Annotated in this window: 45 protein-coding genes; 22 read left to right on the top strand and 23 right to left on the bottom strand. The window is 49.0% G+C overall.

Annotated elements, in window-relative coordinates; genetic code table 11:
- Positions 1–106: 106 nt before the first annotated feature.
- Positions 107–442: a hypothetical protein gene (locus HMPREF2711_RS09225; protein ID WP_003745772.1), complete on the bottom strand. Its 336-nt coding sequence runs from the start codon at positions 440–442 to the stop codon at positions 107–109.
- Positions 443–871: 429 nt separating this feature from the next.
- Between HMPREF2711_RS09225 and HMPREF2711_RS09220 the strand changes: the two genes are divergently transcribed.
- Entirely contained in the window at positions 872–2,266 is a 1,395-nt protein-coding gene (locus tag HMPREF2711_RS09220) for a DEAD/DEAH box helicase (protein WP_141745668.1), read from the top strand.
- 161 nt (positions 2,267–2,427) lie between these two features.
- On the opposite strand, the gene acnB is transcribed toward HMPREF2711_RS09220, so the two are convergent.
- Together acnB and HMPREF2711_RS09210 are read right to left on the bottom strand one after the other, a co-directional pair.
- Entirely contained in the window at positions 2,428–5,013 is a 2,586-nt protein-coding gene (acnB, locus tag HMPREF2711_RS09215) for a bifunctional aconitate hydratase 2/2-methylisocitrate dehydratase (protein WP_070616020.1), read from the bottom strand.
- Between the two features lie 200 nt (positions 5,014–5,213).
- Positions 5,214–6,251: a sensor histidine kinase gene (locus tag HMPREF2711_RS09210; RefSeq protein WP_070616017.1), complete on the bottom strand. Its 1,038-nt coding sequence runs from the start codon at positions 6,249–6,251 to the stop codon at positions 5,214–5,216.
- 93 nt (positions 6,252–6,344) lie between these two features.
- On the opposite strand from HMPREF2711_RS09210, the gene argH reads away from it, so the two are divergent.
- Complete coding sequence (gene argH / locus HMPREF2711_RS09205; protein ID WP_070616016.1) at positions 6,345–7,724, top strand: argininosuccinate lyase; 1,380 nt, start codon at positions 6,345–6,347, stop codon at positions 7,722–7,724.
- Positions 7,725–7,891: 167 nt separating this feature from the next.
- Entirely contained in the window at positions 7,892–8,416 is a 525-nt protein-coding gene (locus HMPREF2711_RS09200) for a hypothetical protein (RefSeq protein WP_003745762.1), read from the top strand.
- A 50-nt stretch (positions 8,417–8,466) separates the two neighbouring features.
- On the opposite strand, the gene fumC is transcribed toward HMPREF2711_RS09200, so the two are convergent.
- Positions 8,467–9,855: a class II fumarate hydratase gene (gene fumC, locus HMPREF2711_RS09195; protein WP_003745761.1), complete on the bottom strand. Its 1,389-nt coding sequence runs from the start codon at positions 9,853–9,855 to the stop codon at positions 8,467–8,469.
- 308 nt (positions 9,856–10,163) lie between these two features.
- Here fumC and HMPREF2711_RS09190 point away from each other — a divergent pair, with 308 nt between their 5' ends.
- The 8 genes from HMPREF2711_RS09190 (at position 10,164) to HMPREF2711_RS09160 (ending at position 18,887) form a co-directional block, all read left to right on the top strand.
- Positions 10,164–12,083, top strand: a complete 1,920-nt coding sequence (locus tag HMPREF2711_RS09190; protein WP_036493534.1) for a TonB-dependent receptor — start codon at positions 10,164–10,166, stop codon at positions 12,081–12,083.
- A gap of 57 nt (positions 12,084–12,140) precedes the next feature.
- Entirely contained in the window at positions 12,141–13,118 is a 978-nt protein-coding gene (locus tag HMPREF2711_RS09185; RefSeq protein ID WP_003745757.1) for an ABC transporter substrate-binding protein, read from the top strand.
- Between the two features lie 215 nt (positions 13,119–13,333).
- Positions 13,334–14,395, top strand: coding sequence for a DUF262 domain-containing protein (locus HMPREF2711_RS11340; RefSeq protein ID WP_283118252.1), 1,062 nt, complete (start codon positions 13,334–13,336; stop codon positions 14,393–14,395).
- A 38-nt stretch (positions 14,396–14,433) separates the two neighbouring features.
- On the top strand, positions 14,434–15,177 hold the full coding sequence (locus tag HMPREF2711_RS11335) for a GmrSD restriction endonuclease domain-containing protein (RefSeq protein ID WP_283118251.1): 744 nt from the start codon (positions 14,434–14,436) through the stop codon (positions 15,175–15,177).
- Between the two features lie 128 nt (positions 15,178–15,305).
- A complete protein-coding gene (locus HMPREF2711_RS09175; protein ID WP_003745753.1) occupies positions 15,306–16,103 on the top strand; it encodes an ABC transporter permease in 798 nt (265 codons plus the stop codon).
- Positions 16,103–16,795 carry an ATP-binding cassette domain-containing protein gene (locus HMPREF2711_RS09170; protein WP_003745751.1) on the top strand — a complete coding sequence of 231 codons (693 nt, stop codon included), beginning with the start codon at positions 16,103–16,105 and terminating at the stop codon, positions 16,793–16,795. The genes HMPREF2711_RS09175 and HMPREF2711_RS09170 overlap by 1 nt, the downstream gene beginning before the upstream one ends.
- A 197-nt stretch (positions 16,796–16,992) precedes the next feature.
- On the top strand, positions 16,993–17,607 hold the full coding sequence (locus HMPREF2711_RS09165) for a CadD family cadmium resistance transporter (protein ID WP_003703682.1): 615 nt from the start codon (positions 16,993–16,995) through the stop codon (positions 17,605–17,607).
- 182 nt (positions 17,608–17,789) lie between these two features.
- Positions 17,790–18,887, top strand: coding sequence for an NnrS family protein (locus tag HMPREF2711_RS09160; protein WP_003745750.1), 1,098 nt, complete (start codon positions 17,790–17,792; stop codon positions 18,885–18,887).
- A 51-nt stretch (positions 18,888–18,938) separates the two neighbouring features.
- Here HMPREF2711_RS09160 and pgi read toward each other — a convergent pair whose 3' ends face one another.
- The 5 genes from pgi to zwf all read right to left on the bottom strand — a co-directional run bounded on the left by pgi (position 18,939) and on the right by zwf (position 24,816).
- Positions 18,939–20,582, bottom strand: coding sequence for a glucose-6-phosphate isomerase (pgi, locus tag HMPREF2711_RS09155; protein WP_003745746.1), 1,644 nt, complete (start codon positions 20,580–20,582; stop codon positions 18,939–18,941).
- 143 nt (positions 20,583–20,725) lie between these two features.
- On the bottom strand, positions 20,726–21,574 hold the full coding sequence (hexR, locus tag HMPREF2711_RS09150) for a DNA-binding transcriptional regulator HexR (protein ID WP_003745745.1): 849 nt from the start codon (positions 21,572–21,574) through the stop codon (positions 20,726–20,728).
- A 76-nt stretch (positions 21,575–21,650) separates the two neighbouring features.
- The gene (locus HMPREF2711_RS09145; protein ID WP_003745741.1) at positions 21,651–22,631 is read right to left on the bottom strand and encodes a glucokinase; all 981 of its coding nucleotides are present in this window, start codon (positions 22,629–22,631) and stop codon (positions 21,651–21,653) included.
- The gene (pgl, locus tag HMPREF2711_RS09140) at positions 22,612–23,307 is read right to left on the bottom strand and encodes a 6-phosphogluconolactonase (protein WP_003745739.1); all 696 of its coding nucleotides are present in this window, start codon (positions 23,305–23,307) and stop codon (positions 22,612–22,614) included. Before pgl ends, HMPREF2711_RS09145 begins: the two co-directional genes overlap by 20 nt.
- A 63-nt stretch (positions 23,308–23,370) precedes the next feature.
- Entirely contained in the window at positions 23,371–24,816 is a 1,446-nt protein-coding gene (gene zwf, locus HMPREF2711_RS09135; RefSeq protein WP_003745737.1) for a glucose-6-phosphate dehydrogenase, read from the bottom strand.
- 481 nt (positions 24,817–25,297) lie between these two features.
- On the opposite strand from zwf, the gene edd reads away from it, so the two are divergent.
- Positions 25,298–27,133 (top strand): phosphogluconate dehydratase, encoded by a 1,836-nt coding sequence (gene edd, locus HMPREF2711_RS09130; RefSeq protein WP_003745735.1) that lies wholly within the window; start codon positions 25,298–25,300, stop codon positions 27,131–27,133.
- Between the two features lie 196 nt (positions 27,134–27,329).
- Complete coding sequence (locus tag HMPREF2711_RS09125) at positions 27,330–27,968, top strand: bifunctional 4-hydroxy-2-oxoglutarate aldolase/2-dehydro-3-deoxy-phosphogluconate aldolase (RefSeq protein ID WP_003745733.1); 639 nt, start codon at positions 27,330–27,332, stop codon at positions 27,966–27,968.
- Between the two features lie 65 nt (positions 27,969–28,033).
- Here the strand turns inward: HMPREF2711_RS09125 and HMPREF2711_RS09120 are convergent, their stop codons facing one another.
- The 7 genes from HMPREF2711_RS09120 to HMPREF2711_RS09095 form a co-directional block, all read right to left on the bottom strand.
- Entirely contained in the window at positions 28,034–29,638 is a 1,605-nt protein-coding gene (locus HMPREF2711_RS09120; RefSeq protein ID WP_003745731.1) for an NAD(P)-binding protein, read from the bottom strand.
- A gap of 67 nt (positions 29,639–29,705) precedes the next feature.
- A complete protein-coding gene (locus HMPREF2711_RS09115) occupies positions 29,706–31,397 on the bottom strand; it encodes a DUF4178 domain-containing protein (RefSeq protein ID WP_003745729.1) in 1,692 nt (563 codons plus the stop codon).
- 167 nt (positions 31,398–31,564) lie between these two features.
- Positions 31,565–32,092, bottom strand: coding sequence for a hypothetical protein (locus HMPREF2711_RS09110; protein ID WP_003745728.1), 528 nt, complete (start codon positions 32,090–32,092; stop codon positions 31,565–31,567).
- A 78-nt stretch (positions 32,093–32,170) separates the two neighbouring features.
- Positions 32,171–32,554: an adenosylmethionine decarboxylase gene (gene speD / locus HMPREF2711_RS09105; RefSeq protein WP_003745725.1), complete on the bottom strand. Its 384-nt coding sequence runs from the start codon at positions 32,552–32,554 to the stop codon at positions 32,171–32,173.
- A complete protein-coding gene (locus tag HMPREF2711_RS11140; protein ID WP_162837292.1) occupies positions 32,551–32,697 on the bottom strand; it encodes a hypothetical protein in 147 nt (48 codons plus the stop codon). The genes speD and HMPREF2711_RS11140 overlap by 4 nt, the downstream gene beginning before the upstream one ends.
- Position 32,698: 1 nt before the next feature.
- Positions 32,699–34,114 (bottom strand): DUF4178 domain-containing protein, encoded by a 1,416-nt coding sequence (locus HMPREF2711_RS09100; protein ID WP_036493770.1) that lies wholly within the window; start codon positions 34,112–34,114, stop codon positions 32,699–32,701.
- 267 nt (positions 34,115–34,381) lie between these two features.
- Positions 34,382–35,395, bottom strand: coding sequence for an SPFH domain-containing protein (locus HMPREF2711_RS09095; RefSeq protein ID WP_003745719.1), 1,014 nt, complete (start codon positions 35,393–35,395; stop codon positions 34,382–34,384).
- Positions 35,396–35,801: 406 nt separating this feature from the next.
- Between HMPREF2711_RS09095 and HMPREF2711_RS09090 the strand changes: the two genes are divergently transcribed.
- Complete coding sequence (locus tag HMPREF2711_RS09090) at positions 35,802–36,644, top strand: outer membrane beta-barrel protein (protein ID WP_003745718.1); 843 nt, start codon at positions 35,802–35,804, stop codon at positions 36,642–36,644.
- Between the two features lie 201 nt (positions 36,645–36,845).
- On the opposite strand, the gene HMPREF2711_RS09085 is transcribed toward HMPREF2711_RS09090, so the two are convergent.
- Positions 36,846–37,244, bottom strand: a complete 399-nt coding sequence (locus HMPREF2711_RS09085) for a DUF350 domain-containing protein (protein ID WP_003745716.1) — start codon at positions 37,242–37,244, stop codon at positions 36,846–36,848.
- A gap of 204 nt (positions 37,245–37,448) precedes the next feature.
- Here HMPREF2711_RS09085 and HMPREF2711_RS09080 point away from each other — a divergent pair, with 204 nt between their 5' ends.
- Positions 37,449–38,201 (top strand): CPBP family glutamic-type intramembrane protease, encoded by a 753-nt coding sequence (locus tag HMPREF2711_RS09080; protein WP_070616014.1) that lies wholly within the window; start codon positions 37,449–37,451, stop codon positions 38,199–38,201.
- Positions 38,202–38,274: 73 nt separating this feature from the next.
- On the opposite strand, the gene HMPREF2711_RS09075 is transcribed toward HMPREF2711_RS09080, so the two are convergent.
- Positions 38,275–38,622, bottom strand: coding sequence for a cupin domain-containing protein (locus HMPREF2711_RS09075; protein ID WP_070616012.1), 348 nt, complete (start codon positions 38,620–38,622; stop codon positions 38,275–38,277).
- A gap of 175 nt (positions 38,623–38,797) precedes the next feature.
- Between HMPREF2711_RS09075 and HMPREF2711_RS09070 the strand changes: the two genes are divergently transcribed.
- The gene (locus HMPREF2711_RS09070; RefSeq protein ID WP_003745712.1) at positions 38,798–39,688 is read left to right on the top strand and encodes a DMT family transporter; all 891 of its coding nucleotides are present in this window, start codon (positions 38,798–38,800) and stop codon (positions 39,686–39,688) included.
- 18 nt (positions 39,689–39,706) lie between these two features.
- Positions 39,707–40,063, top strand: a complete 357-nt coding sequence (locus HMPREF2711_RS09065) for a SpoIIAA family protein (protein ID WP_003745709.1) — start codon at positions 39,707–39,709, stop codon at positions 40,061–40,063.
- A gap of 157 nt (positions 40,064–40,220) precedes the next feature.
- Here the strand turns inward: HMPREF2711_RS09065 and argS are convergent, their stop codons facing one another.
- On the bottom strand, positions 40,221–41,939 hold the full coding sequence (gene argS, locus HMPREF2711_RS09060) for an arginine--tRNA ligase (RefSeq protein WP_003745707.1): 1,719 nt from the start codon (positions 41,937–41,939) through the stop codon (positions 40,221–40,223).
- A gap of 153 nt (positions 41,940–42,092) precedes the next feature.
- Here argS and HMPREF2711_RS09055 point away from each other — a divergent pair, with 153 nt between their 5' ends.
- Positions 42,093–42,629, top strand: a complete 537-nt coding sequence (locus HMPREF2711_RS09055; protein ID WP_003745704.1) for an isochorismatase family protein — start codon at positions 42,093–42,095, stop codon at positions 42,627–42,629.
- A gap of 13 nt (positions 42,630–42,642) precedes the next feature.
- Positions 42,643–43,143 (top strand): GNAT family N-acetyltransferase, encoded by a 501-nt coding sequence (locus HMPREF2711_RS09050; RefSeq protein ID WP_003745702.1) that lies wholly within the window; start codon positions 42,643–42,645, stop codon positions 43,141–43,143.
- A gap of 56 nt (positions 43,144–43,199) precedes the next feature.
- Here the strand turns inward: HMPREF2711_RS09050 and tehB are convergent, their stop codons facing one another.
- The 4 genes from tehB to HMPREF2711_RS09030 all read right to left on the bottom strand — a co-directional run bounded on the left by tehB (position 43,200) and on the right by HMPREF2711_RS09030 (position 45,311).
- The gene (gene tehB, locus HMPREF2711_RS09045) at positions 43,200–44,069 is read right to left on the bottom strand and encodes an SAM-dependent methyltransferase TehB (RefSeq protein ID WP_003745701.1); all 870 of its coding nucleotides are present in this window, start codon (positions 44,067–44,069) and stop codon (positions 43,200–43,202) included.
- Positions 44,070–44,191: 122 nt separating this feature from the next.
- Positions 44,192–44,566 (bottom strand): DUF5376 family protein, encoded by a 375-nt coding sequence (locus tag HMPREF2711_RS09040; protein ID WP_003745698.1) that lies wholly within the window; start codon positions 44,564–44,566, stop codon positions 44,192–44,194.
- 2 nt (positions 44,567–44,568) lie between these two features.
- A complete protein-coding gene (locus HMPREF2711_RS09035) occupies positions 44,569–44,919 on the bottom strand; it encodes an EndoU domain-containing protein (protein ID WP_003745697.1) in 351 nt (116 codons plus the stop codon).
- Entirely contained in the window at positions 44,916–45,311 is a 396-nt protein-coding gene (locus HMPREF2711_RS09030) for a DUF5376 family protein (RefSeq protein ID WP_003745696.1), read from the bottom strand. Before HMPREF2711_RS09030 ends, HMPREF2711_RS09035 begins: the two co-directional genes overlap by 4 nt.
- Before the next feature lie 325 nt (positions 45,312–45,636).
- On the opposite strand from HMPREF2711_RS09030, the gene rnhA reads away from it, so the two are divergent.
- The 3 genes from rnhA to HMPREF2711_RS09015 all read left to right on the top strand — a co-directional run bounded on the left by rnhA (position 45,637) and on the right by HMPREF2711_RS09015 (position 47,988).
- Positions 45,637–46,074 carry a ribonuclease HI gene (gene rnhA, locus HMPREF2711_RS09025; protein WP_036493767.1) on the top strand — a complete coding sequence of 146 codons (438 nt, stop codon included), beginning with the start codon at positions 45,637–45,639 and terminating at the stop codon, positions 46,072–46,074.
- 248 nt (positions 46,075–46,322) lie between these two features.
- Positions 46,323–46,721 carry an HIT family protein gene (locus HMPREF2711_RS09020; RefSeq protein ID WP_003745690.1) on the top strand — a complete coding sequence of 133 codons (399 nt, stop codon included), beginning with the start codon at positions 46,323–46,325 and terminating at the stop codon, positions 46,719–46,721.
- A 73-nt stretch (positions 46,722–46,794) separates the two neighbouring features.
- The gene (locus HMPREF2711_RS09015) at positions 46,795–47,988 is read left to right on the top strand and encodes an LD-carboxypeptidase (RefSeq protein ID WP_003745688.1); all 1,194 of its coding nucleotides are present in this window, start codon (positions 46,795–46,797) and stop codon (positions 47,986–47,988) included.
- Positions 47,989–48,034: the final 46 nt, after the last annotated feature.

The following is a 48,034-nucleotide window of genomic DNA, read 5'->3' as shown; positions in this document are numbered from 1 at the left end:
AAAGGCCGTCTGAAACATATTCAGAAGGCCTTTGTCTTCAAGTTGCTCTACAGCCTGCTTTCATCCGGAGTATTGATGAGCGAGACTACCTTGAATTTTATGAAGCTTATTTTTTCACTTTTTTAGCAGCTTTTTTTGCAGGAGCGGCTTTAGCAGCAGGCTCGGATGCGGCAGCTTCAGGAGCAACAGCCTCAGGCGCTGCTACTGGTTCAGAGGCAGCAGGCTCGGAAGCAGCTGATTCAGCGGTACGTTGATAGCCTTTGTCTTTCATGCAGGCATCAAACACAGCGCGGTCAGCATTTTCACCAGATGCCTGTTGGCATTGGGTCATTGCTTCTTCAACAGTGACGCGTGGCGCTGCCGCTTCTTCAGCAGGTTTGGAAGAAGAACAAGCTGCCAACATCAGGCTACCGGTTGCAAGAGCGATCAATAAAGTTTTCATAATTGTATATTCCTAAATTTTAATTTTATGGTTTACCGTTAAACGGGAGATACAGGCTGTCAACCAGCCCTGCACCTCAATATTGAGTACCCAATTCCAATTTAGTTTCATTTTAGCCTGTAAGTTTTTGATAAATTAATCCTATTGACGTTAAGACAAATGCTTAATCCTCAATAAACTCAAAACCTTGCCGATCAATTGATTTTTCTTCTCTTAGACTGTAAAAATATCAAAATCAGGCCAATCAAAGCTGTCGCCATCATTTGGGGAGTCCTTCGTTTTATGGCATAATGGACTACTTGACGGATTTTCCGTACCCCATTTTTTTCAAACCGCAGAATCGACACCATACTGCGGTTTGTCCATTTCAGAATCAGATTTTTTCAGACGGCCTTATTATGCAAAAGGCCGTCTGAACAGAAAGCCGCTATCATGAATCCTTTCTCTTCACTCGGTTTAGGCAGCGAATTGGTCTCTGCCCTGACCGATCAGGGTTATGAAAACCCGACGCCTATCCAGGCCGCAGCCATTCCTAAGGCGTTGGCCGGACACGACCTTTTAGCCGCCGCCCAAACCGGCACAGGCAAAACCGCCGCCTTTATGCTGCCTAGCCTCGAACGCCTGAAACGCTACGCCACATCCAGCACTTCCCCGGCCATGCACCCCGTCCGCATGCTGGTATTGACCCCGACCCGCGAACTGGCTGATCAAATCGACCAAAACGTACAGGCATACATTAAAAACCTCCCTTTGCGCCACACCGTCCTCTTCGGCGGCGTCAATATGGACAAACAAACTGCCGACTTGCGCGCCGGTTGCGAAATCGTTGTTGCCACAGTTGGCCGACTGCTCGACCACGTCAAACAAAAAAACATCAATTTAAACAAAGTCGAAATCGTTGTACTCGACGAAGCCGACCGTATGCTGGATATGGGTTTCATCGACGACATCCGCAAAATCATGCAGATGTTGCCCAAACAGCGACAAACCCTGCTTTTCTCCGCCACTTTCTCACCGCCTATCCGCAAGCTTGCACAAGATTTTATGCATACGCCTGAAATGGTCGAGGTGGCCGCGCAAAATACCACCAACGCCAATGTCGAGCAACACATCATTGCCGTTGATGCACTCAAAAAACGCAATCTACTCGAACGCCTGATTGTTGATTTGCATATGAATCAAGTTATTGTTTTCTGCAAAACCAAACAAAGCGTCGATCAAGTTACCCGCGACCTCGTCCGCCGCCATATCGCCGCGCAATCCATCCACGGCGACAAATCCCAACAAAGCCGACTGGAAACCCTCAATGCCTTTAAAGAAGGCACATTACGCGTTTTGGTTGCCACCGACGTTGCCGCACGCGGCCTGGATATTGCCGAGTTGCCTTTCGTCATCAACTACGAGTTGCCGACCCAACCCGAAGACTACGTCCACCGCATCGGACGTACCGGCCGGGCTGGTGCCGATGGCGTTGCTATTTCCTTGATGGATAAAACCGAACAAAAAATGTTTGAAGCCATTAAAGAGCTGACCGGCAGCGATTTGAAAGTAGAACGCATTGAAGGCTTCGAGCCGCATTGGTGGAGCAACAGCAACCAAGATGAAGCTGAAACACACCAGAATCAACACAACGACAGTCGCTCCCGCCGTGATGACAGAAACAAACGCAGCGAATATGCGAGCAAGTCGGACAAAAACTCGAAAAAAACAGAAGACAAAAATGACCCGGGTATTGCCTGCGGCAAAATTGCTGGCAGAACACGCCGCAGCCGTCACGAGCGTCAGCCTTGCGCCTTACTCCAACCTGGTTTTGGCGTAAAATAAACCACGCTGTTTTGTACTAAAAGGCCGTCTGAAATATATCTTTCAGACAGCCTTTTATTAAACCTAAAATAAAAAGGACGTAATGAACACGTCCTTTATTTATCCGTTTCAGACGGCCTTGGTTATTTAAGGCCGTCTGAAAATCGGTTTACCTTGTTACATTAAACATTTACTTTCTCGGCTACTTCGTTGTAGCTGTCGATTTCGTTGAAGTTCATGTAGCGGTAAATTTGGTCGCCCTGCTCGTTGATGATACCGATGTTGGCTTGGTATTCTTCAACAGTCGGGATTTTACCTAGTTTGGAGCAGATTGCCGCCAACTCAGCCGAGCCGAGGTAAACGAAGGTGTTTTTACCCAAGCGGTTCGGGAAGTTACGGGTGGAAGTGGACATGACAGTCGCGCCTTCGTGTACTTGTGCTTGGTTACCCATACACAATGAGCAACCCGGCATTTCCATACGCGCGCCGGCACGGCCGAGTACGCCGTAGTGACCTTCGTCAGACAACTCTTTCGCATCCATTTTGGTCGGCGGCGCCATCCACAGGCGGACGGGGATGTCGGACTTGCCTTCCAAGAGTTTGGAAGCGGCGCGGAAGTGGCCGATGTTGGTCATACAAGAACCAATGAACACTTCGTCGATTTTAGTGCCGGAGCGTTCAGACATGAAGCACACGTCGTCAGGGTCGTTCGGGCAGGCAATAATCGGCTCTTTGATGTCGTCCATGTTGATTTCAATCACAGCGGCGTATTCGGCATCTTTATCTGCTTCGAGCAGCTCAGGATTCGCCAACCATTTTTCCATGGCTTTGATGCGGCGCTCCAAAGTGCGCGGGTCTTGATAGCCGTCGGCAATCATGTTTTTCATCAACACAATGTTGGATTTCATGTACTCGATAATCGGCTCTTTATTGAGCTTCACGGTACAGCCTGCTGCGGAGCGTTCGGCGGATGCGTCGGTCAATTCAAAAGCTTGTTCTACTTTCAAATCAGGCAGGCCTTCAATTTCGAGGATACGGCCGGAGAAGATGTTTTTCTTACCGGCTTTGGCAACGGTCAGCAAACCTTGTTTAATCGCGTACAGTGGAATGGCATTTACCAAATCGCGCAGGGTTACGCCCGGTTGCAGTTTGCCGCTGAAGCGTACCAGTACGGACTCAGGCATATCGAGTGGCATCACACCGGTGGCTGCTGCGAAAGCAACCAAGCCGGAACCGGCAGGGAAGGAAATACCGATAGGGAAACGGGTGTGGCTGTCGCCGCCGGTACCGACTGTATCAGGCAACAGCAGACGGTTGAGCCATGAGTGAATCACGCCGTCGCCTGGACGCAGGGATACACCGCCACGGGTAGAGATGAAGGCAGGCAATTCTTTATGGGTTCTGACATCGACAGGTTTCGGATAAGCGGCGGTGTGACAGAAAGACTGCATCACCATATCGGCGGAGAAGCCCAAACAAGCCAAGTCTTTCAACTCGTCGCGGGTCATCGGACCGGTAGTATCTTGCGAGCCGACAGTAGTCATGCGTGGTTCGCAGTAAGTACCCGGACGCACGCCTTTGCCTTCCGGCAAACCGCAGGCGCGACCAACCATTTTTTGGGCCAACGTGAAACCGGCTTTGCTTTCGGCAGGTGCTTGAGGCAGACGGAATTCGGTGGAAGCAGGCAGTTTCAGGGCTTCGCGCGCTTTGGCAGTCAGACCGCGACCGATAATTAGGTTGATACGGCCACCCGCTTGCACTTCGTCCAGCAATACTTGTGATTTCAAGCTGAATTCGGCAACGGTTTCACCATTTTTCACGATTTTGCCTTCATAAGGCAGGATATCGACGACATCGCCCATTTTCAGAGCTGATACATCGACTTCAATCGGCAATGCGCCGGAGTCTTCTTGAGTATTGAAGAAAATCGGTGCGATTTTGCCACCCAAGCAGACGCCGCCAAAACGTTTGTTCGGAACGAACGGGATGTCTTCGCCTGTATGCCAAATGACGGAGTTGGTCGCGGATTTGCGTGAAGAACCGGTACCGACCACGTCGCCGACGTAGGCAACCGGATGGCCTTTGGCTTTGAGTTCTTCCAACAATTTAATCGGACCGACTTCGCCCGGTTTGTCGGGCGTGATGCCGTCGCGCGGGTTTTTCAGCATGGCCAGCGCGTGCAGCGGAATATCGGGGCGGCTCCATGCATCAGGTGCAGGAGAGAGGTCGTCTGTATTGGTTTCTCCGTCGACTTTAAAGACGGTAACAGTGATTTTTTCAGGAACTTTGGCACGAGAAGTAAACCATTCGGCATCCGCCCAAGATTGCAATACTTCTTGCGCGTATTTGTTGCCTTTTTCGGCTTTTTCTTGAACATCGTGGAAAGAGTCGAACATCAGCAGAGTGTGTTTCAGACCATTTGCAGCGATAGGCGCAAGTTTGTCGTTGTCCAAGAGTTCGATGAGTGCATGAATGTTGTAACCGCCGAGCATGGTACCCAACAGTTCGGTAGCGTACTCTGGGGAAATCAACGGGCTGGATGCGCTGCCTTCGGCAACGGCAGCCAAAAATGAAGCTTTGACTTTGGCGGCATCGTCCACACCGGGCGGTACGCGGTGAGCCAACAGCTCAACCAAGAATTCACCTTCACCGGCAGGTGGATTTTTCAGCAGCTCAACCAAATCAGCAGTTTGCTGAGCAGTCAGAGGAAGGGCGGGAATACCAAGGGCAGCGCGCTCGGCGGCGGCTTTACGATAGGCTTCTAACATCTCTTTGTTCCTTTTTCTGTTTTTTCTTCTGGGCAGTTGCAAATGATTTGCAGTTAAAGATTGTAAACAATCCTTTTAAGCATCATAGACCAGTTTTCAAAAAATGGGAACAGTTATGTTACTGAATGTAATAAATTTAAACTATTTTATTTAATGTATTAATAGTCTAATTTATCTCAAGCCGCCCTCTTCTACGCGTTTTAGCCAAACAGACGGGAAACTTCGGCTGATTTTTTACGGTACGGCAAGATGATTTCAACGCGAAACAGGCCGTCTGATTGGATGCTTCTGATTTTCGCATCGGTGTCATACATCAAAGTCAGGCGCTCTTTCAGGTTGCGTAAGGCCATAGAATTGCCTTTATGCGGCTTGGTATTTTCATTAGGTTCCGTTCCGCACGGATTCTCGATACTGATGAAAATAGAGGATTTTTCCAATTTTGTTAATACCGTAATTATTCCTGGGCGGTGGGTGGATTCGACACCATGGAATACGGCATTTTCCAAAAGCGGCTGCAGCAGCAGATGCGGCGTTTCCGCATCGTCGGGCGCATGGTGTTGCCACATAACCTGTACACGCATATGCCCCATGCGGATTTGCTCGATGGCAATATATTCTTGCGCCCACTCGATTTCCTGCCCTAAGTTGCTGTTTTGACTGCCGTCGCGCAGCTGTGCGCGGAACAGGTTGGCCAGATTTTCCAACAAAGTTTCCGCATCATACGGGCGCAGACGGATTAAGCTGATGGCGGCATTTAGGCTGTTAAACAAGAAATGCGGACGGATACGCGCCGTCAACGCGCTCAGCCTGGCTTCGGAAATGGAAGGCGCAAGGCTGTTGCGACGGGCGGCTTCGATGTACATGAAACTGAAACAAAAAAAAGTCAGCAAGAAGAAGTGTTGAATCAGCGGCCACATCTCTGTCTTCAAAATCACTACATCGACAAACAAGAAAATCAGCAGGTTGGAAACGTAGGAAATCACGACGCTATACTGCGAACGAAGCAGGGACGGCGCAAATGCCTGTAAAAAATAGACCTTAAGTAAAATTAAGAGGATGACGGGGCAAGCCCATGAAAAATGTTGGAAAATCTGTTCCGGATAAGGTACGCCCGATACCGTCATCAACGGAAAGATAAACAAACTGATTAATAAAACAATGAGCAGGCGCACCAAAGTTGCGGAATTGCGCAAATCCGGCACTGCGAAATTCTGGTTTATTTGACGTATAATAGACATGATTTCAACCGTTTTCTTTCATAATGTATAGACGGGTCTGCTATATTGAAGACGTAGACCCTGTTTTTTTATTTATATTTTAAGGATGCTGATATGAGCAAGGACAAAACCTGGTCAGGCCGTTTTAACGAACCTGTTTCCGAGCTGGTCAAAAAATATACCGGCTCGATTGATTTTGACAAACGGCTGGCAGAATGGGACATCCAAGGCTCGCTGGCACATGCGCAAATGCTGATACAGTCGGGCGTTTTGAGCGAAGACGACCTCTCCGCCATCCGTCAGGGCATGGCCGAGATTATAGCAGAAATCAAGGAAGGAACTATTTCCTGGTCGCTGGATTTGGAAGATGTCCACATGAACATCGAACGCCGCCTCACCGACAAAATCGGCGATGCCGGCAAACGCCTGCACACCGGCCGCAGCCGCAACGACCAAGTCGCTACCGACATCCGCCTGTGGCTGCGCGATCAAATTACCGTTATCCAAAGCCTAATTCAAAACCTTCAGACGGCCTTGGTCGATTTGGCGGAACAAAACGCGGAAACCGTCATGCCCGGCTTTACCCATCTGCAAGTTGCCCAGCCGGTCAGCTTCGGGCATCACATGCTCGCCTACGTCGAAATGCTCGGCCGCGATTTCGAGCGCATGGCCGACTGCCGCAAACGCGTCAACCGTATGCCGCTCGGCGCCGCCGCACTGGCCGGTACCACCTACCCGATTCAGCGCGAAATCACCGCCGAGCTGTTGGGCTTTGAACAAATCTGCCAAAACTCGCTCGATGCCGTATCTGACCGCGATTTTGCCATTGAGTTCACGGCTGCCGCTTCCCTGATTATGGTTCACCTGAGCCGTCTTTCCGAAGAATTGATTTTGTGGATGAGCCCGCGTTTCGGCTTTATCGATATTGCCGACCGTTTCTGCACCGGCTCGTCTATCATGCCGCAAAAGAAAAACCCCGACGTACCCGAACTCGTACGTGGCAAATCCGGTCGCGTCATCGGACACCTGATCGGCTTGGTTACCCTGATGAAATCGCAACCTTTGGCATACAACAAAGACAATCAGGAAGACAAAGAGCCTTTGTTTGACACTGCCGACACGCTTATCGACACCCTGCGCATTTACGCCGACATGATGCGCGGCGTGACCGTCAAACCCGACAATATGCGTGCCGCTGTAATGCAGGGCTTTGCAACGGCTACCGACTTGGCGGACTACTTAGTGAAAAAAGGCATGCCTTTCCGCGACAGCCACGAAGTCGTTGCCCAAGCCGTGCGCCATGCCGATAAAGCAGGTGTTGATTTGAGCGAATTGCCGCTTGAAGTCCTGCAAGGTTTCAGCGGTTTGATCGCCGACGACGTTTACAGCGTGCTGACACCCGAAGGCAGCTTAAACGCGCGCAACCACTTGGGCGGCACCGCGCCTGAACAAGTCCGTTTCCAAGTGAAACGCTGGCGTAAATTGTTGGCTTAAACCCATCTAAACACATAATAAAAGGCCGTCTGAAAATTTTCAGACGGCCTTTTGATTACCTGTGTTACACTCAACCTCACAATAAAAACTGATAAAACCTAAACTTACCTTCAAACGAGAAAACACGCCTCCTGACTTTGCCGCCGTCTTCAAAAAAAGGAGCGAGGATGAAAAACATTGTCTTAAAATTGGCTATGATCTGCCTATTCAGCGGCTGCTATGCCGTATTCGTCGCCTGGGAAAATGGCGGATTCAGCCAGCTCCATGATTTCCAAGCAATAGAGCGCAACGGCATGAGCGCATACCTTCATCAAACCTCCGCCGCCACCATGCAGGCCGAAAAAAACGAGCTGTCGATTTTGCAAAACAACCAAAACAGCTTAGCCTCTTGCGTCGGCATTGAATCTTTATGCGAACACGCCAAGCCGGGCATCTGGGTTGAACATGCCAAATTCTTACAACACAAGGACACAGGCAAATTATTGGTACTTTCGTTGGACTATTTAGAAAACAATGACACCGCAAAAACCCTACACAACCGCTATTCTGCATCGCTCCTACCTCAAGCAGACAGAAAGGAAGCGTGGCATTATGCCTGGCGTACATTTTTGAGCTCAATAATGTTTCTAATGGTCGTCAATCTGATGCCAATGATTTTTGCCCTATTCGAAGAAAAGACAAGCGCAGCATAAAAACATGCCGTCTGAACACATTTTCAGACGGCATGTTTCATTATTAAAGCTTAACGCGGATGAACCATATCGGCGGGGACAACCAGTTCGTCAAACTCTTCGCCTGTCAGCAAGCCCAACTCAACGGCAGTTTCGCGCAGCGATTTGTCGTTTTTATAGGCGGTTTTGGCAACTTTGGCGGCGTTTTCGTAGCCGATTTTGCGGTTTAACGCAGTAACCAACATCAGGGAATGGTGCAGGAAATAATCGATTTTTTCTGGTACGGGTTCGATGCCGGCGGCGCAGTTTTCGTTGAAGCTGTTGCACGCATCGCCCAAGAGGCGGATGGATTGCAAGAGGTTGTAGGCGATAACGGGCATATAGACGTTCAGCTCGAAATTGCCCGACGCGCCCGCCATGCCGATGGTAACGTCGTTGCCGAACACTTGGCAGCACACCATGGTCATCGCTTCGCATTGGGTCGGGTTGACTTTGCCCGGCATGATGGACGAACCCGGCTCGTTTTCGGGGATTTTAATTTCACCCAAACCGCAGCGCGGGCCGCTTGCCAGCCAGCGGATGTCGTTGGCGATTTTGTTCAGGCTTGCCGCCAGCGTTTTCAATGCGCCCGAAGCGGCAACGGCGGCATCACGTCCGCCCAAGGCTTCAAATTTGTTCGGCGCGCTGACAAACGGCAGGCCGGACAGTTCGGCGAGTTTGGCGGCGGCTTTTTCGGCGTATTCGGGATGGCTGTTCAAACCTGTGCCGACCGCCGTGCCGCCCAAAGCGAGTTCGTATAAACCTTTGAGCGCGTCGTTCAGACGGCCTAAGCCGTGGTCAAGCTGGGAAACGTAGCCGGAAAATTCTTGTCCCAAAGTCAACGGCGTCGCATCCTGCAAATGGGTGCGGCCGATTTTGACGATGGGGGCGAATTCTTTGGCTTTTTTGTCCAATGTGTCGCGTAGGGCTTTTACCGCCGGAATGAGGTGGCGGTTGATTTCAATCGCGGCGGCGACGTGGATGGCGGTCGGGAACGCGTCGTTGGTCGATTGCGCGTGGTTCACATGGTCGTTGGGATGGACGGGCTGGTACGCCGCCAAACCCGTACCGGCGATTTCGTTGGCACGGTTCGCCAGCACTTCGTTCATGTTCATATTGGACTGCGTGCCGGAGCCGGTCTGCCAAACCACTAAAGGAAACTGCCCGTCGAGCTTGCCGTTCAACACGTCATCCGCCGCCTGCGTAATCAAATCCGCCTGCTCAGGCTTAATCCTGCCGAGGGAAACATTGGTGGCGGCGGCGGCTTTTTTCACCAGCGCCAAAGCATAAATCAGCGGCTGCGGCAGGGTTTCGCCGCCGATTTTGAAATTGTTGCAGCTACGCTGGGTCTGCGCGCCCCAATAGGCTTCGGACGGGACTTCGACATTGCCCATGGTGTCGTGTTCGGTACGGGTACTCATGCGTTTCTCCTACATTTAAACAGAAATAATAATGATTCGTAAATTTATTATACCCAGCAAAAGGCCGTCTGAAAAGAGAGAGGTTTTCAGACGGCCTTTTGCTTTATCAACCTGAAATATTAATAGAAGATAAAACCCGATTTCGGAGCAAATACAACCTGCGCCGCCGCTCCCCTCTTCTAAAAATTTTCCTCCTTGCCGATTTGTGTTCTACGTTAGGTATTTATCGACAATAAATACCTTATCGTTTCTTTACTTTGTTTCTCTCCAAGAGCATAATGAATAAAAATGATTATCAGGAGATAAAGATGAAACGAAAACATTTGGTTTACCTGTTAATGAGCGGTTTTGCCGCCGCAAACGGCTTTGCCGAAACCTTGGCAGACCCTGATGAAATCCAGCCTGTCAAAACCTTTTCCCCTCCCAAACCGATTGCACCGACCGCCGCACAAGGCTATTTCCCCGAAAACCAATTTGACCGCACCGACCGCAGCGATCATTACTTTGTTACCGAAAACATAGACCAAGCCTTCCGTCCGCTGAAAGCAAACAGCGGTTTTTACGGCAAAAGCTTTTACAATTCCATTACCGCGCAAGCGCGCGGGGCGAAAGTGTACGGCGTGGTCAACCTCAATCACACCAAGGCCAACGGCTATAAAGACGGCGACGGCAATCAAACAGATTGGAAATACAGCCGTTTTAATCAAGCTTTGGTACTCGGTTTCGTGCCGTCTGAAAATCAAGAATACCGCCTCACCTATCTACACGATGACATCAACAACGACCGCCAACCGCAGTTCGTCAATGACGCATTGGATACCGAACGCCACATCGCCAAACTCAACGCGCGTTGGGGCAATGCCGATTTGAGCAATACGGTCAGCGCGGAAGCAGGCATCATCAAACTCAAACGCCATGCCGACAATTACTCTCTGCGTCCAAACAACACGCCGCAGCAAGTATTCGTAGAGCTTGACCGCAAAGTGTACGACTTCTCACTCAAACACGATGCGGACTTTGGTAAATTCCACAACAACGTCGCCGTCAGCTACCGCAACGACAGCCAAAACGGCGAGCGCAACGCCCACACCGCCATGCGCGACTTCCTCAACGGCTACCGTTTCGCCGATGTGCACATTGACCGCTGGCGCATCGCCGATACCCTGTCTTACAAGTTCAACGACCAACACAAACTGGGTTTGGGCTTAAGCTACGAAATCAACGAAGCGGACGTACGCAAAAATACAGCGCAGCCCGCCCATCCGATGAACCGCAACCTTGCCTTCGCCTCATCGCAACAAATCTGGAAAACCCATTACGGCTACGACTTCAACGGCAAAGTTCGCCGCCATGCCTTCTCCGGCGAACTCAAATACGATTTCACGCCGTCTGAAACGCAAAAATACAGCGTTTCCCTTGCTCACTTAGAACGCATCGGCGACAACACCGAACGCTTCAACTCGCTTGCCGCCATCGTGCAAAACCGCATGAACGGCGCGTTGATGAACCAAACCCCAGCCGCCGCCATCGCAGGCAATCCCCTGCTGAAAACCGAAAAACACAACCGCATCAAGCTCAACGCCGACAGCCGCAACGACTACTACAACGGCTACATGAACTCGCTCGCAGGCGCAGGCTGGAACGTGGGCGGCACACTTGTGGCGGACAAAGTCAAAGACCTGATTATTTTTGACCGCGCCCACGGACAAAGCGGCACGGCTTCCAAAGGCGGCGGCATCATCACACGCAACGTGGACGCACGATTGTTTACCGCGCAGGCCTACGCGCGTTACAACTTCAATCCGCATTGGGCGGCAGGTATCAAAGCCACCTACAACTACGGACACAACGAAACCGACGGCAGACCGCTCTATCAAATCCGTCCGTTTGAAGCCGCCGTCCAAGCCGACTACAAAAACTACTTTGCCCACGGCAGCTACAACATCGGCGCAGCAACACGCTTTGTCGCCAAACAAACGCGCGGCGATTTTGACGCGGCAAGCGGTCTGGGCATAGACAAACGCGAAGCCGCCAAAGGCTTTACCGTTGCCGACCTTTACGCAGGCGTAAACATCAAAGACAAATACGGCTTGCGCTTGGGCGTGAACAACGTGTTCAACAAAAAATACGCCGAATACATCAGCGGCGACCACGTCCTCGCCCTGTCGCCCAGTGTAGTGTATGCACCGGGCAGGACATATTGGTTGAGTTTGCATGCGGCATTTTAAAATCAGGCCGTCTGAAAGAATGCCTGCATTGGCTTATTAAGAATTAGGAGATAAAAAATGGAACTGAAAAGACGCGATTTCTTAAAAATGACCGCCGCGCTGGCAGCCGCAGGCGTTTCGCCTTCATTGTTGGCAGCCGGTAAAGAGCAATTTACCGTGTACGGCGCACCGGCGATGCCCAGCGTTACCATTGCCGTAGCGGCGTTGCAAGGCAAGCTGGCGAAACAGGCGGATGTATCGCTGAAAATTTGGCGTTCGCCCGATCAACTGCGTGCAGGCGTAGCAAGCGGACAATTTAAAGTCATGATGAGTCCGAGCAATGTCGGCGTGAACCTGCGCAACCAAGGGCAGAAAGTCGGCATGGTGAATATTTTGACCAACGGCATCACGCAGCTGATGTGCAAAGGCAGCGCGATTACCTCGCCGCAGGATTTGGTCGGCAAAAAAATCCTTGTGCCATTTAAAAACGACATGCCCGACATCGTGCTGCAAGCTTTGTTGAAAAAACTGAAAATCGACGCACACAAAGTCGGCATCACTTACACTGCCACACCGCCCGAAGCAGTCGGACTGTTTTTGAGCAAGGACTACCACGCCGCCATCCTGCCAGAACCGATGGCAACCGCCAGCCTACTGAAAGGCAAAACCATGGGGGTAAACGTCGTGCGCGGCTTTGACTTGGTGAAAGCATGGGGACAGGCGTTTGACACCAAACCGCTGATTCCGATGGCAGGCATCATCGCCAACGAAGAATATTTCCACGCGCACAAAGCGCAGTTCGACCTCTTCCATCAGGATTTGAAAAACGCGCTCAACTGGATACTCGCCAACCGCCAAAGCGCCGCGAAAATCGGCAAAAACTACCTCCCCGCCCCCGAACCCGCCCTAGTCATGGGCTTGGACGGCGCGCGGCTGACGGTAACCAAAGGCAGCGAAGTGAAAAACGAGATTTTGAAGTTTTACGAAATCCTAATGCAGTTCAACCCAAAACTTTTAGGCGGCAAGCTGCCGGATAACGGGTTCTTCTTGGCTTAAAATGGGAGAGAGGCCGTCTGAAAGTGTAGAATAGTCGTGAGTATTCAATCTTCTATTTTCAGACGGCTCATCAAGGCATTAGTTAACTGAATAGCTTAGGAAAAATTTTAATACACAAAATAAAGTTTAGAAAATATGTAACGATTACCTTGATAAATATATTCTAAAAACATACATAATGTTATAATTTAATTTTATAAAACCCAAGGAAAATAATGAGTAACTTTAAAAACAAAATTGAAGCACATCATAGAAATGTATTTGATGTATTAAATGAACAAAAATATACAGTAGATTTTTTTCAGCGTGAATACAGTTGGGAAAAAAAACATATTGAAGCATTAGTTACTGATTTAACGTCTACTTTTCTTACAGAATATACATCTGGAGATAAACGAGAGGAAGGAGAAAAATATAATAACTATTATCTTGGTCCATTTGTAGTAAGTTTAAAAGATGGAAAACGCAGTATTATTGATGGGCAGCAGCGTCTAACTTCACTTACTTTATTTTTAATTTATCTCAATAATTTACAAAAAGAATTGAATCAATCAGAAAAGATCGAATCAATGATTTTTTCAGAACTTCGTGGAAATAAGTCTTTTAATATTACAGTAGAAGAAAGAGTTACCTGCCTTGAAGCATTATTTAATCATGGTGAATATAATCCACATGAAGATGATGATGAATCAACAATAAACATGGCAAAGCGTTATCAGGATATAGTGGAGGCATTTCCCGAAGAGTTAAAAAATGAAGCTTTTCCATTCTTTATAGATTGGCTAAAGTATAACGTTATTATGGTAGAAATTATTGCATATTCAGATGAAAATGCTTATACCATTTTTGAAACCATGAATGATCGAGGATTAAATCTTACACCATCTGAGATGTTGAAAGGATTTATTTTATCTAGATTTAAAAATTCTGATAAACGAAAGCTATCTAATGAGCAATGGAAGAAAGCGATGATAGACCTTAAATCCTTTGAAAGGGATGAAGAACAGAGATTTTTCCAATCTTGGTTAAGAGCTAAGTATGCTGATAGTATTCGTTCAGGTGGAGTAGGTTCACAAAATGAGGATTTTGAAAAAATAGGGACTCGTTTTCATAGCTGGGTTAGAGATAATCTAAAGAAAATTGGGTTAGATGAGAATGATGACCAAACTTTTGAAAATTTTATTCAAAAAGATTTCAAATTCTATTTGAAATCTTATATTAAGATTCTTAATGCAGAAAAAACGCTAACCACAGGACTTGAGTATGTTATTATATAAATCAATGGGGTATTGCTCCAACATTAAGTTTTCCATTAATGCTTTCTCCATTAAATCTTTCCGATAGTGAAGAAATAGTTTGTAGGAAAATAAATATAGTTGCACGTTATATTGAAACATTTGTTGTAAAACGCTCCATTAACTTTAGGAAATTTTCAGCAAATTCAATTCGTTATACCATGTATCTTTTAGTTAAAGATATTAGAGGAAAAAATATTGATGAACTGAAAGCCATACTCTCTAAGAAACTTTCTGAAATGCAAGAATCATTTAATGGGATGGCTGACTTCCGACTTCATGGACAAAATTATAGATTCGTAAAATTTTTACTTTCTCGTATTACTGCTTGGGTTGAACAGAAAGCGGGAATAAATACGAATTTTGTAAGTTATTTCCAGCCAGAGTCAGGAAAACCTTTTGAAGTAGAGCATATTTGGGCTGATAAATTTTTAGATCATACTGATGAGTTTAAGCAAGAACATGAGTTCAAACAATACCGAAATAAAATTGGTGATTTGGTATTATTACCAAGGGGTATAAATCAATCTTATGGGGATTTACCATATGAAAAAAAACATACTCACTATATAAAAGAAAATTTATTGGTAAAATCACTTTGTCCGTTGGCATATGAGAAAAATCCTAATTTCATCAATCCAACAAATGAATTAAATTTACCATTTCGAGCTCATACCGAATTTAAAAAGAAAGATATTGATGAAAGACAAAAACTTTATCAAGCTATTTGTGAGCAAATTTGGGATCATGAATTAAAAAACTAGAAATCATAAAAATTGCTAAATTCAAAAAGTAAGTATAGGTTGGGTTACGGTGTTCCATCTAACCCAATCACCATTTTTTCAGATGATCTACCGTCCCCAAACCATCCCCTTCAACCAACACTCAAACCATGATTAAAACCGACAAAATACGCAAACCGCAGCCTGCGGTGTTTTACATCATCGACTACCTTTGGAGCGGCTTTGCCGGTTTGAGCGTGGCGATGGTGGTAGTGGCGTTGTGGGCGTGGGGCAGTGCCGTGTTCGGCGAGTTTATGCTGCCTGCGCCGGTGGAGGTGTTTCAAAAGTCTTTAGATTTATTGAAACATTTTCAGGAAAACGAAATCGGGATTTCGCTGTGGCGTTCTGTGGTGGGCATTTCGGTTGCTTTGGTAGCAGGACTAGCGGCGGGGCTGGTGGCGGGCAGTTTTAAGACGGCGATGGCGTTGCTTAAGCCTGTGATTACGGTTTTGTTGGCGATGCCGCCGATTATTTGGGTGGTGATGGCGTTGTTTTGGTTCGGTTTCGGCAATCCGAGCGTGCTGTTTACCATCATTGTCTTGGTTGCGCCGCTGACGTTTGCGAGTGCGGCAGTCGGAATGGCGAGCGTGAACAAGCAGCATGAGGAGTTGTTTGACGCTTATAAATTAGGCCGTCTGAAAAAAATCCGTTATCTGTATATCCCGCACCTGACGGGCTATGTGATTTCCAGCATCGGCGTGGCGGTGGCGATGGGGGTGAAGGTAGTGATTATGGCGGAACTCTTGGGCGCGAGCGAAGGCGTGGGCGCGCGTATTGCGGACGCGAGGGCGATGCTGGAGACTTCGACGGTGATGGCTTATGTGGTGTTGGTTATCGTGTTTGTGTCGCTGTTTGAATACCTGATTACCAAGCCTTTGGAAATTTTGTTTATGCCGTGGAGAAGATGATGCTCCGTCTTGAAAACGTGCGTTTTGAAATTCTCCGTGACCCCATCGTGCGCGATTTCAGTTTGAATCTGCAACATGGCGAAGTAAAAGCTTTATTCGGGCCGAGCGGCTGCGGCAAGACGACGGTTTTGCGATTGATTGCCGGTTTGGAAACGCCAAAATCGGGCACGATACGCAATACTTTCCGCAAAACGGGTTTTCTGTTTCAGGAAAATCGCCTGCCTGAAAACTTGACCGCGATGCAGAATATCGCGATTTTTATGGACAAACCCGATGAAGGCGAAATCATCGCACTGGCGGCGAAAGTCGGGCTGACTGCGGGCGATTTGAACAAATATCCGACCGAGTTGTCCGGCGGCATGGCGAAACGGGTGGCGTTTTTGCGCCTGCTGCTGTGCGGCTGCGACCTAGCCTTGCTGGACGAGCCGTTTGTCGGTTTGGACCGCGATTTGCGCGATATTTTGGTTGCCATGCTGGTGGAAAAAATCGAGCGGCAGGGCATGGCGTGTATGCTGGTAACGCACGACCGCTTTGAAGCCGCGCGCCTAAGCCATGAAATCATGCTGCTTTCCGCTAAGGGCATGAACGTGCAAAACGTAATTACCCTGCCCTCGCCGCTGTCCGAACGCGATTCTGCTTTTGAAGAAGCAGTGGTGGCAAGGGAGTTTCAGGGGATTCATTATTATGAATAATACGGGCATTTGAGTATCTGACGAACCTTGCGGTTCGTTTCCCTAACCCTCTCCCACGGGGCGAGGGCCAGGGAGAGGGTAAGCAAGCCGTAGGCTTGCCTCTTTAGCGAAAGATACGAATCTGTTATCCGAACGCGATTCGGTTTTTGAAAAAGCCGTGGTACCAAGGAGGCAGGGGATTCATTATGAGGTGCTTTATGTTTTCGACTGTGATTACTGCTGCTGTTTTATATATTGCTACAGCAGTAGATTTGTTGGTAATACTATTAATATTTTTTGCTAGAGCAAATACTAGAAAAGAATATCGAGATATTTATATCGGACAATATTTAGGTTCTGTAATTTTAATATTAGTTAGTTTATTTCTAGCTTTTGTTTTGAATTATGTTCCGGAAAAATGGGTGTTGGGTTTATTAGGTTTAATACCGATTTACTTAGGTATTAAAGTTGCTATTTACGACGATTGTGAGGGCGAAAAAAGAGCTAAAAAAGAATTGGATGAAAAAGGGTTGTCAAAATTAGTCGGTATTGTTGCTTTGGTTACAGTTGCTAGTTGTGGTGCAGATAATATTGGACTTTTTGTTCCTTACTTTGTGACTTTAGATCTTGTCGACTTATTAGTTACTCTTCTTGTATTTTTAATATTGATTTTTGTTTTAGTATATACAGCACAAAGATTGGCTAATATTTCAGGTGTTGGTGAAATTGTAGAGAAGTTTAGTCGTTGGATAATGGCTGTTATTTATATTGGTTTAGGGTTATTTATTATTATTGAAAATAATACAATTCGAACAATAATATCAATAATATGAATGATACGGGCATTTGAGTATCTGACAAACCTTGCGGTTCGTTGCCCTCTCCCTAACCCACAGGGAGAGGGTTAGAGAGAGGGCAAGCAGGCCACAGGCTTGCCTCTTTGGCAAAAGATACGGCCCTGTCCACCCAATAAACCCATATCCGAAAGCATCTTCATGCAGAATCAAGCCAAGCCATGAATAAATTTTTCACCCACCCCATGCGGCCGTTTTTCGTCGGCGCAGCGGTGCTTGCCATACTCGGCGCGGTGGTCTTTTTCATCAGCCCCGGAGCCGTCATTTTGCACCGCCAAATCTTCTTGGAACTCATGCTGCCTGCGGCATATGGTGGTTTTTTGACTGCCGCCATGCTCGAATGGACGGGCTATCAAGGCAGTCTGAAACCTGTCGCTACTTTGATGGCGGCATTGTTGCTTGCCGCATCCATCCTGCTGCCGTTTGCGCCGCAACCTGCCTCGTTTTTCGTTGCTGCCTATTGGCTGGTGTTGCTGCTGTTTTGCGCCTGGCTGATTTGGCTCGACCGCAACACTGACAACTTCGCCCTGTTAATGCTGCTTGCCGCGTTTACCGTTTTTCAGACGGCCTATGCCGCGACTGGCGATTTAAACCTGTTGCGCGCGCAAGTGCATCTGAACATGGCAGCGGTGATGTTCGTATCCGTCCGCGTCAGCGTCCTTCTGGGTGCGGAAGCTCTTAAAGAATGTCGTCTGAAAGACCCCGTATTCATCCCCAACGTCGTCTATAAAAACATCGCCATTACCTTCCTGCTGCTGCACGCCGCCGCCGAACTTTGGCTGCCCGCGCAAACCGCCGGTTTTACCGCGCTTGCCGTCGGCTTCATTCTGCTCGCCAAGCTGCGTGAGCTTCACCATCACGAACTCCTGCACAAACACTACGTCCGCACTTATTACCTGCTCCAGCTTTTTGCCGCTGCAGGCTATCTGTGGACAGGCACGGCGAAACTGCAAAACCTGCCCGCCTCCACGCCCCTGCATCTGATTACACTCGGCGGCATGATGGGCGGCGTGATGATGGTGTGGCTGACCGCCGGATTATGGCACAGCGGTTTTACCAAACTCGACTACCCAAAACTCTGCCGCATTGCCGTTCCCCTGCTCTTTATGGCCGCCGTCTCGCGCACCTTTTTAATGAACGTGAACCCGATATTTTTCATTACCATCCCCGCGATTCTGACCATCGTCGTATTCGTACTGTATCTTTTCACATTTGTACCGATATTTCGGGAAAATGCGTTTACGGATGATCCGGAATAAAACAAAAGGCCGTCTGAAAGTTTCAGACGACCTTAGCTTTAAATAAATGCTTTATTTGTTGGCGTTCAAATAAAGATTAATCAGACGTGTAGTCGAGCTGTCGTGTTTTTGCACTTCAGTCTCGCCGTTCAATTCGGCAAGAATGGTTTTAGCCAGTTGTTTGCCGAGTTCTACGCCCCATTGGTCAAAGCTGTTGATGCCCCAAATAATGCCTTGAACGAAGGTTTTGTGTTCGTACATGGCAATCAGGCTACCCATATTGCGCGGGTTGATTTTGTCCATGAGGATGAGGTTGGTCGGGCGGTTGCCTGAGAAGGTTTTGTGCGGAACCAGCTCTTCGATGCGCTCTGCTTCCATGCCTTGGGCTTTGAGTTCGGCGCGGACTTCGTCTGGGGTTTTGCCGCGCATAAAGGCTTCGGCTTGGGCAAAGACGTTGGCCAACAGGATTTCGTGATGGCCTTGCAAATTGCTGCGTTTTTCAAGCGAGGCGATGAGGTCAATCGGCGTGATGTGCGTACCTTGGTGCAGCAGCTGGAAGAATGCGTGCTGGCCGTTGATACCGGTTTCGCCCCAAATAATCGGGGAAGTTTCGTAACCGACCGGTTTGCCGTCAAGGGTCACTTGTTTGCCGTTGCTCTCCATATCGAGCTGCTGGATGAATTTGGGCAGGCGGTGGAGGTGTTGGTCGTAAGGGGCGATGACGTGGCTGCCGCCGCCGTAGTAGTTGATGTACCAGATGCCGATGAGGGCAAGGATGACGGGCATGTTGCGCTCTAGCGGCGTATTGATGAAGTGTTGGTCCATCAGGTGCGCGCCGTTGAGCATTTCGATGAAGTTCTCTTCGCCGAGATACAGCATAATCGGCAGGCCGATAGCTGACCAAAGACTGTATCGTCCGCCGACCCAGTCCCAAAATTCAAACATATTGGCGGTATCGATACCGAATTCGGCTACGGCTTTTTGGTTGGTCGATACAGCAACGAAGTGTTTGGCCACGGCGCTTTCATCGCCTGCATGATCCAAGAACCATTTACGCGCGGTCAGGGCGTTGGTCAGGGTTTCTTGGGTGGTGAAGGTTTTGGAGGCGATGATGAAGAGGGTGGTCTCGGGGTGGACTTTGGACAATACGTCGCGCAGTTGGGAGCCGTCCACGTTGGAGACGAAGTGCATGTTCAAACGCGGATGGCCGAATTGTTTGAGCGCGGTACACATCATCAGCGGACCGAGGTCGGAGCCGCCGATACCGATGTTGACGACGTCGGTGATGACTTGGTTGGTATAGCCCAACCAGCTGCCACTGCGGACTTCGTGTGCAAATTCGCCCATGCGTTGCAGGACATGGTTGACTTTAGGCATCACATCTTCGCCGTCTACGACGATGGGGGCGTTGGTGCGGTTACGCAGGGCGACGTGGAGAACGGCGCGGTTTTCCGTTGTATTGATTTTTTCACCGTGGAACATTTGCTGCATCCGTTCCGGTACGCCTGCTTCACGCGCCAGCTCGAACAACAGTGCCATGGTTTCATCGTTGATACGGTTTTTGGAATAATCCAGTGTCAGGCCGCCGACTTGCAGCCAGTAACGCTCGGCACGTTCGGGATCTTGATCGAACATTTCGCGCATGTGTTGTTCTTTGGTTTCGTCAAAATGTATCCATAATTTTGACCAAGCCGGTAAATCGTGAAGGTGTTTCATCGGATGCTCTCCTGGATAGTGGACAGTTTTGTTGAGAAAACGGCCGTGAGGTCGTCTGAAACGGGAACGGGATGGTTTCCGTTTTTTGAGGTTTCAGACGGCCTGGATATGGGACGAGGCCGTCTGAAAATGTCAGTGAAGAATCAATCTTTATCGTATTCGATGTGTTTGTTGTGTATGCTTTTCTTACTTTTTTGCAGTTGCGTGCTGGCGGTATCGCCCAAGCGTAAGGCCAAGCCGATGGCAAGAATGTCGATAACGGCCAATTGCAGAAGACGGGACACCATAGGCGTATAAAGCTCGGCATTTTCCTGAGTGGCAATGCTCAATACGCAATCGGCCATTTGGGCCAACGGCGAATCATTGCGGGTCAGTGCGATAACGGATGCGCCGTTTTCTTTGGCGATACTGGCCGCGTCCAGCAATTCGATAGACGAGCCGGTATTGGAAATCGCCACCAGCACATCCTGCTCGGTCAATACGGAAGCCGCCATCAGCTGGGTATGCGTATCGACATAAGCAACAGTGGACATGCCGAAGCGGAAAAATTTGTGTTGCGCGTCTTGGGCTACGATGCCGGAGTTGCCGACACCATAAAACTCAACGCGTCGCGCGTGCATCAGAATGGCAATCGCGTTTTCCAGCTCGGATTCTTTCAGGAAGCGGCGCTCGCCCAAGAGGGAGGCTGCGGCATTGCCCAATACTTTTTCAACCACGCTGCCCATGTTGTCATCGGCGTTTAATTCTTCATGAACGTAAGGCATGCCTTCGTGGCCGATGCTGGCAGACAAAGCAAGTTTGAACTCAGGCAAGCCTTTGTAACCCAGGCTGCGGCAGAAACGGATTACTGTCGGCTGACTGACGGACGCACGCTCGGCAATTTCCGCCACAGCGGCATGAACGAACCATTTCGGCTCGGCCAGCGCAGATTCAGCAACTTTGCGTTCTGCGCCGGAGAGGTTGGACAATGATTCGCTGATTTTGCTTAACATATACTCTACCCTTTGATTTTTTGACGTTCAGGACAAGGGTTTTCTCCACCCCTGCCCTGCACCGCCGTTTGTGTGTTTAAACGTTATTTAAATGATTGTCTAATGCCGCCGCTGCGCCGACGATGCCCGGAAACTCGCTCAATACGACATACACGGGAATAGCGGCAAGATAAGCCTCAAAGCGACCTTTATTTTCAAAGCGGCTGCGGAACGGGGACGTTTTAAAGTAATCCAACACGCGCGGGATAATGCCGCCGCACAAATACACGCCGCCGCGCGCACCCAATGACAAAGCCAAATTGGAAGCAACCGTACCCAGCATGGCGCAGAAAATATCCAAAGTCTGACGGCAAAGCGGAGAAGTCCCGCTCAATGCCTTATCGGTAATTTCAGACGGCTTCAGACGGTATTGCTTGATGTTGTCGCGTTTGGCCAATGCCTCGTAAATCAGGCTCAAACCTGCGCCGCTCAAGAAACGCTCGGCAGAAACATGACCGTATTTGTTTTTAGCGTATTGCCAAATCAACACTTCCATATCGTCAAACGGCGGAAAACTGGTATGGCCGCCCTCGCCTGACAAAGCCACCCAGCCTGCGGCGCTGTGCACCAAACCGCTGACACCCAAACCTGTACCCGGGCCGATAACGGCTTTAGGCGCAAATTCGATGGGCTTTTGCCCGCCGATTTGTACCAGGTCTTTCTTTTCGGTTTTGGTCACTGCCAAAGCTTGGGCGGTAAAGTCGTTCAACAGAATCAAGGTTTCCAAACCCAAAGCCTGACGGGTGGTCTCGATGGAAAACGCCCAGTGGTGGTTGGTCATTTGCACCCAATCGCCCAAAATCGGATTGGCAATCGCAAAGGCGGCGTGCAAAACTTTCGGGCTGCCTGCGCGTTCCAAATAAGTTTTAGCGGCATCAACGACAGTATCGTAATCTTTGCATGGTAAAACTTCAGCCTTCTCAATCACTTGCGGGGCAGTTTCAAGCGCAAAACGGGCATTCGTACCGCCGATGTCGGCGACCAGGCGGGGATAAGCTTCAGTGTGCATAGTAGACATGGCAGTTAATTCCTTGATGATTGAGAATCAGGCTGGTCGGATATTCGGTATCGGCCCTTGCGGCAGCTTTATCAAATACTGCTTTTTTCTCTGCGCCTTGAATGGCCAAAAACACATTCGGCGTTTTGGCAATCGCACCCAAAGTCATGCTTACGCGCTCATGCGGCGCGGTAACCGGCGTGGTATGAATCAATGTCGGGTCATCGGCTTCATTGATTGCGGCCTGTAATTGAGGCGCTTGAGGGAACAACGACGCCGTATGTCCGTCTGAACCCATGCCCAACACCAGCACGTCAGGTTGCTTGTAATGTTTCAATGCGTAAGCAACAACAACTTCTGGTTGTAATTCAGTTTCAGATTTTCCGTCTTCAACAACCGGAATCCATGTGGCAACGGCCGCGTTATTTTTGAGCAGATATTCGCGCACCAGGCCCGTATTGCTGTCGGCATGCGTGGTCGGGACAATACGCTCGTCCACCAAAGTAATGCCGATGTTTTGCCAATTTAAATCTTTTTGCGACAAAGCCTCGAAAAACGCAATCGGCGAACGACCGCCGGAAACGGCCAAAACCGCATGGTCTTTCTCATTCAATGCGGTTTGCAGTGCGGCGGCAACGGCATCGGCCAAAGCTTGCGCGGCAGTTGCAGCGTTTTCTTGTTCGTGCCAAACAAACATGTTTCGTCCTTTCATGGTTTCAGACGGCCTTTTGTTGGAAAACAAGGCCGTCTGAAAGAAATATTATTGCTCTTCGTGCCACTTGTTGCCGTCGCGCGCTAACAGCACGCGCGCAGCTTCAGGACCCCAAGAATGGGCTTCGTAAGCATGTGGAGGCGTTGTATTGTTCGCCCAGTTTTCCAAAATCGGCATCACATATTCCCAAGCGGCTTCGAGTTCGTCGCGGCGGTTGAACAAAGCGAGTTTGCCGTTAATCACATCCAGCAGCAGACGCTCATAAGCCTCGGCGCGGCGGCCTTCTACGGCTTTGCCCAAATCCACGCCCAAAGACGTTACTTCCACTTTATTGCCTGCACCCGGGGTTTTCACTTGCGTGTAAAGGCGGACAGATTCGGTCGGTTGTAGCTCAATAACCAAACGATTCGGCGCGGCTTGGCTGTTGTCAAAAATATGGTTTTGCAGCGGACGGAAGTTCAACACAATTTCCGCTACTTTGCCTGCCATACGTTTGCCGGTACGCAAGTAAAAAGGTACGCCTTTCCAACGTTCGTTTTCGATTTCGGCTTTAATGGCGACATAGGTTTCAGTGAAACTGTCTTTCGGTACATCGACTTCTTCCAAATAGCCGTTCATGCCGTTTGACGCAACATATTGGCCGCGAATAACATTTTCATTGACGGATTCGATGGTCAGCGGTTTCAACGCCTTGATGACTTTCACTTTTTCATCGCGCACGGCATCGGCATCCAAGCTGGCGGGTGCTTCCATCGCAGTCATGCACAGCATTTGCATCAAGTGGTTTTGCACCATATCGCGCAATGCGCCGGTAATGTCGTAGAACTCGCCGCGCTCTTCCACGCCCAACTGCTCGGCAATGGTCAGCTGTACGCTTTCAATGTATTTGTTGTTCCACAAAGGCTCGAACATCACATTGGCAAATCGCAAGGCCAGCAGGTTTTGCAGGCTTTCTTTGCCCAAATAATGGTCGATACGGTAGATTTGTTCTTCTTTGAAATAACGGGCCACATCTGTATTGATTTGCTGGGAAGAAGCCAGGTCTGTACCCAGCGGTTTTTCCAGAACCACGCGCACGTTATCGGCATTCAAACCGATTTCGGCAAGGTTTTCACAGGCTTGTGCAAAGAATTTCGGCGCAGTTGAGAGGTAGATCACGACATTTTCAGTATTCTTGCGTGCTTTTACCAAGTCGCCCAAAGCAATGAAGTCGTCTTTCTTTGTCACATCGACTTTCAAATACTCAAGACGTTGGATAAACGATGCCCACGCTTCTTCTGAGAAGTTTTGTTTGACATGGATTTTAGAATTCGTTTCCACTTTGGCCAAAAAGCCGGCGGTATCCAATTCGCTGCGGCTTACGCCCAAAATACGACCTTCGGGATGAAGCAAACCGGCTACATGCGCCTGATACAGGCAAGGCAGAAGTTTACGCATTGCCAAATCGCCGGTCGCGCCAAACAACACCAAATCAAAATTTGTCTGTGTACTCATTGTTTCATCTCTCGTTGAGGAAGCTTGCTTCAAAACTTTTGGACTGTCATCATCTATAAAAATCGATTAGAATCAAAAGCCTTTAAGCAATAAGCAGTAAAAAACCAATCGCCTGCACCAAAATTTCAAACAAGCGGGCTAATGAGTAGTAATACTACACATGGCTACACATTTTGTCTATTCTCATTTTTACAAATTGTTTGATTTAACATAAAAGTTTGATGACTTTTGCAGCCCTTCGTTTTACGAATTGACCATACCTCGATTTAAATCAAATTTCTTACATTTAGCAAATTATTTTGTAACAAAATTACAGATTTTGTACTATAATATGCGGACGCTTCGAAGAGAAATCTTCAAATATTCAGACGGCCCTTATTATTCATTCCCACAATTCAAGGCCGTCTGAAACATACCCAATACAAAAATCAGAAACGCGCAAACAAAATCCCTATCATATCGTTTAGCCAGGAGACCGCACATGAACCCCACTCCTATTCACCCGAAACTCGCCGAAATTACCGAGCGCATCATCGAGCGCAGCCGCCCGACGCGTGAAAAATATCTGGCGAAAATCCGCAGCGCCAAACAGATGGGACGCTTAGAGCGCAACCAGCTCGGCTGCAGCAACTTGGCACACGGCTACGCCTCCATGCCCAAAAGCATCAAAATCGAAATGCTTCAGGAAACCGTCCCAAACTTAGGCATCATCACTGCCTACAACGACATGGTTTCCGCACACCAGCCGTTTAAAGACTTCCCCGACCAAATCAAAGACGAAGCACAAAAAAACGGTGCGACCGCCCAAGTTGCCGGCGGCACGCCCGCCATGTGCGACGGCATCACGCAAGGCTACGCCGGCATGGAATTGTCGCTGTTTTCCCGCGACGTGATTGCTATGAGTACCGCCATCGGTCTGTCGCACCAAATGTTTGACGGCGGCCTGTTTATGGGCGTATGCGACAAAATTGTTCCCGGCCTGATGATCGGCGCTTTGTCTTTCGGCCATATTCCGGGCATCTTCGTCCCGGCAGGCCCGATGTCCAGCGGTATCGGCAATAAGGAAAAAGCCCGTACCCGCCAGCTTTTTGCCGAAGGCAAAGTCGGCCGTGATGCCTTGCTTGAAAGCGAAATGGGTTCCTACCACAGCCCGGGTACTTGTACCTTCTACGGCACCGCCAACTCCAACCAAATGATGATGGAAATGATGGGCGTACACCTGCCTGCCGCCGCCTTCGTCCACCCTTACACCGACCTGCGCGAAGCCCTGACCCGCTACGCTGCCGGACACCTCGCGCGCGGCATTAAAAACGGTACCATCAAACCATTGGGCGAAATGTTAACCGAAAAATCCTTCATCAACGCCCTGATTGGTCTGATGGCGACCGGCGGCTCGACCAACCACACCATGCACCTCGTCGCCATGGCGCGTGCCGCAGGCGTGATTTTGAACTGGGACGACTTTGATGAAATTTCCTCCATCATCCCGTTGCTGATCCGCGTGTACCCCAACGGCAAAGCCGACGTGAACCACTTTACCGCTGCCGGTGGCCTGCCTTTCGTTATCCGAGAATTGCTGGACGCAGGCCTGTTGCACGACGATGTCGATACCGTCGTCGGACACGGTATGCGCCACTACACCAAAGAGCCTTTCCTCATCGACGGCAAACTCGAATGGCGCGAAGCCCCCGAAACCAGCGGCAACGACGACATCCTGCGCAAAGCTGACAATCCGTTCTCCCCGGACGGTGGCCTGCGCCTGATGAAAGGCAACATCGGTCGCGGCGTGATTAAAGTGTCCGCCGTGCGCGAAGGCTGCCGCATCATCGAAGCGCCCGCCATCGTGTTCAACGACCAACGCGAAGTATTGGCGGCATTTGAACGCGGCGAGTTGGAACGCGATTTTGTGTGTGTTGTCCGCTACCAAGGCCCGCGCGCCAACGGTATGCCCGAGCTGCACAAACTGACCCCGCCTTTGGGCATTCTGCAAGACCGCGGCTTCAAAGTGGCGCTGCTGACCGACGGCCGCATGTCCGGCGCATCCGGCAAAGTGCCCGCGTCCATCCACATGACACCCGAAGCCCTGATGGGCGGCAACATCGCCAAAATCCGTACCGGCGACCTGATCCGCTTCGACTCCGTTACCGGCGAACTCAACGTCCTGATTGATGAAGCCGAATGGAACGCCCGCGAAGTCGAACACATCGACTTGAGCGCAAACCAACAAGGCTGCGGCCGCGAACTCTTCGCCAACTTCCGCAGCATGACCAGCAGCGCAGAAACCGGTGCCATGAGCTTCGGCGGCGAATTTGCCTGATGTCCGTTTCAGACGGCCTTCGTGAATAGAAGGTCGTCTGAAAAATTATAAAAGCTGTTTAAACGGAGCAGACATAGCGTGAGCTTTGCCCTCGAATAAACAACTTCCCCCATTTTTCAAAAATGGCCGTCTGAAAACTTAGCCTCTTCCTGTTTGACCTCAACAAAAATGCCCCTATCCCACTTGGAGAACTGAAATGTCCAAACTGACCCCACGCGAAATCCTGACCGCCGGCGCAGTTGTGCCTGTGATGGCGATTGACGACTTAAGCACCGCTGTCGATTTGTCCCACGCCCTTGTCGAAGGCGGCATCCCCACCCTCGAAATCACCCTGCGCACCCCCGTCGGCCTCGACGCCATCCGCCTAATTGCCAAAGAAGTGCCCAACGCCATCGTCGGCGCAGGTACGGTTACCAACCCTGAGCAACTCAAAGCCGTCGAAGACGCAGGTGCGGTTTTCGCCATCAGCCCGGGTCTGCACGAATCCCTCGCCAAAGCAAGCCACAACAGCGGCATCCCCCTGATTCCCGGCGTTGCCACTCCGGGCGAAGTCCAACTGGCTTTGGAGCACGGCATCGACACCCTCAAACTCTTCCCCGCCGAAGTCGTCGGTGGAAAAGCCATGCTCAAAGCCCTGTACGGCCCTTACGCCGACGTGCGCTTCTGCCCGACCGGCGGCATCAGCCTGGCAACTGCACCCGAGTACTTGGCGCTGCCTAATGTCTTGTGCGTCGGCGGCTCATGGCTGACTCCGAAAGAAGCCATCAAAAACAAAGACTGGGATACCATCACCCGTCTAGCTCGCGAAGCTGCCGCTTTGAAACCAAAAGCCTAATAAGGTTATAGGTTAAAAAAGAAAAGGCCGTCTGAATATGATTTCAGACGGCCTTTTTATATCAATTAAGCCAACACTTTCCGTGCCGCCTCCACACCCCAATACAAAGCCTCTTCAAATACCGAATAGCCGCTTAAGTCACTGTGTGCAAACAATAATCCAGTATTTCGGTTTCTGATTTTTAATAAAGCCTCATCGCTTAAATAGCCGGGTTTCGGCACGCTCATGCCATGCCCGCGGACGGTAATGTCAACATGGGAAACATGCCGCCAAAAGCCTTCGCCGTAAACGGTAAGCAGATCTTGTGCGGCAAGCCGGAGCAGCTCTTCGTCGCTTGCTTCAAGCAATTTGCGGCGGACGGCTTGCGGCGTATCGTGGTTGAGCGCGGCGTAGGCGGTAAAAATCGTGCGTTCGGGACGGGCAACCCGGATAAGCTGGTTGGTCGCAACAACATAGCCCAGCCCTTGGCTGCCGTAAACCACATTGTCCCACGCAAGTTCGCTGTTGTTTTTTTCTTTCGGGAAGCTGTGCAGTTCAAAATTAGAAACCAGCCATGGCGCGTATTCGGGAATATCCAGACCAAATTTTTCAGGAGATTCAATAATGCGGGCGGCAACCATCAGCGGCATGGCGGAGATAAGGTGTTGCGCGGTGACGGCAACGGTTTCCCCTTTTGCATTATCACGCAACCACACTTCAATCCGGCCGTCTGAAAGCGGTTTGATTTTGACGGCAGAAGCATTAACCGAAGCAGGTTTCTCCAAACGGATACGGTTTTCAGACTGCCATTGCCAGCCTTCCTGCAAACCGGCATGACGACGCAGGTTTTCAGAAAGATGTGCCAAACCTTCGGGCCAAGTGAGGACGGTTTCCGCGCTGTTGCGGGCGGCAAAATAATGCAGTCCGGCAAAGGCGGATACTTGCGCTATGCCTTGTCCGTAATCGTCGCGGCAACAATAATCGAGATACCACAAAAGCTCGGGCGAGTTATAACCTTCCTGCTCAAGCCATTTTTTAAACGTCAAGCTATCAAGTTTGCGCCATGTTTCATCTACCGATGATAACGCAATCGGAATGGCAAAAATTTTCTTACCGTCATTGCCGTAAGCCTGTTTCAGACGGCCGATTAAATCAAAAAACCGTTTAGAATCCGCATCTTCTTTCGGCAATAAATGTTCCACCCATTTATCCTGATACAAGAGGCGCGATTCGGGCGCATAGACCAAATCGGTTTCCCTAAAGCTGCCGTCCGACTGCAAAATACCGAAATCCGCCAACATCTCGCGCACATACACGCTTTCTTTCGACGGCAAAGCCAAATAATGCGCACCGCTCGGCGCTTTCAGGCCGTCTGAAGACGTATAGGCGGCATTGTTGCCATTGCGTTCAAACCCTTCTGCCAACAATACATCGCGGTGATTATGCTTCGCCAAATACCACAACGCCCCCAACCCAGCCGCACCGCCGCCAAGTATCAGCGTATTGCATTCATAACGACGGGTCGGCGGACTAAGCAATTTCCCGTCGCGCAACAAATGCCCCAACGGCAAACCGACACGGTTAATAGAAACCGGCGGTTTACGGTTGAGGTATTGGTAAGTTTGCCAAGAAAAAGCAGAGGCAGCGCCAAGCGCGGCAGTGTAACTGAGAAATTGACGGCGGGTTAGCATGTTTTATAAAAAGGTCGTCTGAAAAAATAAAAATGAAACGGTACAACGAGGTTAAACAGATCTCACGTTATTTATGCCCTGCCGAATAACCATGATAGGAGCTGCCGGAATGCGATGAGTCGCTGTCTTCCGCTTTGACATAGTTGAACAAGACGGTAAGGAAAATGATGAAAGCAAAGAAAATAATCGTCCCCACCCGTTCTTCTTCGTAATCACGATCGTTTTTATATCTGTCAGAAATCCATATCCATACCAACGCACACAGACTGACCACTATGCCGACAGGGCTACGTAGGTGCGGCGACAGCCAGGCCGGAAGGTTGACGATGATAAGAATCAGCATAGCAATGATACGGGCTACATTATCTCTACTCCCAACATTTCTATTGTCGCCCTTCAGCCAGTAAGAGAGCATCTCCTTAGTATCAAAAGACAGGCCGAATGCCTTTCTCATTTGACGGTAAGACACAGGACTGCTTTTACTCCAGACAATTTCATCCTTGCTCTGCTCGGAACACAGAATGACATTCCTGCCATAACTTTTCTTGCCGCTATATTCCTTATAATGAAGCAAATCGCCTTGTTTGACTTTCCAATAAAAAGCGCCAGCCGCTGCCTCGACCCGCCCGCGGTAATGATCAATCAACATTTCACCGGCAGGATTGCCACTTGAATCAAAGTCCGGCCATGTGTGTAAGGTTTTTGACAGCCGCCAGCGTTTTCCAGACTCAATTAGCCAGGCAAACCCTCGTTGCGTGTTATAAAGCAGATATTCCGTCCAGTATTCGGACTGATTTTGGTTATAGGACGATATTTCGGCAAATCTTACAGCCCCGATAATCAGATATTCTGTATCGTTCAGACGGCCTTTCGTACCAATGGAAAGCGTAAACAGGTTTTCTTGTTCTTTCCTTTGGGCATTTGCCTTCATCAACGCAACAGTATCTTTTGTCGTGTTCAAACTGCTGCCGCAAGACTGACACAAAAGGAAAGAAGTAACACCACTTGGCCAATGGACAGGAGCGCCGCAATGAGGGCAGTTTTCAGAAAGAATCTCTCCTTTCAGACGGCCTGCACTTTCACGGATTTCATCATCACTACGCTTATTTTCCAGCTTCAAACTGTCCAAACTGACTATGCGTCCGAAGTAGGAGTCCATTGGAAAAGTCGAATAATCCAAGGTCAAAAACAAATTGCCCCGCCGCCAGTCGCAAACCTCGCCTGTCGCTTGATTCCCAGATAAGTTGAACGGCAACTCGCCTTGCGCATCGGTATTACGGTAATGTATGGTGCGGACGTCTGACGCAATAAAGGTTTGGCCATTAAAGATCAACGAACTGGAACCGGCTTTCACCGACTTAAAATTTTTCGGCCCCCGTCTCCTCTTCTGGGCAAGCAAACATGTCATCGCATATAAATCGCCAACCTCGGAAAGCCAGCCGGTCTGCCCGTCATCAAACAAGACATACCATTCATTCCATGCGCCGACATCGTAATGCACCTGCAATCGCCCAATCAGCGTAAATTTCCGATCATCAAAAACGCCTCTCGTTCCAATCTGCAACGGACTAAAATCCTCCAGCAACGCAGAATCACGCCCTGAATTGGCAACAAAATATCCGCTCCTCCCATTACCGCTTCTAGCAACCAGCATACTGTGGCAATGGCCACACACCAGCGTCACGGCGGTAGCGGAATACGCCTCCACAGGCGCACCACAGCTTGGGCAATCGGTTTTAAAAAAAGGCGTTTTTTCCATATAACGTCAATATTTCAGTTTAATCAGCATAAGGTTTAAGGCCGTCTGAAAACGGATTGAATATGCTTTCAGACGGCCTGTCTTTTAATAAAGAATAAGTTAAATCTTTTTTCTTGATTGTTCTGCCATATGATGAACTTTGTTTTCTTTAACTAAAGCCAAGTTTACTAATCGGCAAAAAATTGTACATCTCTCTCTTTTACCCATCCGGCCGGGCAAACGCCTTTTGCGACAATAAGCAACTGACCTTCATCATCAACATGAGTGGAAAGACGACATTTTTTGCCTTTGGGCGGTTTGATTTTCCATTCAGTCGGGAAATCGGTAGGTTTGGTGCAGTTGTCAGGTAGGCTCATATCATGGCAACTGATTTGGTTTTCTTTGATTGCCAAAGGTACTTTTTTTACTTTTATCCAAGAGTATCCTTCTTCGGTATTTTTGCTGTCATTACCGACAACGCAAAGGTATTGCATATAGTGCAATTGAGCGATTGAAGATGCCTTATCGTCCGGTTGAGCTTGCAGGGATGCGCCTTGGTTATTACTGACATAAACTTGATTACGGCAATACTCGGTACGATCATGTGTTAATTTTTTTGCTTCGGCACTTTCCACTCCAAGCAAAAACAAACCTGCAAGCAAGTAAATAACCAATGGCAAACTTCTGTTTCTCTTCCAATCTTTTATTTTAAGCATTTTGTTTAAAAGCCTTTTTATACAAAATTTGTTATCTAATTTACTATCAGCCGATTTTTTCAGACGGTCTTATAGATTTTATTGTTCAACCAATGGTTGTATATCGTCCAGTATTCCTTCGCCACGTTGCGCAACCGTCCAAACCGCCCTTTCTGCCGCCAACTCCCTGCACAACACTTCCTTCACTTTTTCCAATTTCATACCGCCGCAGATAAATGCATCTATAGCGGCAAAACGGTGTTCCGGCCAAGTGTGGATGCTGATATGGGACTCGGCAAGCAGCAAAACGCCGGTTACGCCGCCTGCGCCGCCGAAGGTGTGAAAATGTTCGGTCAATATGGTGGCTTCTGCGGCCTGTGCAGCAGCTACCAAAGCGGTTTTCAGACAGCCTTCATCTTTTAAGATGGCTTCATCGCAGCCATATAAGTCCAATAGGCCATGATTACCGGGTGCATGGGTCATTTATGTCCTCCGGAATAACCGCTGCCGCCGTAATAGCCGCCGGAGTGCATACGCGAGCCGTCGGAGTCGGAAGAGCCATAGCTGATGATCATGGAGATGACGATGATGATGGTGCTGAAAATGATGTAAGTGATTCTTGACATATTAATCCTCGTCCTCGTCTTTTTTACCCATGCTCCACAACAACCAGCATCCTACAAAGATGACGGTAAGTGCGGCAGAACTGTCGCCGGTCAAAAGCGCAGGGAGGTTGACGACAACCAAGATGGAGGTCATTATGATTCTTAATGATTTATCAATGCCGTCCGCCGCCATGTTTGCAGTGTAATGCGGAGCTTGGCTGGTCAAATTAAACGCATCTGCAATCTCCCGATAAGCAATTGGGGCACTTCTAGTCCATGCCATTTCGTGACTGTTTAGTTCGGAGCCAAGCTTACGGCTTTGTCCGTCTCGGTAATCGCTGTAATAGTTCAAATCACCGTTTCGGACACGCCAATAAAACGCCCCGCTGGCAACCTTAACCTGTCCGCCATAGTCATAAAGTTTGCCATAGCCTTGCGGTTGGCGGTTGCGGTCGAGGCGCGGCCAATCGTTCAAGGTTTCGGAAATATTCCAACCTTCATCAGATTCAACCAACCATAAGAAACCCTGTGTAGGGTTGTAAAGCAGATACTCCGACCATTGCCCTTCGGGCGTGAGCGTACGGTTGAGGCCGCTGAACAGGTTTTCGAATGTTTCCTGTGCGTCGGTTTCGGCGTATCTGACCGCGCCCATAACGTAAAATTCGCGATTTTTCAGACGGCCTTGTCTGCCGACAGGCAGGGTAAACAGGCTTTGCTGCGCCGTTCGCATGGCGTTGGCGGTAATGAGTTCGGCTTTGTCTTTGCCGATTGCCAATTCGCTGCCGCAGCTTGGGCAGTTGAGATGGGCGGTGAGGCCGTTGACCCAGTGGACGGACGAGCCGCAGTTGGGACAGTTTTCTGAGGAAATACTGCCTTTCAGACGGCCTGCGCTTTCTTTGATTTCGTCTTCGCTGCGGGTGTTTTCCAGCTTCAAATCATCTAGGTTTACCATCCGCCCGAAGAAGGCTTCAGGTGTTTCGCTGCTGTAATCGAGCGTGATGAAAAGGTTTTCGCAACGCCAGTCGGAAACCCGATTTTCTGCATCCTCTTTCAAAACAAACGGCAACTCACCCTGCGCGGCCGCATGTTTCAAGCTGATGTTGCGGACATCGGAGGCAATATAGCGTTTATCTTGAAAAATCAGCTCGCTAAACCCGGCTCGCGTGTCTTCAAATCTCGGCGGATTATCGATTTCGACCGGCATGGTCATCACATACAAATCGCCCGCCTCAGAAAGCCAACCGGCCCTGCCGTCGTCAAACAGCGCATACCATTCATTCCACGCACCATCGTCGTATTGCACCTGAAGCCGTCCGACCAAGGTAAAGCGTTGTGCGACAAATGTGCCGCTGGTTCCGATTTGCAGCGGACTAAAATCTTCCAGCAACGCGGAATCGCGGCCGGAGTCGACAACGCCGTTATCTTGCCGCACCAGCATGCTGTTGCAATAGCCGCACACCAGCGTCACGGCGGAAGCAGAATGCGCTTCGACAGGTGCGCCGCAGCTTGGGCAGTCGGTTTTAAAGAAAGGAGTTTGAGACATGGGTTTGCTTTTTCAGAATGGGTTGGGATGTTTCAGACGGCCTTAACGTTTTTGAAGTCGGACAGGCTTAATCAAATCATTTGAAAGGCCGTCTGAAACCTTTTCCACAGAAGCAGCTCAATGCTTCTTTTGAATGATATTTTTCAGACGGCCTTCAATTGATCAACCAATCAGCTGTTTCAACACTTCAGCCTTGGCTTTGTCAAAATCTTCTTGCGAAATCAAACCGCTATCGAGCAAAGACTTAAGTTTCACCAATTTCGCCTGCGGATCCTCGGCAACCGGCTGAGCATTTTGTTGAGCCTGTTGCACATTCGGCTGCATCATGCCAGACATGGCACCCGCCATCGCCTGACCAATACCGGCACCCACGCCCAAACCTGCACCGATTCCGGCAAGTCCGCCTTCATTTTGTGCCGCAAGCGGGATGGATTCGGCGGTTTGATATTGGGTGTAGCGACCCAAATCGCCGATAACGCCCATCGAAATTTTCTTATCCAACGCAGCCTGGATAGAAGCAGGCAAGGAAATGCTTTCAACCGTAAAGTTTTCCAGCGCCAAACCCAGCTTGGCAAATTCTGCACCGAGCAATTCGCCGATTTTTTGCGACAACAAAACTTGGTTTGCCGCCATATCCAAAAACGGAATACCGGAGCTGCCAAACGCAGCAGCCAGTTGAGTGACTGCAATATTGCGCAGCTGGTTTTCCAAATCTACGCCGCTGTATTGCGCCGCCACACCGCTGACTTCTTTGAAGAATTTTGCCGGATCGCTGATGCGGTAAGAATACATACCGAACGAACGCAGTTGCACCGCGCCAAACTCGGCATCGCGCACGGTAACTGGTTGGGACGTCCCCCATTTACGTGCGAGCTGTTGTTTGGTATTGAAAAAGTAAACATCCGATTTAAACGGGGATTCAAAAAGCTTGTCCCAGTTTTTCAAGTTGGTCAGTACTGGCAACGTTTGCGTATTGAGCGTGTAACGCCCCGGCCCAAACACGTCGGCGGTTACGCCTTCATCGACAAACATCGCCATCTGCGCCTCACGCACAGTCAGGCTCGCACCGTTTTGGATCTCCTCATCGGCAATCGGAAAACGCCACATCAACAGGCTGTCGTCGGGATTCGGCCATTGAATGACGTCGATAAACTGTTTCTTGATAAAGTTGAACATCGCAGTTCCTTATTTGAAGAAGAAGGGATAACTTATAGGCTGTCAGGTCAATTTGCCTAGTCGGTCATATCGCTTATTTTATATAAATAGAATGTCATACGATATTAACATTCAAAATGTCTTTATGCCTGGGAATAGAGTGGGTTGCTCTATCTATTTTTAGTGTTAAACCCACTAGCCGACCCAGAAACATTAACATATCATTAAAATTCATGCAGACTCTGTTTTACACTATTTTTCTGCTTTTACCTGCGCTATATCATAAAAAAGACAAATACAGGTAGAAAATCATTAAACACCATACCAAGCGTTCACTACACCTGTTAATATTTATCAAATCCTAGAAATTCATCATGCTGTATTTTCAAATTATCACATTGGCTTTCATAAAGTAAAAGGAATTTATATGAAAAATTCTGCTCATTTCTGTTTTGCTGTGTTAGTACTCTCTGCTACCGTAAGTACACAGGCTGCCCGCCCTGTTGAATTTACCGTTGGTAGCGAATATTACAACGAGACCTATCGCGAATACGAAAAAGATGGTAGTCGCTTAATGCAGCAAAAAGGCAACTTATGGTCTATTAATGCCGGCGTAAAATACCGTTTCAACGATCGCCATGCGGCAAAATTAGAAGGCCGTTATTCGCGCGGTAAAACAGATTACACAGGAAGCGTACAATATATAACTGAGGATTATATCGACGATTCAGCAAGTTATGGCTCAGCCACACTCAAAAATGCACCACGCCGCGCATACGATATCCGTGCCTTATACGAATATACACTCCCGATTAACGATCGCTTTAGCATTACTGCCGGAGCCGGCTTGGGACACCGCGTTCTGAGGGACTTAAGCAGCCGCATTGATCCTAATGATTATGACCGCAAAAACCGAACTACATATGCGCAAATCAATACCGGAGTAAATATCGCCCTTCCTGCAAACTTTGAGATATCTCCCCGCATTGCCTACAATCGTGCCGTGAAAGGCCGCCAATATTCTTACGAACCCGACCAGGTAGAAACCCGAATGAAACAAGGCGGCGGACAAGGTATCGAGGTTGAAGTGCCTATATCTAAAAAATTCGCTAACGGCTCCAAAATCAGCCTCGCTCCATTCTATCGCGGCTGGAAAGTTAAAGAATCGAACCTTACCGTTACGGAAGAGTATGACTCATATGGATTGGGATCTATAGAACCTAAAAACCACACCCACGAAGCGGGCGTAAGATTGCAATACTCTTTCTAATTTGATGAGTTTAAGTAGTTAAAATGTTTCAGACGGCCTTGTATATAACAGGCCGTCTGAATTTTTTGATGCTTTCAGAATTTCACTATAACGCCAATACCATCAGACATAAGACCTTATCAGTCAAAAAAATCTACCGATAATTTTTCTAGACAGGAGTCAGGATCAGCACATCTTTTGCTATCCAACCAACCATTAACATCAAGTCAAACAAGCAGCGTTCAAAATACCAATCGAAATGGATACTGCGCTAAACAACGCGCCGACGGCAACATTGTTGCCGATGAGTTCTGCGGTAGCGCCTTTAATCATCATGGTGGCGGCGAAATAGACAAAAATCTGAATTACGGCTGCGGCAAGGGCCCACAGGATAAAATCTATGAAGCTGACACTGTGGGCAATACTTGACGCCAGTGTCAGACAGAAACCGACCAAAGCACCGCCAAACGACAAGGCGCAGGCAAGGTTGCCGTTTTTAATCAGGCGCAATTCTTCAACGGGTGTAATCCGCAGATATACGGCACCGAAAACAACAGTCATGGCGATACCTGCCAACATGTATTGCAGGTAGAGCAGATATTGGGACAGAGAAATACTCACGATAAGATTCCTTGGTTTGCAATAAAGTGATTATGCCATATTTTTGAAGATAAACCCTTTAGAAAATACGGCATTTGGGGAGCACTTCAGGCTGTCTGAAACAGCCTGATTTTTAATTCATGTTTTATTGTGATAATTGTTGACGATTTTTGTATATTTATGTAACTATTGCGCACCGCTATTTATTAGATTAAAGAGGAGAATATGAGCATACTCGCCGCCATCCGCCCCAAAGAGCCTTTGCGCCATCTACGCTGGTTTGATATGCTGATTGTAACCGTCATCCTGTTCGGTCAATTTGCCTACCGCTCCACCCAACTTTATATCGCCAGCCTGATGCCGCAAGTGGAAACGGCCGCCGTTGCCGAAGAGGCGCGCGATACTGCGGTAACCGGCGTGGCTTATTCGGAAAACATGAGCCTGCAGTTGACGCTGCTTGCTATTGCTCTGATTTACCTCATTATCCGCCGTTTCGACTTCAAACAATTGCCGATTCGTTTTAATTTAGGCGTGTTGTTTTGGACACCTGTGATTTTTATCCTGATGGGCTTAACCGCCGATGCGGTAACTTCATTAAGCGGCGGCTACAATTACTTTACCACTGAAATCTTCCAATACATCAAACCATTATCCATCTTCGACAAATTTGCCGCCCTTGCACCGATGGCCATCCTCTACGGCCTTTTAAACGGCTTTTATGAGGAATTCTGTTTCCTCGGCCTCTTGACCTGCGTGGAAGACAAATACAAATGGCAGGCATTGGCCTATTCGACCTTGGTGCGTGTCTCCTTCCATACTTACCAAGGCATGCTTTGGGCATCCGTTATCGGCGTCGTTTTCGGCTTGATGTACTACTTTTTCTACAAATACAAAGTCAAAAACCTGCTGCCGTTTTTCCTGATTCACGCCTTGGCAGATATCTTCGGCTCCGGCTTCATCTATTTGATTTGCGCTTAATGGCAACAGTTGACTGAATAAATAAGGCCGTCTGAAACATTATCTTTCAGACGGCCTTTTATCATCTATCGGCTTACTTAATCAACGTAATCGCCACATCCGTATCTTCTGTTGCAACGGCCTCAATCACGACATCACCGCCAAACCGCAACACCGAGCCTGCACCGACCGTATGTTTTTCAGTCTGATTCAGCGTCACGTCAAAGCTGCCTTTTCCAACGGCAAAAATCAACGTTTTAAAACCCGGATGATCATGCGGCTTAATCTGCTCCCCTTTTTTCATATCTTTCTTAACGACCATGTAATTTTCGCCGCTGAAAATCTTACCGTTTTCGGAAGAAACCTCTCCCAAAGGCGCGGCAGAAACGGCAACGGAAAACAAAGCAGACAGCAATACAGCGGAAATATTGGAAACTTTCATGACTAGCCTTTCTTGAAAACAGGGCTTCCATTCTATAAAAACCCACCTCATTATTCAATAATAATTCTCATTTTCTAATAAAAAGGCCGTCTGAAACCCAACGATATTTTTCAGACGGCCTGATTGACCTGTATAATATTTTCTTATTAATAAAATCGCTTTACACACCCATCAAATGGAAACCGTCAGAAAAGATCCGCTCGGCTCGGCATGGATGGTTATCGCCGCGCTCGGCTTTACCGTCATGAACCTCTCCATCAAAGCCGCCTCAACGCAATTCGGCTTTTCCAGCGGCGAGCTGGTCTTTTGGCGCATGCTGGTCTCCACCCTGTTCTTAGGCATCATGGCCAAAGCGCAAGGCAACACGTTTTCCACGCCGTATTGGAAAACCCATCTCAACCGCAGCGTCATCGGCACACTTGCCATGATGTGCACGTTTTATTCCGTCATGCATCTGCCGCTGGCAACAGGCGTCACGCTCAACTACACCTCCTCCATTTGGCTTGCCATTTTTTCATTTTTCATTTTAAAAGAACGAATTACGCTTTATACCCAAGCCATTTTGGTTATGGGCTTTATCGGCGTTATCCTCTTGCTCAACCCCTCTTTTCAAGGCGGACAGGAATTTGCCGCGCTGGTCAGTCTGGCAGGCGGCGCCATGTCGGGCTGGGCGTATTTGCAGGTACGCGAACTCTCGCTTTTGGGCGAGCCGGGCTGGCGCGTGGTGTTTTACCTCTCGCTTACCGGCCTGATTATGGGCGCAGTCTGGAGTACCATCACAGGCTGGCATCCGCTGACCGTCTCTTCCCTACCCTATCTGGCCGGCATCGGCATCTCCGCCATGATTGCCCAACTGGCCATGACCCGCGCCTACAAGGTCGGCAAGAAATTTACCGTTGCCTCGCTTTCCTACCTGACCGTCGTTTTCTCCGCCCTATCCGGCGTACTGCTTTTCGGCGATAAAATCACTTGGCAGGAAGCTGTCGGCATGGTTATCATTGTTGCAGGCGGCGTGTTCAGCAGCTTTACTCCGGCCTCAATCAAAAAATTTCTGATGAAGCAATAATTTAACAAGGAGAACACCATGATTTCCATCCGCGAACAATCTTACGGCTTAAACGTAGCGCTGTACAACGAGTTCACTTTGGACGATTTCCGCCAATTGGAAGAAGCCTTGTTGGCCGCGAAACAAAAAATCCATCTGCCCGACATCCTGTTGGACTTGTCCATGCTGAAAGACTTCACCATCGATATGGCGGTCGAACAAATCAAATTCCTCAACCAACATGAAACCGACTTCGGCCGCGTTGCCGTCATTACCGACGACATTTGGATCAAACTCGGCGCGCGCCTTTCCAGCCTCTTAACCAACCAACATCCCAAATATTTCAGCGACGCTACCGAAGCACAGGCTTGGTTGTTGGCAAGCAATTTGAAATAAAGATAAGGCCGTCTGAACGCATTACCTGAGCAAATTCAAAACCGCTTAGGCTCAAAATCAACGGTATCACAATATTTTTCAAAGCATAAAAAAGGCCGTCTGAAACCTTGCAACCTGCAAAGTTTCAGACGGCCTTTCATCGTTTTTATTCAAAAACTTACATGACATCCAATACATCAATACCCAGCAATTCCAAGCCTTGTTTCAGCGTGTCACCGGTCAGCTTCGCCAGTTGCAGGCGGCTGTTGCGGGTTGCGCCTTCTGATTTCAAAATCGGGCAGGCTTCGTAGAAGCGGCTGAACAGGGTGGCGATTTGATAGAGGTAGGCGGCGAGGTAGTGCGGATACACCGTGTCCGCCACGCTTTGCAGCACGTCTTCAAATTTCAGAAGCTCGGCGGCAAGCTGTTTTTCCAGCGGTTCGGTTAAAACGGTTGGCGCAGTTGCATCCCATTCGCCTGCTTTGCGGAATACGCTTTGCACGCGTGTGTAGGCGTATTGCAGGTAAGGAGCAGTATTGCCTTCAAACGAAAGCATGGCGTCCCAGTCGAACACATAATCACTGGTGCGGTTTTTGCTCAAATCAGCGTATTTGACTGCGCCGATGCCGACGGTTTTGCCGATTTTACCTGCTTCGTCTGCGCCCAATTCAGGATTTTTCTCTTTCACCAAAGCAGTGGCGCGCTCGACGGCTTCGGTCAGCAGGTCAACCAGTTTCACGGTGTCGCCGCTGCGCGTTTTGAACGGCTTGCCATCTTTACCCATCATGGTGCCGAAGCCGATAAACTCGGCTTTTGCATGTTCCGGCAGATAGCCTGCTTTGCGGGAAGTGGTAAAGAGTTGCTCAAAGTGCAGGGCTTGGCGGTGGTCGACGACATACAGCAGGCGGTCGGCTTTCAGACGGCCTATGCGGTAGCGCAAACATGCCAAGTCAGTGGAAGCATAAAGGAAGCCGCCGCCTTGTTTTTGCACGATAAATGCGGCAGGTTCGCCTTCTTTGTTTTTGAACTCGTCCAAGAACACGACTTTCGCGCCGTCGTCTTCGATCGCCAGACCTTTTTGAACCAAATCATCGACTACAGGCTGCAAATCGTCGTTGTATTTAGATTCGCCCGCCACGTCTTCGGGGCGCAGTTTCAAGCCCAGCGTGTCGTAAACGGCTTGGGCGTGCGAGAGCGAAATATCGACAAACTGTTTCCACAACGCCAATACAGTTTCATCGCCGCCTTGCAGCTTCACAACGTATTCGCGCGCAGTATCGGCGAAGGCAGGATCTTCGTCAAAGCGCACTTTGGCGGCACGGTAAAACTGCTCCAAATCCGCCAGCTCAAACGCGGCATTGTCTTTTTGCTGCTCGACCAAATAAGCGACCAACATGCCGAACTGCGTACCCCAGTCGCCGACGTGGTTTTGGCGGATAACATTGTTACCCATAAATTCCAACACGCGCGAAATGCTGTCGCCGATGATGCTGGAGCGCAGATGGCCGACGTGCATTTCTTTGGCCAGATTGGGCGAGGAATAGTCGATAACGACGGTTTGCGGTTTGTCGGTTTTCGCTATGCCGAAACGCGCGTCGTTCAAGGCCGTCTGAATATTTTGCGCGAGGAATTCAGGGCTCAGGCGCAGGTTGATAAAGCCGGGGCCGGCTACTTCCGCGCTTTCAATCACGGCGTTATCTGCCAATGCTTCGGCCACTTTTTGCGCCAACTCGCGCGGATTTTGTTTGGCTTTTTTCGCCGCACCCATTACGCCGTTGATTTGGAAATCGCCGTGTTCGGCGTTTTTGGTCGGCTGCAAAACAACGGGGCTGTCGGCGATGCCTGCGGCGGCAAAGGCGGCGGCGGCTTCGCGTTCGACGGTTTGGTATAAATTCATGTTGTCGGTCTCTATCAATTCAAATCAGGCGGTATTTTAAAAGAATTTCAGGCTTTAAAACAGGGCAAGCTGCAATACTTTTCCAGCGGCTTGTTATATGATTGCATTCTGATTCAACGATTTTGCTGTAAAGGCCGTCTGAAAGGAAAAGCCATGAACCCCAAAAATACGCTTTGTCTGATTGTCGATATTCAAGAACGCCTGCTGCCCGCCCTTTCCGGCGCGGACGAAATGTTGGAACGCTGCCGCCTGCTGATTCAGGGCTTGACGGCTTTGGACATCCCCTTTGCCGTAACCGAACAATATCCGAAAGGTTTGGGCAACACCGTGTCCGCCGTATCGTTGCTGTTGCCCGAAGGCACGCCGGTTGTCGAGAAAACCCGATTTTCGGCGTTTTTACCCGAAATTCAGGAAATCTTACGCAAAAACGACATTAAACACGTTATTTTAGTGGGCGCAGAAGCGCATATCTGTATGCTTCAGACGGCCTTGGATTTGAAGGCGCAAGGTTACGCCGTATCCCTGCCTTTTGAATGCACCGCCTCGCGCACAACGGCCAACCGTGACAATGGTTTGGCGCAAATGAGCCGTCAAGGCATTACCGTTTCCAATGTCGAAAGTATTTTGTTCCAACTGCTCGGCGATGCCAAACATCCGGCCTTTAAGACCATCTCCAAACTGATTCAATAAAAGGCCGTCTGAAATGCAATACACCATCCGCCCTGCCCTGCGCCAAGACTTGCCCGCCATCGTCGATATTTACAACAGCACCGTGGCCACGCGCCAATCCACGGCCGATTTGTCGCCGACCACGGTTGCCGAACGCGAAATGTGGTTTGCCGCACACACGGACAAACGCCCGATCTACGCCCTTTACGATACCGACGGCACCGTATTGGCCTGGGGCAGTTTCAGCGACTACCATCCGCGCTACGCCTACCATATCAGCGCAGAAGTCAGCGTTTATGTCCGCCACGATATGCGCGGCGCAGGCGTGGGCAAAATCCTGTTGCGGCACATGCTCGAACGCGCGCTGTCCTTAGGCATCCGCAACGTCATCGCGCTTGTGTTCGGCCACAACTATCCGAGCCTGAACCTGTTTCACCGTTTCGGATTTGAAGAATGGGGGCGGCTGCCGCAAGTCTGCGATTTGGAAACCATGTTGGCAGACGTGGTGATTTTGGGTAAAAGGATTGTGGATTGATTACGGCAAAGACCGTCTGAAAACTGAATTCAGACGGCCTTTTGACGGCAAAACCTTTATTGCGGTTTCTTCGCCAGCATGGTGACGAATTTAAACTGAATCGGATTGCCGAATTCGTCTTTCGCGTGCATCGAGCCCAGCTCTTCCTTGTATTCCACCAATTCCCAATCCTTATAGTATTCGCGCAGCTCGCCCTCGCCAAACTTGAACGGGAACGGCATCGGGCAAGGGAAATCTTCCGTATCCATCGCAGACACGATCAGATTGTAGCCACCGGGGTTGGTGTGTTCCTTCATATTGGCAATCACGTCAGGAACGTAACGCGGCATCAGGAACATAAACACCACGGTCGCCACCATATAATCAAAGTTTTCCTGAATATTGGCAGCGTTGAGGTCGTATTCAAACGCACGGACATTCAACTCTTCAATACGCGCCAGCTCTTCCACGTTTTGAACCGCATGGGGATTATTATCGACAGCGGTAACGTCAAAACCTTTCAAACCCAGATACAGCGCATTGCGGCCCTGACCGCAGCCCATATCCAAAACCTTGCCGACAGGCACGATGTCTTCGGCGGCACGGACGGCCGAATGTGTCGCGCTCATGCCGTATTTCTTATTGAAATAGTCCGCCGCCTCGCAGTAAAACGACAGTTGGATTTCCGTGTCTTGCGTTTGCGGCGCGATAAAGTGCCATGCTTGCGGATGGATAATCCAATCATCGCTTTCAGGCGTCAGCTCGTGCGTAGCCGTAATATTGCCCGCTTCGTCCAATTCATTGAAGTTCAGACGGCCTTGGAGGACATTGAGGCAGCCCCAAGTACCGGCGGCGGTATTGTGTTTGGACAACAAGGCTTCGGGAATCTCGTCCGCCGTCCACACAGGCATCTGTTTGTAACAAAACAATTCTTGCTGTTCGCTCATCATATTTCCTTTCTATTTTGACGGTTTCAACACAGCTTCTGCCAAGGCTTTTTGAATGGCAATAAAGTGCAGGCAATTTTGAGATATTTTAAAACTCTTTGATAATTGACCGTCCTTCCAATCTAGAACTCTAAGCGCTGTATTAAGCCTTCTTCAGGTTCTTGGCTTCGGAAAATCAGCCATAACCTTAACACATCAACCATAATTCCACGAGGCAAAGTGAGATAAAGTGACTCCTCTTCTTGAGCAAAGAGAAAATAAAAATTCACTTGATTGTTCATCACCTCAACACTCCAAGAATTGGAAGAAATATCCGCTTCTTGAATCGTCTCATCTGTTAAGATTGACAATGAATGATCCAAAAAAGAGAAATAATTTGGACCACCCATTGGATCATTCAAATAGCCGGTTAATGGATTTAATTGGTGATTTTCTTCCAAATAGCAAGCCGGAATAATTTGCCCTTTATGTTGAATATACGTAAAAATAAGTTTCATCTTTACTCCTGCTCAGCACTTGGGAAAGCCGTGACGACAGGATAGGTATAACCTTCTACACGTACGCCTGAATTTGAAATGCCAACCCACATACCTTCAGCTTTACGAATAGAATCTAAATCATCTACTTGATTCATATAAGCAGAATTAATTTCCACTTTGATACGATCTGCCGTCCACGTTTGAGGAAACATCAAGGTCTCCCCATTATTGTTAGTTTTAGTCATATATTGATTAGTTTCACTATCAAAAGCGGAAATTTGTGCAAGATATACGCCATTTGGATAAGTATATAATATCCGATCAACACGTATATTGCCTAAGGCGGCATGGCCACCGATCATGACTGTCATTTATAAGCATCCTCTGAGTCGATAACTTCTTGGTAGTTTGGGTCCTTAATCGATTTATTTAAAAAATCAATCCATCGTCTAATAATAAAGATAAATTCTATTTTAGGTAGTTTAATTTGATATTGCTTATTATCTGAATCGTATAAAAAGAATATATAAACATTATCTCCTACTACATCCACTCCCCAAGAATTAGAAGATATATCCTCTTCTCTATTATTTATCAAAATATTCAAAATATCCTTAAGAAATTCTTTATATTCAATTTTATCTCCTAAGTCATCATTCAAATAAGATATTAACGGTATATAATCCCCCTTAAACTCTGAGTCACATGTTGGAATAAATTCTTTTTTTACCTCATTAAAATAATACTCAAATATAATTCTCATATTTTTCTACTTAAAATCAATTGGCTCTGTTACCTTATAAACATTTTTATTTTCTTGCTCGTTGATGTAATGATCTTTTTGGCGATTAGAAATCCTTTCATTCAATCCTTTATTTCGATTTCCTCCTATATTTAGCTATATCTTCTGATTAATTAACCGCATTTTTAGTCTTGGATTTCAACATCCCTCTAGCCCTAACTAACGCCAATCCAGCACAACTTAACGAATGATAAAGTGCAGGGTATTTTACACGCGCAAACCGTATTTGCCGATATTTCAGACGGCCTTATGTTATGATACCGCCTTATTCGACAAAGACATGACCATGGATAAACCCGTTTACCTCTACACAGACGGCGCATGCAAAGGCAACCCCGGCGCAGGCGGCTGGGGGGTATTTATGCGCTACGGCACACACGAAAAAGAACTGTTCGGCGGCGAAGCCGAAACCACCAACAACCGCATGGAGCTGACCGCCGTCATCGAAGGCCTGAAATCCTTAAAACGCCGCTGCCAAGTCGTCATCTGCACCGACTCGCAATACGTCAAAAACGGCATGGAAAGCTGGATATACGGTTGGAAAAAAAACGGCTGGAAAACCGCCGCCAAAAAACCGGTTAAAAACGACGATTTATGGAAAGAGCTGGATAGTTTGGTTCAACAACACGATGTCCGCTGGACGTGGGTAAAAGGCCATGCTGGACACCCTGAAAACGAAAAAGCTGACGAGCTTGCCAATCAAGGGGCGGCAAAATTTGTATGACACTTCATCCATGACTGCACTCAAACATCTCAAGCCTTTGTTTGGTATTGCCGTCATTGCATTAATTTGTGTGACTACGTTAAGACCGCCGAAGAATGTGCCGACTTAATCACGCCCACCTATTTATTTTGGTGGTTTATACCTGAACCGTGGCTTTTCGCATTCATCACGCTGACTGCTATTTACCTCATTCTAAAAATCCTGATGGCAATCACCCGATTCCTATTCAGACTGAGAAAGAAAAACCCATGACCTGCCCCATCTGCACTGCCGACAACGAAGATATTTTGCTGCAAACGCCAAACCTGCGCGTGATCGCCGTCCACAACGAAGCCGGCGCACCGGCATTCTGCCGCGTCATTTGGAATAACCATGTTTCCGAGATGACCGACCTTTCCCCTGCCGAACGCAACGAAATCATGGAAATGGTGTATCAGGTTGAAGCCGCAATGCGCCAAGTCTTCCGCCCGGCCAAAATCAATCTGGCCAGCCTCGGCAATGTTGTGCCCCATCTGCATTGGCACGTCATCGCCCGCTTTGAAAACGACGCCAACTTCCCCGCGCCGATTTGGGCCGCACCCGCTCGCGAACACGGTATGGCCTTGCCCGAAAATTGGCCGCAACAAATCAAAAACTTAATCGCTTAAACTTTCAGACGGCCTATAAGGTCCGACACGCCCAATTCAGGCCGTCTGAACATATAACGAAAGGAAAACCTCAATGAACTCCACCACGCGCCGCCATTTCCTGCGTACCTGCTCTGCCGCGGCAGGCGCAGGGTTGCTGCAAGCCTGCGGCACAGGCACGACTACCACGCCACAAACCAAAACCACTTCTACCACCGCGAAAGCCCAAACCGTGCAACCTAAGCAACCCCATCCGCCACGTTCCGGCGACAACCTCCTGCGCGTTGTTGCGCCGTCAGGCTTCGCCGAAGACCCCAACCGCGTGACTACCGGCCTGACCCGCCTCTACAATGCAGGCTTTACCGTAACCAACCAACAGGCAGGCAGCCGCCGCTACCAACGCTTTGCCGGCAGCGACGCCCAACGCGCCGCCGACTTCCAAGACGTTGCCGGCGGCCGTGTTGAAACACCCAAAGTCCTCATGGGCTTGCGCGGCGGCTATGGCGCGGCACGCATCCTGCCACAAATCGACTTCGCCTCACTCGGTGCCAGAATGCGCGAACGCGGCACATTGTTCTTCGGCTTCAGCGACGTTTGCGCCGTCCAACTCGCTCTGTTGGCCAAAGGCAATATGATGAGCTTTGCCGGCCCGATGGTGTACAGCGAATTCGGCAAAGCTGACCCCAGCGTCTTTACCATGGATTCCTTCATCCGCGGCACAACCAACAACGTCAACATCGTTGATGTCCCAACCATCCAACGCGCCGATGTCAACGTCGAAGGCACATTATGGGGCGGCAACCTGAGCGTACTCGCTTCCCTCGCCGGTACGCCTTACATGCCCGACATTCAAGGCGGTATCCTCTTTATCGAAGACGTCAGCGAACAGCCTTACCGCATCGAGCGTATGCTCAATACGCTTTATCTGTCAGGTGTTTTGCAAAAACAACGCGCCATCATCTTCGGCGATTTCCGCATGGGCACCATCCGCGATGCGTACGATTCCAGCTACGACTTCTCCGCCGTCGTCAACCACATTTCGCGCACCGCCAAGATTCCTGTGTTGACCGGTTTCCCATTCGGCCACATCACCAACAAAACCACTTTCCCGTTGGGCGCGCATGCCAAAGTCCGCAGTACCGGCAACGGCGGTTATTCCGTCACCTTCAGCGGCTACCCGACGCTGAATCCGTCCGCGCTGACGCTCAACAACCTGCTGCCGCCTCCCGTGCCGACTTACGACAGCACCATCTACCGCGACAGCATTACTGAAGAAGTGACCGAATAAGGCTTGTTCAAATCAAAAGGCCGTCTGAAACCCAGTTTCAGACGGC

It is taken from the genome of Neisseria sp. HMSC070A01 (assembly GCF_001810165.1).
Taxonomy (GTDB): domain Bacteria; phylum Pseudomonadota; class Gammaproteobacteria; order Burkholderiales; family Neisseriaceae; genus Neisseria.
The sequence above is the reverse complement of the archived record's forward strand: the minus strand, read 5'-3'. Positions and strand labels throughout refer to the sequence as shown.

Coding starts and splice junctions, on each gene's coding strand:
- HMPREF2711_RS09225 (WP_003745772.1), bottom strand. CDS start 442: ATGAAAACTTTATTGATCGCTCTTGCAACCGGTAGCCTGATGTTGGCA.
- acnB (WP_070616020.1), bottom strand. CDS start 5,013: ATGTTAGAAGCCTATCGTAAAGCCGCCGCCGAGCGCGCTGCCCTTGGT.
- HMPREF2711_RS09210 (WP_070616017.1), bottom strand. CDS start 6,251: ATGTCTATTATACGTCAAATAAACCAGAATTTCGCAGTGCCGGATTTG.
- argH (WP_070616016.1), top strand. CDS start 6,345: ATGAGCAAGGACAAAACCTGGTCAGGCCGTTTTAACGAACCTGTTTCC.
- HMPREF2711_RS09200 (WP_003745762.1), top strand. CDS start 7,892: ATGAAAAACATTGTCTTAAAATTGGCTATGATCTGCCTATTCAGCGGC.
- fumC (WP_003745761.1), bottom strand. CDS start 9,855: ATGAGTACCCGTACCGAACACGACACCATGGGCAATGTCGAAGTCCCG.
- HMPREF2711_RS09190 (WP_036493534.1), top strand. CDS start 10,164: ATGAAACGAAAACATTTGGTTTACCTGTTAATGAGCGGTTTTGCCGCC.
- HMPREF2711_RS09185 (WP_003745757.1), top strand. CDS start 12,141: ATGGAACTGAAAAGACGCGATTTCTTAAAAATGACCGCCGCGCTGGCA.
- HMPREF2711_RS11340 (WP_283118252.1), top strand. CDS start 13,334: ATGAGTAACTTTAAAAACAAAATTGAAGCACATCATAGAAATGTATTT.
- HMPREF2711_RS11335 (WP_283118251.1), top strand. CDS start 14,434: ATGCTTTCTCCATTAAATCTTTCCGATAGTGAAGAAATAGTTTGTAGG.
- HMPREF2711_RS09175 (WP_003745753.1), top strand. CDS start 15,306: ATGATTAAAACCGACAAAATACGCAAACCGCAGCCTGCGGTGTTTTAC.
- HMPREF2711_RS09170 (WP_003745751.1), top strand. CDS start 16,103: ATGCTCCGTCTTGAAAACGTGCGTTTTGAAATTCTCCGTGACCCCATC.
- HMPREF2711_RS09165 (WP_003703682.1), top strand. CDS start 16,993: ATGTTTTCGACTGTGATTACTGCTGCTGTTTTATATATTGCTACAGCA.
- HMPREF2711_RS09160 (WP_003745750.1), top strand. CDS start 17,790: ATGAATAAATTTTTCACCCACCCCATGCGGCCGTTTTTCGTCGGCGCA.
- pgi (WP_003745746.1), bottom strand. CDS start 20,582: ATGAAACACCTTCACGATTTACCGGCTTGGTCAAAATTATGGATACAT.
- hexR (WP_003745745.1), bottom strand. CDS start 21,574: ATGTTAAGCAAAATCAGCGAATCATTGTCCAACCTCTCCGGCGCAGAA.
- HMPREF2711_RS09145 (WP_003745741.1), bottom strand. CDS start 22,631: ATGTCTACTATGCACACTGAAGCTTATCCCCGCCTGGTCGCCGACATC.
- pgl (WP_003745739.1), bottom strand. CDS start 23,307: ATGTTTGTTTGGCACGAACAAGAAAACGCTGCAACTGCCGCGCAAGCT.
- zwf (WP_003745737.1), bottom strand. CDS start 24,816: ATGAGTACACAGACAAATTTTGATTTGGTGTTGTTTGGCGCGACCGGC.
- edd (WP_003745735.1), top strand. CDS start 25,298: ATGAACCCCACTCCTATTCACCCGAAACTCGCCGAAATTACCGAGCGC.
- HMPREF2711_RS09125 (WP_003745733.1), top strand. CDS start 27,330: ATGTCCAAACTGACCCCACGCGAAATCCTGACCGCCGGCGCAGTTGTG.
- HMPREF2711_RS09120 (WP_003745731.1), bottom strand. CDS start 29,638: ATGCTAACCCGCCGTCAATTTCTCAGTTACACTGCCGCGCTTGGCGCT.
- HMPREF2711_RS09115 (WP_003745729.1), bottom strand. CDS start 31,397: ATGGAAAAAACGCCTTTTTTTAAAACCGATTGCCCAAGCTGTGGTGCG.
- HMPREF2711_RS09110 (WP_003745728.1), bottom strand. CDS start 32,092: ATGCTTAAAATAAAAGATTGGAAGAGAAACAGAAGTTTGCCATTGGTT.
- speD (WP_003745725.1), bottom strand. CDS start 32,554: ATGACCCATGCACCCGGTAATCATGGCCTATTGGACTTATATGGCTGC.
- HMPREF2711_RS11140 (WP_162837292.1), bottom strand. CDS start 32,697: ATGTCAAGAATCACTTACATCATTTTCAGCACCATCATCATCGTCATC.
- HMPREF2711_RS09100 (WP_036493770.1), bottom strand. CDS start 34,114: ATGCTGGTGCGGCAAGATAACGGCGTTGTCGACTCCGGCCGCGATTCC.
- HMPREF2711_RS09095 (WP_003745719.1), bottom strand. CDS start 35,395: ATGTTCAACTTTATCAAGAAACAGTTTATCGACGTCATTCAATGGCCG.
- HMPREF2711_RS09090 (WP_003745718.1), top strand. CDS start 35,802: ATGAAAAATTCTGCTCATTTCTGTTTTGCTGTGTTAGTACTCTCTGCT.
- HMPREF2711_RS09080 (WP_070616014.1), top strand. CDS start 37,449: ATGAGCATACTCGCCGCCATCCGCCCCAAAGAGCCTTTGCGCCATCTA.
- HMPREF2711_RS09075 (WP_070616012.1), bottom strand. CDS start 38,622: ATGAAAGTTTCCAATATTTCCGCTGTATTGCTGTCTGCTTTGTTTTCC.
- HMPREF2711_RS09070 (WP_003745712.1), top strand. CDS start 38,798: ATGGAAACCGTCAGAAAAGATCCGCTCGGCTCGGCATGGATGGTTATC.
- HMPREF2711_RS09065 (WP_003745709.1), top strand. CDS start 39,707: ATGATTTCCATCCGCGAACAATCTTACGGCTTAAACGTAGCGCTGTAC.
- argS (WP_003745707.1), bottom strand. CDS start 41,939: ATGAATTTATACCAAACCGTCGAACGCGAAGCCGCCGCCGCCTTTGCC.
- HMPREF2711_RS09055 (WP_003745704.1), top strand. CDS start 42,093: ATGAACCCCAAAAATACGCTTTGTCTGATTGTCGATATTCAAGAACGC.
- HMPREF2711_RS09050 (WP_003745702.1), top strand. CDS start 42,643: ATGCAATACACCATCCGCCCTGCCCTGCGCCAAGACTTGCCCGCCATC.
- tehB (WP_003745701.1), bottom strand. CDS start 44,069: ATGAGCGAACAGCAAGAATTGTTTTGTTACAAACAGATGCCTGTGTGG.
- HMPREF2711_RS09040 (WP_003745698.1), bottom strand. CDS start 44,566: ATGAAACTTATTTTTACGTATATTCAACATAAAGGGCAAATTATTCCG.
- HMPREF2711_RS09035 (WP_003745697.1), bottom strand. CDS start 44,919: ATGACAGTCATGATCGGTGGCCATGCCGCCTTAGGCAATATACGTGTT.
- HMPREF2711_RS09030 (WP_003745696.1), bottom strand. CDS start 45,311: ATGAGAATTATATTTGAGTATTATTTTAATGAGGTAAAAAAAGAATTT.
- rnhA (WP_036493767.1), top strand. CDS start 45,637: ATGGATAAACCCGTTTACCTCTACACAGACGGCGCATGCAAAGGCAAC.
- HMPREF2711_RS09020 (WP_003745690.1), top strand. CDS start 46,323: ATGACCTGCCCCATCTGCACTGCCGACAACGAAGATATTTTGCTGCAA.
- HMPREF2711_RS09015 (WP_003745688.1), top strand. CDS start 46,795: ATGAACTCCACCACGCGCCGCCATTTCCTGCGTACCTGCTCTGCCGCG.